Here is a 57671-nt window from a genome sequence, read left to right on the forward strand (position 1 = left end):
TGCGGATATCGACAAAGTGCCCGGCAATCGCCGCAGCTGCCGCCATCTCTGGCGACACCAGGTGCGTGCGGCCCCCACGTCCCTGACGCCCTTCGAAGTTCCTGTTCGACGTAGAAGCGCAACGCTCGCCTGGGGAGAGAATGTCGGGATTCATTCCTAGACACATGGAGCATCCAGGTTCGCGCCAATCGAAGCCGGCTTCCTTGAAGATCCTGTCCAGGCCTTCGTTCTCAGCCTGCGCCTTCACCTGCTGCGAACCCGGCACCACCATCGCATGTACATGCGAAGACACCTTGTGGCCTGCAGCGATCTTGGCCGCCGCGCGCAGATCCTCAATCCGCCCGTTTGTGCACGAGCCGATGAACACGCGATCGATGGCGACATCTTCAAACTTCGTTCCCGCCTTCAGCGCCATATACTCGAGCGCCCGCTCAAAAGACTTGCGGTCCGCCTCGTTCTCGACCTTCGCCGGATCGGGCACCGCGGCGGTCACCGGAGCAACCATGCCTGGGCTCGTTCCCCAGCTCACATACGGAACCAGGGTGGCAGCATCGATCGTCAGTTCGCGATCGAACGTTGCGCCTTCATCTGTAGGCAGTTTGCTCCATTCCGCAACCGCGCGATCCCATGCCTCACCCTTCGGCGAGAAGCGTCGGCCCTTCAGATATGCAAAGGTCGTTTCATCGGGAGCAATCATGCCCGCGCGCGCGCCGGCCTCGATGCTCATATTGCAGATCGTCATCCGGCCTTCCATGCTTAGGCCGCGAATCGCCGAACCCGCATACTCGATCACGCTGCCCGTTGCGCCGTCTGTGCCGATCTTCCCGATGATCGCCAGGATGATGTCTTTCGCCGTCACGCCCGTAGGCAACTCGCCTTCAACCGAGATCCGGAACGTCTTGGGCTTACCCTGCGGGAGCGTCTGCGTCGCCATTACATGCTCCACTTCGCTGGTGCCGATGCCGAACGCCAACGCGCCGAACGCGCCATGAGTCGAGGTATGCGAGTCTCCGCACACAATCGTCATACCCGGCTTGGTGATTCCCATCTCCGGCCCGATCACGTGCACGATGCCTTGCTCGCGCGAATCCACGTCGTACAGCTCCACGCCGAACTCCGCGCAGTTCTTGCGCAGCGTAGCAATCTGCGTGGCCGCAATCTGGTCGACGATATTAAGCCGGCCTTCAATCGTGGTCGGCACGTTGTGGTCCACGGTGGCCACCGTACGATCCGGCCGACGCACTTTGCGCCCCGCCAGCCGCAGTCCTTCGAATGCCTGTGGGGAAGTGACCTCGTGTACGAGCTGCAGGTCGATGTAGAGCAGCGTCGGCTCGCCTTTCGGCTCCGCTACGACGTGCTGCTCCCACACCTTCTCAAATAGTGTCTTTGGAGTACCCATGTTGACCTCGTAATCCTCTTAAACCAGCGTGTCGCGCTTGGCCAGAATCTGCTTCAACGTATCGCGCACCTGCGCACCCATCGCGGTGGTCGAAAGCAGGTTGTAACCCTGCGGATTCGTGCCGCGCATCAGATCGGCAGTCCGCCCGCCGTTCTCGAGCACAGTGCGTACCGCGGTCCGCACCGCCATCGCCTCGGCTTCCAGGCCGGCCGTTAGCCGCAAGATCATCGCACCCGTGAGGATCGCGCCCAGCGGATTCGCCAATCCCTTGCCCGCAATGTCTGGCGCCGAACCATGCACCGGCTCATACAGGTCGACTTTGCCGCCAATCGTCGCCGAAGGCAACATCCCGAGCGAACCCGTAATCACAGCCGACTCGTCCGACAAAATGTCGCCGAACAGATTCTCCGTAAGCACCACATCATAGTTGCGCGGCTGGTTCATCAGGTGCATCGCCATCGCATCCACATACTGGTGCTCCAGCGTCACATCGGGAAACTCCGCCGCTACTTCGTTCACCGTAGCGCGCCACAGTTGCGAGACCTCTAGAACGTTTGCCTTGTCTACGCTGGTCAGCTTCTTGCGGCGCCCCTGGGCCAGCTTGAATGCGATCCTCGCCACACGCGCCACTTCATCCCGTGTGTAACGCATTGTGTTCCAGCTCTCGCCCTTGTCGCGATCCCACGCGCGCGGCTGGCCGAAGTAGAGTCCACCGAGCAGTTCGCGGACGAACATGATGTCCGCGCCGTCCACGATCTCGGGCCGCAACGGGCTATTGACTGCGAGTTCCTTGAATGCAAATGCAGGCCGCAGGTTGGCAAATCCGCCTAGCGCAGCGCGAAGCTGCAGCAGGCCCGCTTCAGGGCGCTTGTCCGGGGGAAGGGAATTGAACTCATTGCCGCCCACCGCGCCCAGCAGAACCGCGTCGCTCGCGAGCGCTTCATTCAGCGTGTCCGCAGGCAGCGGAGTACCATCCTGCACAATCGCCACGCCGCCGATGCGGCGCTCAGTAAACGTGAATTCGTGTCCGCCCAGCGCGGCCACATCCTGCAGAACCGCAACCGCTTCGTTGGTTACTTCGGGGCCGATGCCATCGCCGGCCACTACCAGGATCTTCAGCTTCATTCTGCTCCCGTCTAAAGATGGTCAGGTGTAAACAGTCACAAATGTTTCAGTTGACTTCTTCGTGCACCGGCACATGTCGCCGCGCGCGGATCTCATCCGGCAGGATGCCGATCAGATCCTGGTCGTACACATTCTTCTTGCGGTCTGCAAGCGCCACAAAACGGTAGTACGTGTGCTGCAACTCGTCACGATCTAGCGAGAACCCCAACTCTTCCAAGCGATGCCGGAGCGCGGCGCGTCCCGAGTGCTTGCCCAAAACAAGGTTGGTTTTCGGCACTCCTACCAGGCTCGGCGTCATGATCTCGTAGCACAGCGGATTCGCCAGCATTCCATGTTGATGAATGCCCGACTCGTGCGCAAATGCATTCGCGCCGACGATCGCCTTGTTGGGGGAGGGCTTGAAAGTGATGATGTTGCCCAGCACCTGGCTGGTCGGATAAAGCTGGTCCAGCTTGATTCCCGTTTCCACGTTGTAATAATCAGCGCGGACATAGAGTGCGGCGGCAATCTCTTCCAGAGCCGCGTTGCCTGCGCGCTCGCCAATGCCGTTGATCGTGCACTCTACCTGACGCGCGCCGGCCTCGATCGCCGCCAACGAGTTTGCAGCCGCTAGCCCAAGATCATCGTGGCAATGCGACGACAGAATCACGCCTTGTGCATCGACCGCCGGAATCCTCTCGCGCACATCGCGAAACATCTTCCCGTACTCCGCCGGCGTCGTGTAGCCCACAGTGTCAGGCATATTAATGGTGGTTGCGCCGGCTTCTACCGCAACGCGCACCATCTCCACCAGGAAATCGCGATCCGAGCGCGTCGCATCCTCTGGTGAAAATTCCACGTCATCTACAAGCGACCGCGCCAGGCGAACCGACTCCGCCGTACGGTCCAGTGCCTCCTGCCGGCTGATCTTCAGCTTGTACTCCAGATGCAGATCGCTCGAAGCCAGGAATACGTGAATCCGGGGCCGGTCGGCAAACTGAACCGCCCGCGCGGCCATCTCGATGTCTTCCTGCTTTGCTCGCGCCAGAGAGGCGATCTTCGGCCGCCGAACCGCCTGGGTGATCGTGGCGATCGCCGCAAAATCGCCTTCAGATGCCATTGCAAACCCGGCTTCGATGATGTCCACGCCCAGATCCTCGAGCGCATGGGCCATCGTCAGCTTTTCCTGCGTCGTCATGCTGCAGCCGGGTGACTGCTCGCCGTCCCGCAGAGTCGTGTCGAAGAACGCTACGTGTTTTGTTGTCATAAATTTCACCTGGTGAGGGGAAACCGTTGTTCGAACATCTCTAGTTTCCCCTATTCGCCCGTTATAACGCAAAGTTATTATTTTTGGGGTTCCTATCAGAATCACTTATGCTGAATTGAGACTCCGAGCCTGGTGCTGACACTATGGAACTCAATCAGCTAGAGACATTTCTTGCAGTTGCGGAAGAACGCAGCTTTTCACGCGCCGCAAGTCGCCTGCATCGTACGCAGCCCGCGGTGAGCCAGGTCATCCGCAAGCTCGAGGAATCCCTCGGAGAAGTCCTCTTTGATCGAGCCGCCCGGGACGGATCGCTTACTGCGGCCGGCACGCTTCTGCACGATTACGCGCTTCGTCTGATGGCTCTCCGCCGCGAAGCTACGAGTGCTCTGGGCGAACTCAAGAGCCTCGAACGTGGCCGCCTGCACATGGCTGCCAATGAGTACACCTGCACTTACCTTCTCCCTGCCATCGACGAGTTCCGCCGCGAGTATCCGCAGGTCACGGTAACGGTACAGCGAATGCTGGCCTCCCATATCCCTGATGAACTCAACCTCAGGACATTCGAAATGGGGGTAATTTCCTTTCGCCCCGATCCCGAACAGTTCCGCACGATTGCCGTGTACGGCGACAGCCTGGCCCTCATCGTCAGCCCGCAACACCATCTCGCCGGTGCCGGGCGCGTTTCTATCGCCGACCTCGGCAACGAAAGCTTCATCGCGCACAATGTGGCCTCCCCACTCCGCCGCAAGGTCATCGAAGCGTTCCAGCGCTATCGCACTCCGCTCAATATGGATATTGAGCTGCCGACTATCGAGGCGATCAAACGATTCGTCTCCATGGGCAATGGTGTTGCCCTGATCCCGCATCTCACGGTGGCCCGCGAGCTCGAAACCGGAGAACTGGTCGCCGTCGCCGTTGCGGAGCTCGAGATGAAGCGCGTTCTTCGCCTCGTTCACCGCCGCCACGGAACTCTCTCGTACGCCGCGACTGCATTCCTGCGTACCGTGCGTGCGCTGGCCCGGCGCACGGGACCGCCCTTCTATTACCATGTGGAAAAGTCGGCCTGATCTCGTCGCGGAAAGATGCCTACTGCTCCGACCACGCCATCGCCCGCATCTTTTGTGCTATTCATGAATACACCGTTCAGATTTCTCTGCGTCTAAGGCTTAGTTCATTCCTGCGCTGTGGCGAAGGGGCCGTTCAGGGCATTTACAATTGCTCTGAGCGGGGACCGGCGCCAACCGGTGTACCCGGAATGACAGTTCGTTGCCAGCCGGGACGGTTGGGCAGTCGTGAGGATCAGGAACCGAATGAAGAAGATCGTACTCGTACTATTCCTGCTGGCGGTGTGTGTGGCCACAGGCAGAAGCCAGGAAAGCCGCCAGGATGTCAGCCTCAGCGGCTTCGCGTTGATCCCGCCGTTTGTGGCCTCCTCCACAAACGTCCAGGTTCACTCCAACGCCGCTTACGGGGCCTTGGTCAGCTACCGTTTCATGCTCACTCCTAATAGCGCACTAGAAGCCAACTACGGCATCACGTACCAAAACACCTATCGCTACGTAGTTGGCAACACGAACGTCACCAAGATCCTGACGCGCACGCAGGAAATGTCCGGCGCATACGTCCGTAGCTTCACCTTCCGCAAGTGGAACCCGTTCGTTGAAGCCGGGCCGGCAGGCATGATTTTCCTTCCCATCCGCAACTCGGGAACCACCTCGATCGATGCCAAGCAGCAGACCAACCTCGCCGGCATGTACGGCGCCGGTATCGCATACGAGATCAGCCCTAGCTTCGATATTCGTGCAGAATATCGCGGCATTGTTACAAAGGTGCCGAACTTCGGACTAGGCAGCGGAAACACGACCCAAAACCTCACCACCAATAAGTGGTTCAACCTGTACGAGCCGGTGGTTGGTGTCGCGTATCACTTCTAGAACGTCGATTCTCGATGCGGGCAAGGGATGGCCTCCGCGCCATCCCTTTTCCTTTGCACCGCTTCGTGAGGGATTCGGCGTACACTTGTCAGACGTCTTCGGATTCAGGGGCAATCGATGGCTCATCGCGTCTTTGACGAACAGATGGAAGCGCTCGAAGCGCTGAGCGGCCGCACTCTGGATCCTGACAACGTCCTCTTCATTAAGAAATCCCTTTCCGCCCGCAGCAACTTCCTTGTTGCCAAGGCCGCAAGGCTTGCCGAAGACAACTGCCTGGCCGTGCTTGTCCCCGAACTCATCGCGGCCTTCCAGCGTTTTTTTGTGAATCCGGAGAAGTCCGACCCGCAATGCTGGGCGAAGAATGCTCTCAGCCGAGCGCTTCCCAAACTCGAATGTCGGGATAAGAGTCTCTTCCTCCTCGGATTGCACCATCATCAGATGGAGCCGGTCTGGGGCGGCCGTTCCGATACGGCGGGAACCCTCCGCGCCAACTGCGCGCATGCTCTCGTCGCTTGCGAAGGCATTGCCAACGACGAGCTTCTGCTGCTCCTCATTGACCTGCTCGCCGATCCCGACAAGAGCGTCCGCTCCGAAGCGATCCGCGCCATCGCGCAGATCGGCGAGCTAGCCGTTCCTGTCCTGCGTCTTCGCGCTCTCATCCCCGGAGAGGACCCCGAAGTGCTCTCCGTGTGCTTTCGCGCATTGCTCGATCTCGAACGGACCGCTGGCATTCCCTTCGTGTCCCGTTTTCTCGAATCAGGCGACGATACCGCCGCTGAAGCGGCTTTCGCGCTCGCTGAGACGCACACTCAGGGGGCCCTTGATGCACTGCTCAACATCCACCGCAACCCCGTTAGGCCAATGGCTGACCCTTGGTTTGCCGGTGTGCTTCTCAACGCGATTGCCCTTACGCGGCTTCCCCAGGCGACCGACTACCTGGTTAACCTGATCGAGCGTGAAGATCGCGAGGCGCACATCGCCATCGAATCCCTTGCAAAGCTCTCATCAAATGCTGAACTTACTGCCCGCCTGATCAAGGTCGTGGGAGAAGTAGGAAGTCCACGCCTGTCCAAAACCTTGCGTGAGTACCTGCCCGAAACTGCCCTCTGATTCCCGACAGATTTTCTCGATTGCAGTATGTGTCGGCCGTACTTGACGCCGCGCCTCCACCGTGTTCTCATCCGGGACGATTCAATCTGCAATACTCTTGGGGGACCTATGCGAAGTGGAGGATTCATGCTGGCTTTATTGCTGCTGTCCGGAACTATGATGTGCGCCTGTGGAGGAAACTCCAGCGGTTCGGGGGGAAGCAACCCGCCGCCCACAACCAAACCGACAGCCGCCACGCCGACCATCACTACGGCGAATGCAAAGGGCGGTGCAGTCATCGTGACCCTGGCTGATACGACCAACGGCGCGACCATTCACTACACACTCGACGGTTCTGCTCCCAGTTCTTCGTCGGAGATCTACCAGGCGCCCTTCCTCGTCTCTTCCAGCATCACCGTCAAAGCAATTGCCACAGCCTCTTCCTACACCGACAGCGCCGTTGCCTCGCAGGCGTTCACGCCGAATATTGCATCCGGGACGCTGGTCTGGAGCGACGAGTTTTCCAATGCAGGGGGCACCAACGCTGGTCCGAATGCTTCCACGTGGACCTATGATGTAGGCACCAACTGCTGCGGCAATAATGAACTCGAAACTTACTGCGCTTGGGGCTCGACCGCCGCCTCCTGCGATTCAAATAATCCCAATGCCTACATCGGAACCGACAGCTTCCTGCATATCGTCGCCCGGAACCCATCTTCTACGGTCTACACTTCGGCGCGCCTGAAGTCGCAAGGCCTCTTCAGTTTCATGTACGGCCGCATTGAGGCGAGGATGAAACTGCCTGAATCGCAGGGCATGTGGCCCGCATTCTGGCTCCTCGGCAACAATATCGCCACGATCAGCTGGCCGGCTTGCGGCGAACTCGACGTGATGGAACACATCGACGGCAATAACCCGCCCCTCAATGGAAGTGCGCCAGGATATGACTGGATTGCCGGCTCCGTCCATGGCGGCACGTCAAGCAGTAAAGCGGATGGGACGCAGCAGTATCATGCCGCGGGTTTCACAGCTGCTGAGTGGCATACCTATGGCATGATTTGGTCCAAGGGCAAAATCGAGTATTACGTTGATGATCCCGCGAACATCTACGCCACATTCACGCCGGCAAATTTTTCCGGTACCTGGCCGTTCGATGTGGGCCCTCAGTTCATCATCCTGAACCTTGCCGTCGGCGGCGATTGGCCCGGCGGCCCCAATGCGACGACAGTGTTTCCGGGCGACATGACCGTGGACTATGTCCGCATCTATACCAACTGAAGCGTGCTTGTAAGCCAACTCAGCAGTCTGAAGCGCCCGCCATCGTACCCTCGGCGGGCACTTCACCTTCTGGTCGCTCTACCTAATCTGCTCTCCGTGTTAACATCCGGTTTCGGAGACCGAACCTATGTTGCGTGCCCGGCTAATATTCTCTTGCCTCTTCCTTTCTCTCTCACTTCATGGAGCACCTGCTCAGGATGACGCCGGTCTTCCCCGCGTCGAATCTCCCAACGGCGCAGTCTCCATGATGCTGTTGACGCGTCCCGGCGCGAAAAGCGGCCTGCACTACATTGTTGAATTCCACGGCAAGCGCGTCTTCGATGAGTCCCTGCTCGGATTGAAGTTCGACGGGCAACCGCCACTCGGACCCGGGATGAAGCAAGTCGCAGTCAAGCCGAGCCAAGCCGACGAGACCTATACAATTCCGGCCGGCAAAACTAGCCAGGTCCGCGACCATTACAACGCAATCCGCGCCGATTTTGAGGACGATGCCAACCGTAAGCTCACGGTCGAAATCCGAGCTTACGACGACGGGATCGCATTTCGCATGATCGTGCCCGACCAGCCCGGCCTCAAGCAAGTCCGTCTCGAGAAAGAACTCACAGACTTCCGCTTCAGCAAGGATGCCATGACCTATCCGCTACTCCTCGATGGTTACCAGTCCTCCTATGAAGACGAGTACCAGGCGCGCAATGTGAGTGGTATCCATAACGATTGGCTCATAGGGCTGCCCCTTCTCACGGAAATTCCGGGCGTCGCGTGGGTGGGAATCACCGAGGCTGACATCGAGAACTATGCCGGCATGTACCTGCGCAAGGGTGACGAGCGCCTCGCATTGCGCACGCAACTCTCGCCTCGGATCGACCATCCCTCGATAGCAGTTGAAGGCGACGCGCCGCTTACCACGCCATGGCGTGTGCTCATGATCGCTGACAATCCCGGCCGTCTGATCGAATCGAACATCGTTCTGAATCTCAATCCGCCCTCAAAGATTGCCGACACCTCATGGATTAAAGCCGGAAAGACATCATGGGACTGGTGGTCCGGCGACTACGCCGCCAACGTAACCTTCACGCCAGGCATGAACACTGCCACGCTCAAACACTACATCGACTTCTCCGCCGCATCTGGCTTCCCCTACATGCTCATTGACGCGGGCTGGGCGCTGGCCAATCGCAAATCGCCCGACGATTACGCAGCGGTTGCAGACATCACCAAATTCGATCCCGCTGTCGACATGCCCGAGCTGCTTCGCTATGCGAAGGAGAAGAACGTAAAGCTCTGGCTTTGGTCGCACTGGACGTCAGTCGACAAATACATGGACAAGGCCTTCCCGCTCTTCGAGCAGTGGGGCATCGCGGGCGTCAAGATCGACTTCATGCAACGGGACGATCAGCAGATGGTGGCCTGGTATCGTCACGTCGTGGATCTCGCCGCACAGTATCACCTCATGATTGACTTCCACGGCGCCTTCAAGCCTGACGGCCTACGCCGCACGTATCCGAACCTGATCACGCGCGAAGGTGTCATGGGCAAGGAGTATCTCAAGTGGAGCGCCCGCACCTCGCCCGTCCATAACACCACACTTCCGTTCACACGCATGCTCGCAGGGCCGCTCGACTACACGCCTGGCGCCTTCGGCAATGCGAACCGCGAGACCTTCGTCGGCCGCAACGTGCAGCCCATGAGCCTTGGCACGCGCGCGCATGAACTCGCGTTGTATGTGGTCCTTGAGAGCCCTCTCCAGATGGTCTCCGACTATCCTGAGCGCTACGCAGGTCAGCACGACTTCGAATTTATTAAGCAGGTACCCGCCACGTGGGATGAAGTGCGCGTCCTCGGTGGGCGCCCGATGGAGAACATCACCGTGGCGCGGCGCAGCGGTAAGGACTGGTACATCGGCTCCATTACCAACTGGGATGCCCGCACTGTGCGCGTGCCGCTCGATTTTCTTGGGGAAGGGAAATACACGGCCGAAATTTACGCCGACGCCCCCGACGCCGACCAGAACGCTACCCACACCACATTCAGCACGCAGCCGGTCGATAAGACTTCGATCCTTGACGTGAAGATGGTTTCCGGCGGGGGGAACGCGATCTGGGTTCATCCATCGTCGTAGCGAAGCGGGCCGCCGTCTCGCGCGATCAAATTAACTGTGTGTTGACGTTGAAGCGTGCTGCAACCAAACATTTGCAGGCGCTTCATCCTCCTCTTACAGTGATCGCCCGACAATAACCGCGTGAATCCGCCCATTGTCGACACGGCTACAGTTGAGCCGGCAGTTCCAACTGCCTGCGTTGTTGAAGTTCCTGTTCCCCAGCGCACGTCGCTTCGTGCGCCGATTGGTTCCTCGCCTCGCGTTCACGCGGAAGTCGGGCGCTACCGGTTGCGTCTTGCTGAAACAGCTGAAGATCGGGAAGCCGCATGCCGTTTGCGCTTCCGCGTCTTCAATCTGGAACTAGGCGAGGGCCTCGAAAGCTCCTATGAGACGGGGCTCGATACGGATCCATTTGACAGGTTTTGCGAGCACCTCCTTGTGGAAGACAAGCATCAGGAGAATTCCTCGCGTGCCATTGTCGGCACGTACCGCATGCAGTCGGGCATCACCGCCGCCTTGAACCTTGGCTACTACTCCGAGCAAGAGTTCGACCTATCGCTATACGAATCATTGCGTCCCGAAATTCTAGAGTTGGGTCGCGCATCCATCGACCGCGATCACCGCACGCCGGAGGTTCTGACCTTACTGTGGCGGGGCATCGCGCAGTACGCCACGGATGCGGGGCTCCGCTACCTGATTGGGTGTTCTTCGCTCAATTCGCGCAATCCCGGCGAAGGATGGGACCTCTATCGCCAGTTGGAGAATTACCGCGTCGGATCGGGATCTAGCACGCATCCAACACCTGCTTATGAATGCCCGATGGAGAAGATCACGCGTGCTGACGCAGACAGCATGACTGTGGAAGCGGTCAAGGTTCCCAGGTTGCTCAAGACTTATCTCGCTATCGGCGCCCGCATCGCGGCACCGCCGGCGTGGGATCGCGCATTCGGCACGATAGACTTCCTGACTATACTCGATCTAAAGTTGCTGTCGTCGGCGGCGCGTAACCGGTTCCTGGCGCCGCTCGCACAGTAGACTTGACGCGATGAACCTTCGCACAGTCCGCCGCGCACTCGCGCTCATATGGGCTCTCGCATTCTGCATGGTGCGCCTCGTGCTGATGCGGGTCGGCGGCCCGCTGACCGCGGTGCAGCGTGCGCTCTGGCTGCAGAGCGCCTGCCGCGGAGTCTTGCGCAGCGTCGGCGTGCGTTGCACAGTTAGCGGAACGCCGCCCACGCATGGCCTTGTCGTATCCAATCACCTGAGCTACCTCGATATCGCAGTCTTCAGCAGCGTGATGCCCTGCGTATTCGTCTCGAAAGCCGAAATAGCGAAGTGGCCGTACTTCGGCCTCGCCGCGCGTGCGGGCGGCACTATTTTCCTCGACCGCTCCAGCAGAGCATCCGCGGCTGCGGCCGCCAGCGAAATTGCGGAACGGCTTAGACTCCCCGTTCCCGTGTTGCTCTTTCCTGAAGGCACCAGCACGGACGGGTCAGAAGTGCTGCGCTTTCACTCGGCATTATTCCAGCCGGCCATCGATGAGCACGCGTCCGTCACAGCTGCCGCTTTGCGTTATGTGCCTGACGGCGATCTTCGTGAAAGCGAGTACTGCTGGTACGGAGATGCGGACTTCCTCGCCCACCTCTGGAAGCTGCTCCGGGCACCGGGCTTTTCGGCGGAAATTGTTTTTGGCGAGCCGGCTCTCCACTCCGATAGGCGCACCGCCGCTCTAGCCAATCATGAATCTATAGTGGAAATGCGCGCACATTCGGTCCGCGCGGTTCATGTTCACGCCTGAAGAAGAACTAAACCCATCCTGGCGGGGCGGTCGACTCCCGAATTACCAGGCTCGTCGAGACCAGAAACTCGCGTTGTATCTGTGCTGCGGGTGCAGCTTCTGCCTGCTGACGCAAAGCATCGAAGGAAGCCCTTGCCAAGTCGGTGCGGGACAGCCGGATAGTGGTCAGCGGCGGCAGCGTGAATTCGCAGAAGTCGATGTCGTCCAGTCCAACTACAGACAGGTCCTGCGGTACGCGCAGGCCTTTCATGTAGCCGGCGCGCAGCACGCCGATGGCGGTCATATCGTTCGAGCAGATGACCGCCGTGGGACGCGTACCCAGCGTCTGTAATTTCTCAAAACCAGCAACGCCGCCACGCAGAGTGTGATCGCAGACAATTACGGAAGCTGGATCTACCGGCAACCCCGCTTCCTGCATCGCATTGCGAAAGTCGTTCTCGCGCGTGATTGCCGAGTGTAGTGTGTGAGGTCCGGCAAGAAAAGCGATCTTTCGGTGCCCGAGGCCAACCAGGTGCCTGACCGCTGCCTTGAAGCCGGTTGAGTAGTCCAGCAGGATCGTACTGCTCTTCGGGTCATCCAACTTGAATTCGGCCAGCACCAGCGGGACGTTATGGTGCGCCAGCTGATCAAGCACGGGCTCTTCCTCGCCGAAGGTCAGCACTGCAACGCCTTCCACCTTGCGCTCGAGCATGCGTCGCACGCAGGTTGTCAGGATGGCTGGATCACTGTTTGATGAACTGACAAGGATTTCGTAGCCGTTGGCCACCGCCACTTCTTCGAAGCTCTGGATCAGCTCAGGGAAGAACGGGTTCGTGATGTTTTCCACGATGATGCCGAAGAGCCGGCTGCGCCCGGAGACAAGGCTCCGCGCATGGGTGTTGGGGAAGTAGTTCAACTGCTCAATGGCCTGCCAAACGCGCTTGCTCAGGCGGTCGCTTACAGCCGGCGAACCGTTGATTGTGCGCGACACCGTGGCGATTGACACTTTGGCCAATGCGGCGACGGTGCGGATATCCGCCGCTTTGGCGACGGTCTTGCGGGTTCCTTTCCGGGGCACGCAATCATCCTAAAGCACTTGCGCGCACAGACAAAGGAATCTTTCTCTAGAACCCGTTTTCAGGTCGGATTTCCCAGGCTCAGCCCGAGATCAGCAACCGCAGATCGCGCAGGTTGTGGCCCGTCGGTCCGGTCACAACCGAATCGCCCAGGGCCGTGAACAGCGGGCACGCGTTGAACTCCGCCAGTGATCGCGCCGGGTCAAACCCGAAAGCCTCGGCGCGCGCAATCGTCGTCGGGTCGGAAATGGCGCCCGCAGATTGCGTGTTGCCGTCGATACCGTCGGTGCCAGCGCTCAGCACTGTCATCGCCTCGCCCGGGTGCTTCGCCAACTCCAGTGCGCAGGCCAGCGCGAACTGTTGATTGCGGCCGCCTGCACCCGGCGTGCGATTCAGTGTCACCGTCACCTCTCCCGCGGATACGAGGCAGAGCCGCTGATGCGCAGAGCGGAGAGTGTGGAACTGCTCCAGGAGATAGCGGGCCGCATCGGCATAGTCCCAGTCGTCGCAGCTATTGTCGACCGCCACGAAGTAGCCGGCTCTCTGGGCAACGGCTCGAGCATTCTCAACCAGGTCGTGGCTCGAGAGCAGAATCTCGAAGACAGAGTCGCGAAATGCGTCGTCCTCGTCTTTCATGGTTGCGGCGGCCGTGATCCGCCGCGCCAGCACCGCTTCTGCGATCTTCGGAAGCAGCGGACGCTGCTTCTTGTTTCCCGGCGACTCCGGCATGTCTTCGCGCTCGAAGAATTGGCGTACCTGGGCCGGAAACTTTTCGTTCAACTCGTACTTCGCGATGATGGCGCGTACATCCTCGACCGTGCTGTGGTCCGGCGACGTCGGTCCCGAGGACAATGCGTCCAGCGAACGCAGCGGCACGTCGGGCAGCAGCAGTGACACCTTCAGTGCTTCTGGCGCTGCCATCGCCAGCCGACCACCTTTCACCTGCGAGAAGTGCTTACGCAGTGTGTTGATCTGGTCGATCGGTGCGCCCGACGCCAGCAGCGCCTGGTGGAAGGCGCGTGTGTCCTCCAGGGTGATCGCTGGATCAATCGGCAGGTCAAACAGCGCCGACCCGCCGCCAGAGATGAGGAAGAAGACCAGCGTATCCTTCTTCGCTTTCTTCAGCATTGCCAATGCGGCCCGTGCGGCGGCGAACGAGTCCTCGTTCGGCAGAGGGTGCCCGCCCTCGAAGTACCGAAATCGCCAGTTGCGTCTTTTCGGCAGGACGCTTGAGCAGCAGATGCCCCGCAGTCCCTTTCTCCGCTTCATGCGTTCCAGCAGCACCTCCACCATCGGCCCAGCCGCCTTGCCCAGCGCGATTACGAATACGCGCTTGTAATGCGAGAGGTCGATCGTATCCGGGCCGCTGCCGTCCGGCATCAGGCGATGCAGTACGTTACCTTCGAATCGCAACCGTCGGTCGAAAGCCGATTCGATGCTGCACGCCGCCAGCGCACCGGTGAAAATTTCTGTTGCCGTTGCGTGCAGGTTCTCGAGAGCCGCGTCGCTCACCGGGGTCATAGCGCTTGCTCCTTCAACCAACCGGCCAGGGAGCTCTGCATCAACGCCAGGTGGCCGGTAAAGAAATGATCGGCGCCGGGAACAAGCACCAGTTTTCGCGGTTCAGATGCGGCGGCAATCAGGGTCTCGAGCTCGTCACGCGGAGCGTATTGATCCTGGTCGCCGCTGAGGAACAGCTTGGGTAGATGAAGATGTTTCAGAAATGAATAGCGGTAGGTTCTTCCGGCGGCATGCGTGGGCAGGCCGAGAGCTGCCACAGCTCGCACGGGAGTTCCCGTCTCCGTGCAGGCCTTGAGGGCCATGGCGGCGCCGAAGCTGAACCCAGCGACGATAATCGGCAGCGCGTACTCGTTTTCAAGCCAGTTAAGCGCTGCTAGCACATCATTCCACTCGTCCTTGCCGTCGTGTTCGCCCTCACTCAGCCCGGTCCCGCGGAAGTTGAATCGAAGCACCGGCCAGCGCAGGCCCCACTCAGGCGCGTTCAGTACCTTCATGGCGTGGTAGACAACCTTATTGTGAAGGGTGCCGCCGCCTTTAGGATGCGGATGGCAGACGAGGGCGGCGAAGGGTGCATCGGGTTGGCCCTCGTTGACCACCGCTTCGAGGCGACCTTCCGGGCCCGTGAGGTCAATGCTGCGCAATCGCGCTGTCGCTGCCTTGCGGCCGGCCTTCACGGATGCGCCTAGGCTGGTCATTCACCTTCGATTGTACGCTCGAAAGCGTTTTCATCTGCGAGCGCGGGGCTGACTGCTTCGGCCGAGCTGGTGGGATATTCTGGCATCATCATGTCCCAGAATGCTCCGATCGACCCTATCCGGTTGACCCATCAACTTGTTGACATTGAATCCACTACGTACGGTGAGGGTCGGTGCGGCGATTTTCTGGCGGACTACCTTGCCGGTCGCGGTTGGGAAGTGGAGAAGATGGAGGTTCCGCCTCCGACGGATTGCGCTCCCTGCGGCCCGCGCTGGAATGTATACGCTGGTCCGGCCGGCCAGTCGCCGGACCTAGTTTTTTCGACGCACATCGATACCGTTCCGCCGTACATTCCTTTTAGTGAGGACGAGGAATTCCTCTATGGACGCGGTGTTTGCGATGCGAAGGGCATCATGGCGGCGCAGGTCGCTGCCGCCGAAGCGCTCAGGGCGGACAGCTATCGGATCGGGTTGCTCTTTGTGTCCGGCGAAGAGCGCGACTCCGCAGGAGCCAAAGTAGCCAACGAGCGCCCTAAAGGCAGCCGGTTCCTCATTAATGGGGAGCCGACGGATAATCGCCTGGCGATCGCTTCGAAGGGTGCTCTGCGTTCGATCCTTCGCGCTTCCGGAACTATGGCGCATTCGGCGTACCCGGAGTTGGGCGACTCTGCGATTCACAAACTGATTGAAGTGCTCGGGCGCCTGCTAAAGCTCGATCTGCCGGTCACAGAAGACGTCGGTCCGACGACAGTGAACGTGGGCCTCGTCAACGGCGGCCGCGCTCCGAACGTCATTGCAGATAAGGCGGAAGCCCAGGTTCTGACTAGGCTTGTGGGTGACGGTGCTCCTGTTCGTCAGGCCATCCTCGAAGCGTCTGAAGGACTCGCGGACGTTGATTTCACACTGGAGATTCCGTTTGTCCGGTTGCGCGCCGTGCCAGGTTTGCCGACCATGATCGCCAAGTTCACGACGGACATTCCATGGTTGAGCAACTGGGGCGAGCCGCTGCTGCTTGGTCCTGGATCCATCCACGTGGCGCATACTCCGTACGAGAAGATCGCCAAGCGCGAACTGGTTGAGGCGGTCGACCTTTACGCGAAGGTGGCGAAGCAGCTCCTGGCCGGCTAATCGCACTCAGTCTGCCTACCACGTCAGCTACTCGAAGAGGGGCGAAGCAATCGGGCGCAATGAAGGCGCCTATTCAGCCCGCAGCGCCCTCGCCGGCTCAATCGATGCCGCTCGCCTTGCGGGGATCAATCCTGCCAGCAAAGCCGCGGCTATCAACATCAGTACCGCTCCCGTCAGCACTCCCGGGTCGACACCCTTGATCTCGTACAGTTGCGACTCGATACCGCGTACGCACAGCATGGCCACTCCCAGCCCGATCCCGAGTCCGATCAGCGCCTGCACCAGAGCTCCACGCACAACCATCGCCGTGACCGTGGCGCGGCGCGCACCTAGCGCCATTCGTATGCCGATCTCCGAAGTCCTCCGCGCCACTGCGTAAGCTGTCACGCCGTAGAGGCCCAGCGTGGACAACAGCAGTGCCAGTCCGCCAAACAGCATGGTCAGCCGCGACAGCATCCGCGCCTGGCTGAACCGCTCTGCAATCTGCGCGTCGAAACTCTGGAACTTCACCACACTCAGGTTGGGGTTGATGCTCGCCAGCGTCCGCCGCGCCAGGGTTTCCATGTCATCTACAGGCCGGCTGGTCTTCAGCACGATTGCGCCTGCGTACATGTTCTCGTCCTTGTCGATCGGATAATCAGCGCTCTTCTCCCGCTGCATCAATGGAACGAAATACATCATGTGGTCCTTGAATGTAGCGCTCTCGTAGGCCGTGTCTTCCACCACTCCCACAATTTCCCAGTCTGCGGCCGTCTTCGGGCTTCCCCCAAAGTGCTGTCCTATCGGGTTCTCCCCCGGCTTGAAAAGCCGCCGCACAAACTCCTTGTTCACTACAGCAATCCCTGTCGAGTTCGCCGTATCCTGTGCCGTGATCCCGCGCCCCATCACCACCCTCGTTCCCACCGAATCGAAATACTCCGCATTCGCCTTGACGTACGAGGCAATGAGATTCGGATCAGGCTTTCCCTGCACCACGACGTTCCACCCGTTGTTGTTGTCCTCCATCGGCGTGTAGCTGCTTATCCCCACCTTTTCCACGCCCGGTAATGCGTGGAACCGCTCCTCGATCGTGCGGTAGAGGTCTCCCACCTCGTGCTGGACGTAGCCCGCAGACTGCGGATTGATGTGAACAATGTACCGGTTCACTGGATCGAGTTTCAGGTCGATGTGCTCCAGCTTGTTCAGGCTCTTCGCGAACAGCCCGGCCCCCACCAACAGCACCAGAGATAGTGCCGCCTGAAGCACGACCAATGTCCGCTGCAGCACCGTCGCGCCTCCGGCAATCGTGCGCGCGCCCCGCAGCGCATCCGCTGGCTCTGACTTCGATGCAATCCATGCCGGAGCCACTCCAAACAAAACCCCGGTCACCAACGACAGACCGCATGCAAACGCCAGCACCGCGGTGGAGGGATCAGCGCTGATCGGGTCATTCACCGATCCGGGAAACGCCATCGCCAGCAGCATGCTCGTTCCGGCATACGCCACCGCGAGGCCTGCCAATCCGCCTGCGCCTGCCAGCAGCACGCTCTCCGTCAGCAATTGCCGCACAATCCGCCCGCGCCGCGCGCCCAGGGCGGCCCGCACATTCATCTCCGCCTTGCGCGCCATACCGCGCACCAGCAGCAGGTTCGCCAAGTTCGCGCAAGCAATCAGCAGCAGCAACCCTGAGGCCGCCATGAGCAGGCGCAATTGCCGGTCATTTTGCTCCTGCATGGCCTGGATGCCTGCCCCTCCCGGCGTGAGCACAACATGCTGGTTCTTCAGTTTCAGCTTGCCTTCTTCCGATCTGTAGCGCGGCGTTGTCGCCAGCTGCTGCTGCAGCAGCGTGTTCACCTTCTGCTGTAGCTGAGCCCGGCTCACGCCCGGCCTAACACGCCCAACCATGTAAAGCCATTGAGCTTCCGTCCCGTGCACATAGGTCACATTGGCAATCGGAACCATCGTCTCAATCGGAAAATAAAACTCCGGTGGCGCGTTCCACAGCCTGTCTCCGTAAAACCCCCTCGGCGCAATCCCCACGACTGTCACAGGATGCGTATTCACGCGGATCGTGCCGCCCACAATCGACGCATCGCCGTGAAACCGCGTCTTCCACGTCTCATAGCTCATCACCGCGGCCAGCGGCGCGCCTGCCACGTCGTCGCTATCAACCAAGGTCCGCCCCGCCACCGCGGCAACGCCAAACGTATTGAAGTAATTCCCGGAAACAAACTCGCCCATCACGGAACGCGGCGGATCCTCCGATCCTTCGCGCCGCACCACCACTTGCCGATACGTCCACCCCGCCTGAATGCCTGCCAAGTCCTCGAACTCGGGGAGGTTCTTGCGAAGATACTCATAGGTGTTGGTCGAAAACAGCGAGTGCTCTCCGCTGTCGTGTGACCCCATGCCCACGCAGCAATCGTTGGAGTTGCCCAGACGCAGTAGTGTCTTGGGATCGGCCACCGGCAGGTTCTTCAGCAGCAGCGCATGGATCAGCGAGAAGATCGAAGCGTTCGCGCCGATTCCGAGCGCTAACGTGAGAATCGCGACGACGGTAAACGCCGGAGATTTGCGCAGCATGCGGATGGCATATGTGCAGTCCTGGAGAATCGTTTCGACGAGTGGAAGGCCCTTTTCAGAGGAATAGCCTTCGCGGACTGCCTCCACCGATCCAAACTGCAGCACCGCCTTGCGGCGTGCTTCTTCCGGCTTCATTCCGGCGCGGATGTTTGCCTCTGTCTCCAGCGCGAGGTGTTCCTGGATCTCCTCGCGCAGTCGTCCCGCGCCGTTGCGACGGGCTACGAAATTCGATATCCGTTTCCAGAATCGCCTTAAGAATTTCATTGGAGCTCCTCCGCCCGGGCCGAAAGAAACCGCGCCATGATTTCGGTCGTCTGCTGCCAATCCTGTACTTCGCTCTGCAACTGGCGCTTGCCGGCCGTTGTCAGCCGGTAGTAGCGCGCGCGGCGGTTGTTTTCTGACGCTCCCCAGTCCGAGTCGATCGAGCCTTCCTGCTCGAGCTTCAAAAGCACGGGGTAAAGCGTGCCCTGGTTTACCGCCAGCAGAGCTCCACTGATCTGTTCGATCCGGCGCGCAATCCCATATCCGTGCAACGGGCCCAGGACCTCCAGCGTCTTCAGCACCATCAGGGCCAGCGTTCCCTGTTTTACGTCAGTTTTCTTCATCACTCATCCGACCTTTTGGTTTCCAAAATGAAGATTCTCACATCTCCTTTTGGAAAGCAACAGGGCAGCAGCATGTATCTGGTAGCTAGAAATTTCAGGCGACAGGCGGATTTCGGGTCTGCTATGCTGCTTCGCGCAATAGATCGACTCACCTAAACAACTTCCCTTCGAGGTCAAATCACATGTCAACTACCGTTGCTCCGTCGCCCGCGGACGTTCAAGTCACGCCCGAACGCCTCATGCAGTTTGCCTGGGCCTATTCCGTACCGCTGGTGCTTGAGGCCGCCATTCGGCACCGTGTTTTCGACGTGCTCGACGGCGGCGCGATGAACCTCGACGCGCTTGTGCAAGCCACGGGTGCATCTCGGCGCGGGCTGGCCGCCATTTGCAACGTGCTCGTCGGGCTCAACTTCCTCAGCAAGGACACGAGCGAGGCGTTCTCGCTCACTCCCGAAAGCTCGGCGTTCCTGGTTTCCACGAAGCCTAGCTTCATGGGCGGAATCATCCGGCACACCAGTGAGCAGCTTCTGCCCAACTGGCTGAAGCTCAATGACGTGGTCGCAACGGGCAAGCCGATGCGCGCTGTGAACCAGGAACAGGATGGCGGCGAGTTCTTCCATGAGTTCGTTCTGGACATCTTCCCGATGAGCTACCCACCGGCGAAGGCGCTGGCGACGCACATGGATCACGCGTCGGCCGGTGCTGTTTCGGTGCTGGATTTGGCTGCTGGTTCCGGCGTGTGGGGAATCGCGCAGGCGCAGAGCGGTCCGGCGGTCCGGGTCACCGCAGTTGACTGGCCTGAAGTCATCGATGTGACGAAGAAGACGGTTGCGCGGTTCGGTCTGAGCGATCGCTATACCTTCGTTGAGGGTGACCTTGCCAGCGCTGATTTTGGCAGCGGGCACAATCTCGCGACCCTGGGGCATATTCTGCACAGCGAAGGCGAAGCACGGAGTCAGGCGCTAATCGAGAAGGTCTTCAACGCGCTTGCGCCGGGCGGCACGATCGCTATTCAGGAGTTTCTGGTGAATGCCGATCGCACTGGGCCGCTCAATGGCTTGATCTTTGCAGTGAACATGCTGGTGAACACCGATGAGGGAGACACGTTCTCGTTTGAGGAGATCAGCGGGTGGCTCATCGAGGCGGGATTTGTGGATCCGCGGATGCTGGCTGCGCCGGGGCCTTCGCCGCTGATTCTGGCGACCAAGCCGTAGGTTATTGACGAAGGGATCGAGCGCGCCCGCCGGTCTGACTGGCGGGACACGGCCAGTTTTGGGGTATTTACTGATAAGTACAAAGGCGCATTGTATGTTGCAACGACTTGTTTTGCGCCTATGGGATTTGGTAGGTCGATAAGTATAGTTGCTTGTTTTGCTTAACCCGGTTTTTGGCGAATATATGGAGAAGTAAAAACAGGGGGAGGGGTAGCTAATTTTCTAGTAACTGCAGTGCCTGATTGGTTACTCCCCTCATGCTGTCGTTTTCCGGGCTGGATGCTGGCCCAGTCTGCGCTTTTTGAGCCCGAAAGTCGGTAGACACACAAATCCCCACGCCTCCCAAGATAGAAAGGCGAGCTTTCGGTGTATGTGATGGCGGTCACGAGTGTTGCGGGAACGGTTGTCCGCCTATTCAGGATCGGGTAGAATGAGTCTCGGCTTCGCTTCTTCCGTGGTGTGACGGGCAATCCACCAGCGAAGGAGAAGGGCCATGACAAGCGAATTCCTTTACGAAACCAGCAGCAAGCGCCGCAAGGGCTATCCATCCGAGACGCGCGTAAAGCGCGGCTTTCCGCATCGTCCACGGCGATAAGGAACTGATCGAAAAGCTGGGGCGCAACGATCCGTGTCCCTGCGGTTCAGGACGCAGATTTCAGACGGTGCTGCATGCGATCCGGTCACTACGACGGTGCACAGCGGAATCACTACAACAGATAAAGGCCGGCGATTGCCGGCCTTTCTGTTTGCGCGGCTCTGAACTAGCGCAGGAACGCTTCCGGCAGACCGCCATCGACTGGAATGAGGTGGCCTGTTGTGCAGCGGGTCTTGGGGCTGGCGAGGAACACGATGGCCTCCGCGCAGTCGCCCGGCTCGATGGGCTGATGCGTGAGCGTCCGCTGTGCATAGAAATTCGCCAGCAACCCGCGCAGCTGCTCGTCGTCCATCGACTCGTCAAACGCGATCCCGTACTTGGTGAGGGAGGCACGAACGCGATCCCGAGGGAACATCGTCGATCCTTTGACGACCGTTGCGGGGCTCACTCCGTTGACGCGCACCTTGGGCGCCATGCCGACGGCAAGCTCGCGCACCAAGTGCGAGATCGCGGCCTTGCTCACATCGTAGGCTTCGCTGCCGCGCTTGGGCACAACCGCATTCGCGGAGCTTGTGAGCACCACGGCTCCGTCGAGATCCTGCTCCTTGAACACCTTTCCCGCCTCTTCCGCGAGCAGGTAGTTCGCGGTCACGTTGATCTCGAGCGTGGTCCCCCACATGGCCTGATTGATCACGCCATCCGGAGAGGACGGGAACAGGGCGGCCGTGTTGATCAGGATGTCGACTCCGCCGAATGCGGCCACAGTTGCCTCGAGCGCCGCGCCAATGGTTTCGCGATTGCGAATGTCCACGGAAGTGGCGCGTACGAATTCCTTCGATGCGATGGCGGCAAGTTCGTCGGCGACCTTCTGGGCGCCAGCTTCGTCGCGATCGGCGACGACAACGTGGGCTCCACGCTGCGCCATCTTCAGCGCTACTTCACGTCCGATGCCGCTGCCACCGCCAACAACGAGAGCGATGCGTCGGCTGAGTTCCTTCTCGGGGGGCTGGCGACGGATCTTCGCCTCTTCCATCGCCCAGTACTCGATCTTGAACGCTTCGAGTGGAGGCAGGGCAACGTAGTTTGCGAACGTCTTGAAGGTCGCAGGATCCATACCTTCGCCGCACTGCGGGAGCACATCCTTGACTTCGCCTTCGGCAAGGAGGCTTGCGCCTTCCATCACGTGAATGGCGTTGGTGTAGAACTCGCCCACGATGCGCGCTTCAGTCTTGTTCTTGCCGAAGCTGAACATGCCGAGACCCTGAATGAGAACGACAGTCGGGCTGGTGTCGCGGAGCGCCGGCGAATCCGGTGTGGCGAACTGGTGATAGTAGTCGCGATAGAGCTGACGGTACTCGGCAAGACCTTCTTCAATGTGTTTCTTCAGCGCGCCCAGATCTTCATTCGCTGCCCACGGCACAAACAGGGGCCGAATCTTGGTGCGGATGAAGTGATCGGGACAGCTGGTACCGAGGAAGGCCAGGTCCTTTGCGTATCGCGAATTGACGAACTGGAGGACATCGGCGGAGTCGCTGAAGCTGGCGATCCAGCGATTCTGCGCGCTGACGCGGCCGCGCAGATAGGGAGCAATCGCGATGGCGAGCTTGGCGCGGTCTGCACGCGACTGCACCAGTTCGCCGCCAAAGCGCTCCGGTCCATTCTGCTCGCCATGGCGCGCAATGAACTGCCCAATCTGGTCGATGAGGGTGATGGTGTTGAGATAGCACTCGCGCTGCGTCTGTCCCCAGGTGAAGAGGCCATGGCCGCCGAGCACGATGCCATCGCAATCGGGGTTCTGCTCCACGGCGCGGCGCATCATGAGGCCGAGCTCGAAGCCGGGCCGCTGCCAGGGAACCCACACCAGCTTGTGTCCGAACTCGCGGTTGAACTCGTCCATCTTCTTTTTGCCATTGCCGGAGGCCGCGAGCGCAATGCCCCAGTCCGGGTGGAGATGGTCGACGTGGGGGAAGGGAAGGAAGCCGTGGAGCGGCGTGTCGATGGAGGCAGCAGTGGGGTTGTTGCGGAACGTGCACAGCGGGTACATGGCCACCATGTCGTCTTCGAGGTCCACCCCCTTGTAGCTGCGTTCGAGTGCGAGGAGCTTGTCGAGATAGAGCGTTGCGAATCCCGCGCGCTTAATGCTGCCGAGGTCGCCGCCCGAGCCTTTGACCCAGAGAACCTCGACAGGCGCGCCGGTCAGCGGATCGGTTTCAGTCACCTTCGAACTGGTGTTGCCGCCTGCGAAATTGGTGATGCGCAGGTCGGACCCAAGCAGGTTGGAGCGATAGCGCAGGAGTTCCGGCTCATCGAGACCGGATGCCACACGGTCATCCCAGCGGTCTTCGAGAAAATGCAAAGCAGGGGAAGCGATTGTCGGACTACTCATAACTCTCCTAAGTGGCTTGGTGCTGATTCAGATCTTGGTTTACGCGTAGCTTGCGACGCCGACTTGCCGGCTGCCGCGTTCGCGGGTGATGCGCTCCACATAACCGCTCTCGCGAAGTGCGGCAAGTGGATCGGCAGGAATTCCGCGCTTCTCACGCCACGTGGCGACCATGGGGCGTACATCGCGCCAGAAGGCGCCGCGGAATGTCTCCTCTGCGTTGACCAGTTCGCATGAGGTCTGCAGCGCGGCAAGCTCTTCACGATCGACGAGGGCGGCCTTCACCCACATCTCCTGCGCCGTCGCAACGGTCTGCACCATCGCTTCCAGCTTGCCCTTCAGGTTGTGGCTCTGGTCGATCATGAAGGCGACGTCCATTTGAAGGTCATCGGACTGCGCTGAGTGGATCTCGTGGAAGATGCGGAAGACCTGGTAGGGGTCGATTGAACCGAGCGTCAGATCGTCATCAGCGTAGCGCCGGTCGTTGAAGTGGAATCCGCCGAGCATGCCGGTGTGGAGGAGCCAGGCGACGATCTGCTCGATGTTCTGCCCCGCATAGTGATGGCCGGTATCGACAAGCACGCGGGCCTGCGGGCCGGCCTCGCGCGCGAGGTGCATGGCCATGCCCCAGTCGGCAATGTCGGTGTGATAGAAAGCGGGCTCGAAGGGCTTGTATTCGACAAGCAGCCGCTGCTCAGGAGCGAGGTGCGCGTGCGCAGTGCGCAGTGCGTCTTCCAGCCACTCGATGCGGTTGCGAATGCTCTGCGTGCCGGGGTAGTTGGATCCATCCGCGAGCCACAGGGACACATCGCGCGACCCAAGCTGCTGGCCGAGCTCAATGGACTTGACCATGTGCCCCAGGGCGCGGGCGCGCACTTCTGCCGATGGATTGCACAGCGATCCGTACTTGTACTCCTGGTCCTGGAAGAGGTTCGGATTGATGGAGCCGGAGCGCACACCATAGCGTTTTTCCAGCGCGCGGACGTTGGCGACGTCATGGGGGCTGCCGCTGGGAAGGTCCCATAAGACATGCAGGGCGAGGGTGGGCGTTGCGCCGGTGAGTCGGTTCACTTCGCCGGCGTCGGCGAACTTCTCCTCAATGGTAGAAGCTGCGGCGGCCTGCACAAACTTGCCGAAGCGCGTGCCGGTGTTCGCGAATCCCCATGAGGGAATCTCGATGCGAAAACTGTCGAGCGCTTTGACAGCGCGATCGAATGCAACCGACTCTGACAAACTCATCCTGCCCCCTTCGGGCCGGGCATTCATGCGAGAGATGCCCGCTCTAAGCTGCTAATCGCGAACCACAATTACATTGAGAAACCTGGGCCCGTGCACGCCCTTGATGCGTGTCATTTCGATATCTGCTGTTGCGCTGGGTCCTGAGATGAAGGTTGCCAGCGCCGGCGGTGCGTCACAACGCGCAAAGTATTCAGGCAATGTCTCCACTACCTGCGATGTCTTGAGCACGCACAGGTGCCAGTCAGGCAGGAGCGAGAGGACGCGGCGGCCCTCGGCTGGCCCGTGGTGCAGCACGATTGTGCCGGACTCCGCAACGGCACAGGTGGCTGCCGTGACGACGCCCTGCGTCTGTTCGATCTGGTCGTGCGAGAGATCGTGATCCACTCGCCAGTCGCAGCCGGGAACGAGCCAATCTTCTGGAAGGCCGATTGGTGCGGCCAATATGCTGCGTCCGCTTTTTGCGATCTGTGTGGCGATGGTCGGGATCAGCGCGTCGGGTGTGCACTCCGTGATGTCGGCGTCGTACTCGCGCAGGCGCTCGATGAGGAGTGCCACGCATTGATCGCTGCTGAGCTCGCCCTGCATGCGATAGGCGCGCGGAAGCGATTCGTAAGTGCCTGCATGCGGAGTCGTCGTGGTCGCCGCGCGAATGCGGCCGAGCACTGCCGAACGTGAACGGGTCGCGCTCATGGCTTCGCCTTCCCGTTGGCTCGTGAGGTCCACCATTCGCGGAAGCTCTGCTGGGGAACGCCGCGCAGGTCGCGGGTCATCGTCCAGCGCGCTCCATAGGCTGGCAGGCTGCGAATCCATCCGTCCTTGCCGGTTAGCGGCTTCAGACCGATTCGCATCATGCGTTGCGCGGCCTGGAATCGGCCTGCGCTCGCGAAGACCTTGTTCGCCATGCGCATGCCGAGATACAGAGGATCGAAGAAGCGGCGTTCCTCGTTTCGTTCCTGATCTGTAACTTTGGCGCGTAGGTCGATGAGCACTTCGGGGATGTTGATTTTGACGGGGCAGACTTCATAGCACGCGCCGCAGAGAGAGCTCGCGTAGGGAAGGCTTTGCGCGTACTCCATCTTCATCAATTGCGGGGTGAGAATCGCGCCGATCGGGCCCGGATACACGCTGCCGTAGGCGTGGCCGCCGGTCTGCCGGTATACGGGGCAGGCATTCATGCAGGCCGCGCAGCGAATGCACTTCAGCGTTTGCCGTTCGCGCTCGCGCTGCAGGATGTCGGAGCGGCCGTTGTCGAGCAGCACTACGTGGAACCGCTGGGGGCCGTCGCCCTTGGTTACGCCGGTCCACAGGCTGGTGTAGGGATTCATGCGCTCGCCAGTGGCCGATCGGGCGAGGACTTGCAGCATGATTTCGAGATCGCGGTAGCGCGGGATCACCTTTTCAATGCCTGCCAGCGTAATCATGGTGCGCGGCAGCGTGAGGCACATGCGCCCGTTGCCTTCGCTCTCCACTACGGAGACGCCGCCCGTTTCGGCAATGAGGAAATTCGCGCCGCTGATGGCGGTCGGGACCGTGAGGAACTTCTTGCGCAGATACGTGCGTGCGGCGGCTGTCAGTTCCTGTGGATTGTCGCTCAGATCCGGCAGGTGCATCGTGCGCGCGAAGATATCGCGCACCTGGCTGCGGTTCACGTGCAGCGCGGGGACGACGATGTGCGAAGGCTCGTCTTTGCCGAGTTGCAGGATGATCTCGGCGAGGTCGGTTTCGTGAGGCTCGATCCCGTTCTGCGCGAGGAACGGATTGAGCTGAATCTCGGCCGAGGTCATGGTCTTGATCTTGATGACCTCGCTGGCATTCTCATCGCGCAGGATGTTGAGAATGATCTCGCGCGCCTCGGCTGCGTCGGCGGCCCAGTGGACCACTCCGCCTGCGGCGGTGCAGCGCTCCTCGAACTGCTCGAGATAGGTGCCGAGGTTTTCGAGCACATGCGCGCGCAGGGCGGAGGCTGCATCACGCAGCGCCTGCCAGTCGTCCTTTTCAGCTACCAGGCGGCCGCGCTTGCTGGTGATTACATCCGTCGCGTGGGCCACGTTCTTGCGTAGTTGCGGATTGCGCAGGACCGGGAGCGCCGCTTTTGGGAACGGCGGAGCGAGCTTCGGATCCAGGACGGGATGGATCACAGGACCTCCGCTGGATGCTCGCGGGTGCTGGCGAGAATTTGCGCCATGTGGATGGTGCGCATGGCTGCAAACTCGCGGTGCATTGCGCCGCCGAGGTGCATCAGGCAGCTGTTATCGAGCGCTGTGCAGAACTCAGCGCGGGTAGCCAGGACGTCTTGAAGCTTGGCCGTCATCATCGCGCTCGATACTTCGGCGTTCTTGACGCTGAATGTTCCGCCAAAGCCGCAGCAGCGGTCGAGGTGGTCCAGGGGAGCGAGGTCGAGGCCTTCGACATTTTTCAGCAGGCGGAAGGGGCGGTCGCCAAGTTCAAGAGCGCGCAGGCCGTGGCAACTGGCGTGGTAGGTCACGCGGTGGGGGAAGTACGCGCCGACATTCTCAACCTGGAGCACATCCACAACGAACTCGCTGAACTCATGGACGCGGGGCAGCAGGGCGTCGAAGTCCCGGCGCAGGTCTTGGTTCCCCAATTCGTCGATCAGGGCGGGGTATTGGTCGCGGATCATCGCCACGCAGGAAGACGATGGGATGACTACCGCCTTCGCATCGGCGTAGAGCCGCACGAACTGCTTGGCAAGGCTGAAGGCCTCGCCGCGAAAGCCTGTGTTTGCATGCATTTGGCCGCAGCAGGTTTGCGCGGGGCGGAACTCCACCTCGACGCCCAGGCGCTCGAGCAGTGTCACAACGGCACGCCCGGTCTCAGGGAAAAGCGTGTCGTTATAGCACGTGATAAACAGAGATGCACGCATGACTTCCCAACCATTGTCGCAAAGAAAGCAGGTCCGCGTAAATTCTCATTTGAAATTTTTTATCAACGGGCATTTTAGAGCCACGATTGGCTCAAACTTTTGCGGTAGACCTTGCTGCACAACCGATGCGATACTGCAGGCGCATTACTGGGACACCTTAGAAGTTGTTGATAACGGAAGCGGCAGGACTCCGGATTCCCTGGGTTCATCCTCCCGCGCAAAAGCCATTTCTCCGCCTGGCGGACTGCCTCATTGCACTGAGGTTCTTTCACCACCTCATTATGCGCACGACGGTTGCGCTCGATTGACAACTTAATTTACTTGGGGCCCTTAGGATCCGTTGCTGTCTCTCCAACCACCTCAGCGGCGCGATGCCTCCCTGACGGGGCGCGAAGAAAGGTTTTGGATACATCTATGCGTACACGCTTCCTGACTTGCCTGGCTGCAGGCGTCGTTGCTCTCGCCACCGCTCTCCATGCGCAGGTCTCCTCGGTTACGCCGCGCATTGTCTCGCCGATCGATGACCAGTCGCTGACCATGCTCAAGGGAAACATAGCCCCGGTGGCACGCGCTGAATTCGACAAGGGGAAAGCTTCGCCTTCCACGCAGTTGCGCAATGTCCGGCTTGTGCTGTCGCGCTCACCAGAGCAGCAGGCCGCGCTTGAAACGCTGATGGCCGCACAGCTCGACAAGAACTCGCCCGAATACCACCACTGGCTTACTCCGGCGGAATTCAATCGCCGCTTTGGGGCGGCCGACTCCGATGTCGCTGCGATCACGGCGTGGCTGCAGTCGCAAGGCCTGACCGTTGAGAAGGCGACCAGCACCGGCAGCAGTCTCGCGTTCTCCGGCACCATCAGCCAGATCGAGAACGCTTTTCACCTCTCGATGCACGCGTTCCAACGTGAGGGCATCGACTTTATCGCGAACGTGAGCGAGCCGAAGATTCCTTCCGCTCTGACGACCGTTGTCGCCGGCGTAGCCGGCCTCAGTACGTATGCGCCGAAGCCGCACCTGGTGAAAGGCCGGTCGGGCATGTTCAACCCCGGCAGCGGCTTTGCAGAAGCCAGCTCCCCGGTGCGGTCTCCGCGTCCGGAACTGACGCTGAGCGGGCCCTTTCTGTGGATCACGCCTGCGGATGCGGCGACGATGTACAACACGCCGAACTCATACAATGGCAATTTCTCTATTGCTAACGGCAGCTATACGGGCACAGGCGTCACCATCGGCATTGGCGGCGTGAACGATATCAGTCCCACAACGGTTGTCAACTACCGGAACCGTTTTCTGAATGGTGACTCGACCGCGCCCATCATCACCAACATCGACGGTTCCGCGGTGATCGACCCCCTTGGTGCTACCGACGAGGCTTACATTGACAACGAACTCGCCGGCGGACTTGCTCCGGGCGCTACCATCCACTTCTACACTGCCAATCCAAAAACCGATGGCGGGATCTCTACCGTCATAAACCAAGTCATCAACGACAACTCAGTCGACATCTTCAGTCTCAGCTTTGGTCTGTGCGAAATGGGCTTCAGCACCGCGGATAATCAGGCAAACAACGACGCTTGGAAGCAGATGGCGATGCAGGGAATCGCGGTTACGGTGTCGACGGGGGACAGCGGTGCTGCCGGTTGCGATAATCCGAGTACGCCGCAAGGGGCCGCCACGCCCTACGCCTCTTACGGCTTGCAGGTCAACGGGCTGGCGTCAACGCCATTCAATATTGCCGTAGGTGGAACCGACACTTACGGACTCCTCTCTGCCTTCTCTACTTACGTCAACAACAATCAGAGCGATACAAATTCCTACCGCTCGGTGTTGTCGTATATCCCCGAAGCCACGTGGAACGACTCCACCATGTTTAACGGTCACCTCTCGGGCAATGTGCCCAATGGGTACGATACGAGCCAGACCAACATCGTGGGTGGGAGCGGGGGCGCGAGTTCGTGCTCGACGCAATCCACGACCGGTGCGTGCGTGAGCGGCTACGCAAAGCCGAGCTGGCAGCGCGGCCCCGGAGTACCGAACGACCATGTACGCGATCTGCCGGACGTCTCGCTGATGGCCGGCAACGGCAACAATAACGCGGCGTGGCTGGTTTGCACGGATGACAGCGCCGGCGTCTCCGGGACCACGTACACGAACGACTGCTCAACCCAAGGAGGCAACTTCTACTTCTCGGGATTCGGCGGTACCTCGACCTCAGCCCCTGCGTTCGCTGGAATCCTTGCGCTCGTTCAGGAAAGCCAGGGCGGCGCCGGCCATCGCCTCGGCGGAGACGCTCTGAAGACTTTGTACGACATGTTCAATGGCACCCATGCCTCTGCGGTCTTCCATGACACGACGCAGGGCAACATATCTGTCTACTGCTCGAACGGCACACCCGATTGCAAAGCGAACACGGCTGGGTACAACTTCCTGACCGGCTATGACACGACCAGCGGCTACGATCTGGCCACCGGCATGGGCAGTGTTGACGCAACGAACCTGATCAAGTACTGGTCCTCAGCCATCGGGAGTACAGCCTCCACCATAACGGTGACGCCGTCGAGAAGCTCGATTACGACGGCGGACAGCCTCACGGTCCATGTGACGGTCTCGGGCGGCAGCGGCACTCCGACCGGCACGGTGAGCCTCAGCGGCGGTGGTTACACGTCGTCAGAGGTCGCGCTTGACGGGACGGGCAAAGCCAGCTTCACTGTTCCCGCAGGATCGTTCAGCACCGGCACTGTCACGCTGACGGTTGCCTACAGCGGCGATACGACCTACGCCAGCACCACCGGAACAGGTTCGGTTACGGTGACGCCGGTGCTTCTTACACCCATGGTCACAGTGACGCCGGCCAGCTCAAGCATCTTTGTTGATCAGTCCCTCAGCGTTACGGTGAAGGTTGCAGGAAGCGGCGCGACTCCAACCGGAACCGTTACTCTCACGAGCGGGAGCTACACCTCGGCGGCAACTTCGCTTGCTTCAGGCAGCGCCACCATCACGATTCCTGCGAGCACCCTGGCGGTGGGGAGCGCGACGCTCACTGCGACCTACAGCGGAGATTCGGCGTACAAGACGGCGACTGGTGCGGGTTCGGTTACGGTAGCGGCGCGGGTTACGCCTACTGTGACGGTTACACCGGCCAGCTCGAGCATCTTTGTGAATCAGCCGCTCAGTGTGACGGTAAACGTGGCCGGATCGAGTGGAACACCGACCGGTACTGTAACTCTTTCGGGTGGTGGCTACACTTCCGCGGCAACGACGCTTGCTTCGGGTAGCGCAACGATCAATATCCCCGCGAACAGCCTTACGGTGGGTGCAGTCACTCTCAGCGTTTCCTACAGCGGCGATACCGTTTATGCGACGGCCACGGGCACGAGCTCAGTTACGGTGAAGGCGCTCACACCCTTGACGCCTACTGTTACCGTCATACCGGCCAGCAGCAGCCTCGACCCGTCGCAGTCGCTCGATGTGACCGTCAAGGTGACGGGCGCGGGGGCGACTCCGACGGGGACCGTGAAGCTGTCAAGTGGAAGCTACACCTCGGCAGCAACGACGCTCTCAAGCGGAAGCGCAACCATCACCATTCCCGCGAACACCTTCAGCCCTGTTGGATCGGTGACGCTGACGGCGGCCTACTCGGGGGACAGCGTCTACACCGCAGGAACCGGCACGGGCACCGTCACTATTAATGCGCCGTACTCGATGAAGGCAACCACACCGGCGGCTATCAATGCTGGCGGCAGTGCTACTTCCACGGTCACGGTCACGTCAGATGGCGTGTACTCAGGTACAGTTGCGATGGCGTGCAGCCTGACGAGCTCGCCTGCCGGGGCGCAGCACGCGCCGTCGTGCTCAGTCAGCACTGGATCGTCGCTCACGTTCGACGCCAGTCATACTACGGGGACCACGACGCTGAACATCCTCACGACGGCTCCAACCTCGGCCAACCTTGACCGTCGTGGACTGCCAGGTTTGACCGGAGCGGGCGGCGCAGTTCTGGCGCTGCTGGCCTTCTTCGGAATACCGGCTCGCCGGCGTGCGTGGCGGGCGATGCTGGGGCTGCTGGTACTGATCGCGGCACTCAGCAGCTTGTCGGCCTGCGGTGGCAGCCACGGCAGCACAGGTGGTGGCGGTGGAACTCCGGGCACGACTGCCGGAACCTACACTTTTACTGTGACGGGAACCGGTACTCCGGCTGTTACGCCGGCTCCAACTGCTACGGTCACTCTCACTGTCAACTAACAACGACTCTGCAAAGCAAGCGGCCCATTCCGTGCGGAATGGGCCGCTTGCTTTTTCGAGGGGGGCGGTCGTTTATGCCGGCTCGCCGCTCCAGTCGCAGGCTATTTCGCGCCGTTCGGCTGAACTCTGCTGAGCCCATTCCGCGATTCGTGCGGCGCGCCATGCCTCTACTGCGGGGACGGGCGGCTCGCTGTGCCGCAGCAGCGCATCGCGCAGGCCTTCGTAGAAGCGCCGGTAGTTGCCGGGGATCGTCTCCACTATCTCGTTTACGAGAACGCCGTCTTTCTGGACGGAGAGAGTGCCCCACTGTTCGCGGGGCTCTTGTCCCCATTCGGGCGAATCGATGCGGGTGATCTTGCTCAGTGCCGCTTCTTGCGGGTCGAGACCGGATTTACGGAAGCCGCCCTGCGTGCCACGGAGCACGAATCGGGGAGGTTGCACGGCGGAGAGCATGTTCGACCCCAAGGTCACACGCAGTCGGTCATAGCGCAGGCGGATGGTGAACGCATCGTCCGCGCCGTCGCCGTCGCGTTCGCGATCTACTTCGGCACTCACGCCGAGCGGTTTTCCGAAGAGCACCAGCGCGAGGTAGATCAGGTGTGTTCCCAGGTCGAGCAGAATGCCGCCGCCCTGGGCAGGATCGTTCTTCCATTGCCGCCGCGTCGCTCCGGGGTTCCAACGATCCATCCGCGACTCCACGGAGACGAGACGCCCCACGGCGCCTTCATGGACGAGCTTCTGCACGGTGAGGGAATCTGCATCCCATCGGCGGTTGTGAAAGGGGACGAGCATCACGCCGCGCTCTTTTGCCAGTGCGATCAGTTGCGCAATTTCCGCGGAACTGGTGGCAACTGGCTTGTCTACGACGAGGTTCTTCCCGGCTGCGATCACTTGCCGCGCCACGTCGAAATGCGTTCCGCTCGGAGACGCCACGACGATCAGGTCGAGCGACGTATCGGCCAGCATCTCTTCGACCGTGCGATACACGGCGATTCCGGGATAGCGTTCCGCCGCGAAGTTCGTGCTGCGCTCCACCACGGCTGCGAGCTGCAGACCATCCACGGACGAAATCAACGGCGCATGAAAGACGCGTCCCGCCAGCCCAAAACCAATCACTCCGACTCTGATCATTGTTGTTGTCTCACCTACGCTTCTAATTTGTAACGCGTCTCCGCGAGCCGGTACAGCCGTCGCCATACGAGCCGATTCATTGTGACCACCATCAGTGCGATGAGAATTGTCGCCAGCAGGATGATGGGAAAGCGGCCGTTCTCAGTGGCCGAGCTGATCTCGGCGCCCAAGCCGATGGTCATCAACGTGTGATCTTTGATCTTCGCGTACTCGGCCATGACCGAGGCGTTCCACGCGCCGCCGGACGCCGTGACCATGCCGGTGATCAGATACGGGAAGATGCCCGGGAGGATCAGCCGGGTCCAGCGCTGCCAGCGCGTGAATCGATAGAGTTTTGAAACTTCGCGCAGGTCCGAGGGGATCGACATTGCGCCCGCGATCACGTTGAAGAGGATGTACCACTGCGTGCCGAGCAGCATCAGCGCGATCGATCCGATGCCGAGTCCGCCGCCGATCTTCAACAGGCCGATCAGCAGCACCGGGTAGAAAGCGGAGGCCGGCACGGACGCCAGCACCTGCGCGACCGGCTGGACCACTCGCGCCAGCTTTGGATTGAGCCCGATTGCCACGCCGACGGGAACTGTCCACGCCGCAGAGATGAGCAGAGCCGCATTGACGCGCAGGAAGGTCGCGGCGGCGCCGGCCAGCAGGTGCAGCATCTCATGCCAGGTGATGGTCCGCAGCATCACTACCGCCTGCATGATTGCCCAGACTCCGGCGATGGCCACGGTTGCCGCTACCATCCAGAACGCGATCGCTCCCTTGCGACCCTCTGCGTCATCATCGATCGGATGAACGATTCGGTTCTCCTGCGATCGCGCCAGCCTGCGATAGATCGGCAGTTGTACCTGGGTCCACAGGCGGCCGGGAAGGGAATTGAGCAGAGTCGAGCGGCGCAGCAGTTCGAGCACCGGCGAGGTGACGCGATCGGCTGACTCCACCTGCTCGAATTTGAACTTGTCGCTCCAGGCAATCAGTGGGCGCCAGACAAGCTGATCGGTGGCCACCACGATCAGGATGACGACACCGATTCCACTGAGCAGTTCCGGCACGTCGCCGGAGTTGGCTGCCGACTGAATGTAGCTGCCGAGGCCGGGCAACTGGAAGTTCCGGTCGCCCATGGTGAACATCTCGCACAGCATCAGTGCGAACCATCCGCCTGCGACGGAGACGATGGAGTTCCACACAAGGCCGATTGCCGAGTAGGGCATCTCAAGCTGCCAGAAGCGCTGCCACGCCGAATAGCGATACACGCGCGCGGCTTCCATCATTTCGCGCGGGATCGACTTCATGGAGGAGTAAAAGCTGAACGCGAGGTTCCAGACCTGGCCCGTGAAGATCAGCAGGATCACGCCCATCTCTATGCCGAGTTGATGTCCGGGAATCAGCGACACCATGGCCAGCACCACCGGAGGCAGAAAGCTCAGCACCGGGATGGATTGCAGAATGTCTAGCACCGCGATCATCCATGCTTCCAAACGCGGATTTCGCGCCGCTGTATAGCCGTAAGCGATTGCGAAGATCAGGCTGAGCAGATACGCGATGCCGATGCGGAACATGGAATAGAACGCATACAGAGGCAGCGCACGGGCGGAGTGCGAGATCGGCACCACCGGCGCCGGCGTTCCCAGCCAGTAGCGCGCGATGTGCAGCACCGCGAAGAAGAGCGCGAGTCCACAGAACGCTACGCCCACATCCAGAACGAACGGCCAGGTGCGGACCATGACCAGAGTGCGTGCGAGGGGATGCTGCTGGGTGCTCAATCTTCGACCTCGTCGGCGGCAGCCTCCTCTTCCTGTGCATCCGGCAGCACGAAGCGACGCCGTGACGCGTCGAAATCGAACAGCTCTGCGTAGCGGCCCCAGGTCACAGCGGTTTCAAGCTGGCGCACGCACTCGTCTTCGCTGAATTGCTCGTCGAGCATGTCGAGGAAGAAGTCCTCAGGCACGGTGTGGTCGCTCTTCGATTCGAGCGCACGGCGGATCTGGCGGAGCAACAGCACGTTGGCCTGCGCCGCGTCGCGGAACAGTTCCTTCTGGCGGAGAATTTCAGAGTTGGCGAACTCCGCGCCATTTTCCGTGATGGACGCGTCACCTTCTTCGACCTTGAGGAAGCCAAGCAATTGCGCCGCGTCGACGATGGGCAGCAGGTCGTCGATCTCGAAGGCGAGATCGTCGGCCAGCCGGTAGATGTCGTCGCGGCCGCCTTTGTCCAGCAGCAACTCGAGAAGGCCTGCCATGCCGCCGGGGCGAGCGTGCGGCAGCATCTGGTACTTCATCTGCCGCTGGTCGCGCACCTTCCTGCCGGTCTGGTCGGGAACCTGAGCTGCAGGAACATCGGGGCGAGTGAGCACCGTGTAGATGTAGTCGACAAGTTGTGTGAAAGGCTCTGATTTGCGGTCGCGGGGATGCTGAAGCTGCACGCGGAAGTCGGTGCGGATGTGCCCTGGGTTACGCCCGAGCACGATGATGCGGTCGGCGAGCAGGACTGCTTCCTCGATGTTGTGGGTGACGATGAAGACCGCCTTCGTGGGCATGGTCTTCTTCGACCACAGCTCAAGGAGTTCGCTGCGCAGGTTCTCCGCTGTGAGCACGTCGAGCGCGCTGAACGGCTCGTCCATGAACAGGACTTCGGGCTCGACAACGAGCGCGCGCGCAAATCCGACGCGCTGCCGCATGCCGCCGGAGAGTTCCTTCGGATAAGCCGCCTCGAAGCCATCGAGGCCCACCGTATCGAGCATGCGCATGCTGCGCTGCCGCCGCTCCTCAGGCAGAACTCCGCGCGCCTGCAGCGGCGCTTCCACGTTCTCCAGCACTGTCATCCACGGAAAAAGCGCGAAGCTTTGGAACACGATTGAGACGTTGATCTCGGTCTGGGCGATGGGCTTCTCGTGCCAATAGACCTGACCTGCCGAGGGGCGCGACAGTCCTGTCAGCATGCGAAGCATGGTGGATTTGCCCGATCCCGAGGGGCCGAGCAGCGCCAGAATCTCGCCGGGCACGATGTTCAGATCAGTGGCCGAGATGACCTGAATCCGGTTCTCGCTCGGCTGCGAATAGTATTTTTCTATCTTTTCTGCCCGGATGATGGCCTCACCGGAGGCAATTCGAGCATCATTCTGAAGAGCGGCTTCCTGCATGCGTCGTTCTCCGGTTGTCCTAATCCAGATGCTGCAGAGTTGTTGCGAGTCTAGGATTGTGGGGTTGCAATCAGGTAAAATAAGGACATCCGCGCCCGATCGACCGCGCGGATCCGCAGGTGTCCCCAAGTTGAGCGTATCATTCAGGAAGTGCTGCACAGGTCTGCAGCCTCTGCTGTAGCCTGTTCCAGGCTTCATCATTCCCCTTGACGCGTTCTATCGCACGCTGCATCAGTTGTCTGTCCAGGAGCCTATGCCCGACACTACGAAACCTAAAGTCCTTGTTGCCGACGACGAGAGAGTGATTGCCGACACCCTGGCCATGATCCTGAACCAGAGCGGATTCCAGGCACGCGCTGTTTACTCCGGCGAAAAGGCGCTTGAACTCGCGCCCGAATTCAAGCCCGAAATGCTGATCTCTGACGTCATTATGGGCGACATGAACGGCATTGATGCCGCCATTCGCATTCGTGCCCTGCTTCCCTCGATCAAGATTCTGCTGTTTTCCGGCCAGGCAGCCACGGCCGATCTGCTGGAAAAGGCCCACTCCCAGGGGTACGACTTTGAGATCCTGGCGAAACCGGTTCACCCGCAGGATCTGCTCAGCAAGCTGCGCAGCGTGAATTGAAGGTCAATCATTCGGGCTTCCGCGTACGGGAAGGGCGTGAGAAAGCCACGCCCGGTCTGTCCGCCGAGCCAACCTTAAGGCGAGAGGGCTGCATCTAACAGTCATATTGAGAAGCCCCATGGCTAAACCTAAAGTCCTCATCGCCGACGACGAGAAGCTGATCGCCGACACTCTCGCACTCATCCTTAATCAGGGCGGATTCGAAGCCCAGGCAGTTTATACGTGCAAGAGAGCTCTCGAAGTGGCGCCCGCCTTTCAGCCCGACGTGCTTATTTCTGACGTACTGATGGCCGAGATGAACGGGGTGGATGCCGCGATCCAGATGAGGTCGCTGCTGCCCGATATTCGCGTCTTTCTGCTCTCAGGACAAACAGCGACGGCCGATATGATTGCCCGGTCGAAGGCCGGCACTATGGGCTTCGAGGTCCTGGTCAAGCCTGTGCACCCGCAGGAGCTGCTGCGCAGATTGCACAACGCGGCAGTCCAAGTGCGTAGCGTGGCATAGTTCTTCCTTACATTCCAATCCAGCTGCACCACGAATAGACCGCCTGGTCCCTAAGCGATTTGTGCTACGCTTTGCGCGTGCTCAGCGCTCTGATTTTGGTCATCGTGGGGGCTGCTGCCTGCTCGATTTACCGAAAGAGCTGGAGCGGCCTGGCGACCGGTGCGCTCATAGGCTGGTACGTGTGGTTTGCGTACGCCGGCGCGCAGTGCACGACCTGCCTGCCGCGCTGGACCATTCCAGTCTCTGCGGGCGCGGCGTGGCTCCTTGGGCGGTCGTCCTCTCTTGCCAGCAGAAGATTGATTGACATTCCCGCTGATACGCGTATCTTGGTTGCAACCTCAATCAGCTTCCTCCTCCGCGGGTTACTGTCCTTAGGCTGGATCTTCGGAGCGTTCGTCGTGCTTGCTGTCCTTGTATTTGGCTTCGCTTTGACACCCAGGCTGTCCAAACCACCCCTTTGGGAGGATTCGTGTCGGACGACGGAACCATCAATGACTCCAATATCGAGATGATGCCGCGGCTCGCCTTGGGCCTCGCGATTTACCTCGTGCTTAGCACGGTGATCACGGCGTACTCGGTCTACAGTTTGTGGGCATTGCATTCTCCAAAGAAGGTGCCGGCAATCGCGCAGCAGAATGCGCAGACGCAGGGCAAGGGCCCGAAAACGGGAGCGGACGCGTCGAAGACAGACAACAAGGGCGGCGATGCGGGGAACGCCGGTCAGACGAATACCAAGACCGGCGCAGCAGCCCAGGGCGCGGCAAGCACGGATAAGGCAGGCGGAGCGCAGAACAGCGGCGCGGCCGGCGGGAGCGCGGCTAGCAGCGGCGCTGTTGACACCGACAAGCCGGCGGATAAGACAGGAACGCAGACTCAGGACCAAGGGAAGGTCGGGCCGCCGAGCGTCGGAGGAGATGAAAAATATGACCTCATCTTTTCGTGGAGCTGGCTCGGGCTGGGGGCCAAGGAGATCACCGGGGAATCACGACTGCTGCTGCTGGTGCTGTTCATGGGAGCGTTTGGGTCGGCTGTGTATTCCCTCAAATCCCTTGGAGACTATCGAGGTGATAACAAGCTGAAGCGCTCATGGGCGCTGTTCTACATCGTCCAGCCATTTGAAGGCAGCGGCATAGCAGTATTGATGTACCTGGTTGTGCGCGGAGGGTTCCTGAGCGGTACGACAACCGATGTGAATGTGTTTGGGACATGCGCGATTGCCGGTTTGGCGGGAGCATTTTCCGACACTGCTTTCATGAAGCTGAACGAGGTGTTCAATACTCTGTTCAAGCCGCAGGACAACCGCGGCGGCAAGATCGACGGCAATGCCGGCAAGGTTGATGCCAATGCTGGTAAGACCGATGCCAACGCCGGCAAGGTCGGCGGTTTTGCTGTCTCCACTCCTTCGCCGTTGCCGGATGCCCCCGTTGGCCAGCCCTACAGGGCCCAGCTCAAGGCAGAAAATGGCATCGGCAACCTCGTATGGTCAGTGATACCTGCGTTGCCTGACGGTCTGGCGCTAAGCGCTACAACGGGAGTCATCATCGGTACTCCCAAAACGGCGCAGGCCGCAAAGGACTACACCTTCACTGTGAAGGACAGTTCGACGCCTCCGGCGACTGCGATAAAGACGCTGAGCCTGACTATTCACTAGCCGAAGCGAAAAGGCCGCCCGCAGTAACTCTGCATCGCCTGAGGCGATCAGAGTTCGCGGCGGCCTTCGAGCGCTCGGGCCATTGTCACTTCATCGGCGTATTCGATATCGCTTCCGGCAGGCACGCCGGTAGCGATCCGCGTGACGCGCACATTGCTTGCGCGCAGAGCCGATGCCAGCCAGGTGGCGGTTGCCTCGCCTTCGAGCGTGGGGCTGGTGGCCAGAATCACTTCGTCAATTGCGCCGCTCTCTGCGCGCGAGATCAATCCCGAGGTGCGGAGCTGCTCCGGCCCCACTCCGTGCAGCGGCGACAGCGTTCCGTGCAGCACGTGGTAGACGCCCTGGTAGCGCGTGCGCTCAATGGAGCCAATACTGGTTGGCTCTTCGACCACGCAGACTTGCCGCTGATTGCGGACGGGGCTCGCGCAGAAGACGCATGGGTCCACGTCGGTGACGTTGTTGCAGGTGGAGCAGAGGCGCAGATTGGCTTTGAGGCCACGCACCGCGTCTGCGAGCGCGAGTGCATCGTCATCGCTGCCACGCAGGATGTGAAACGCGAACCGCTGCGCGCTTTTCGTACCCACGCCGGGCAGCTTCTTCAGTTCTTCGATGAGCCGCGCCATCGGTTCGGCAAAACGTGACATAGGAACCAGTGATGGTTAGTGGTTAGTGATTCGTGGGTAGTGATGAGGGAACAACTTAGGTCAGACCGGGGATATTCATGCCGCCCAGCATGCCTTTTAGGCTCGACTGGATGGCGTCCTCGGCGTTCTGACCGGCTGCATTGACTGCCGCAACCACCAGGTCTTCGAGCATCTCCACATCGGGATTGGGACCGCTGAGCGCCGCTACCGCCGAAGGGTCGATGCGGATTCTGAGCAACTGCTTCTTTCCGTTCATGGTCGCAGTCACCGCGCCGCCGCCGCTTGAGCCCTCCACTACGGTCTGCTCCAGCTTGTGCTGCATCTCCTCTTTCATCTGGCTGGCCTGCTGCAGCATTTCATTCATCTTGAGTGGATTGAACATGAGACTGCTCCTGATCCCGTTTGTGTCCGTTCGTCTTACTTTGTACGCAGGTCAACCACGCTGCGTACTTCGGCGTTGAAGATTTCTTTGGCGCGCTGCACGAGCGGATGATTGAGCGCCTCTTCCTGCACGCTGCCCGCGAGCGGCGCGGCCATGGCAGGGCCAGATCCCGCGCCGGCTGCCGGGCCTTCGCCTGGAACCACCATGAAGCGCGCCGGGCCGCTGAGCCTTTGCAACTCCTGCCGGATGATTTTCTCTGCCGCAGCGTTCACCGTGAGGCTGAGCATCTTCTTGCCCATGCCGGCAACTTCAATGCGCAGGTTGGCGCCGTCGATAGTCCACGCGCCCGCTCCCAGCAGCGTTGAGGCACTCTGATGGCCGCCTTGTGCGAGCGCCTGCACCACGGCCTGGCGAAGCGTATCGACGTCGGCCGTACCAGCCGAGGGGGCCGCGCTCGGAGCCTTGGCAAGCGATCCTTCCGTTAGCGTCTCCGCAAATCCGGTCTGAGGCGTTGCGGAAGCGGCAGGGAAGGGCGTCATTGGCGAGACGGCCGGAGCTGGGGCAGCCGCGATGGGCGTCGGAGCGATTGGTGCAGCTACGGCGGGTGCTGTCACTGCGGGTGCAACAGCGATCGGCGTTGGTGCCTGGATCGGAGGCGGTTCGGGGATCTCTGGGACCGGCTCCGCCACTGCACTCTGCTTGATGGTCGGCGTCGTTGATGTCCTGTCGCTGCTCGATGAAGACGCTGACGAAGATGGCGACCCGAAGGGTGACGATCCGAACGGCGAAAGCGGCGAGGCAGGTTTGCTGGCGGGTGCCGGTGTTGCCGTCGGAGCTGATGGCCGCGCTACCGGAGGAGTGGGCGCAGAGGCACGCGGTGTCGAGCTGGGCGCCGGGCTGCGCACCGGAGCACCGCTGGCTACGCCGCTCAGTAGCTCTTCAAGCGGCAGTAGACGTTGCGCATGCACCAGCTTCAACAGTCCGAGTTCGAGATGGAAGCGCTGCTCCTGCCGGTAATTCAGCTCGTCAAACGTGCGCAGCACGATCTGCAGATTGCGCGTGAGATCCTCTTCACTGAACAGCAGCGCGGTGCGATTGGCGCGGGCGCGTTCGTCGGCCGAGATTTGCAGCAGTTCGGTCTGCTCGCCGCCCAACTTGGCCATCAGGGCATTGCGCAGATAGCGCACCATCTGCCGCGCCAGCGACGACGGGCTGTGCCCCGCGTTCAGCAGCACGTTGAGCTGTTCCATGAGCTCTGCGCTCTGGCCGGCGGCCACCGCTTCCAGCAGCCGCTCAAAGACCGCGTTGGGCACGGTGCCCATCAGGTCGCGGATCTGCAATGCGGCGAGGATCGCTTTGCCTGCGTCATTGCACGGAGCCGACGCGATGGCCTGGTCCATTATCGACAGTGCATCGCGCATCGAGCCGTCGCCGGCTTCCGCCAGCAGCGCCAGGGCCGCGTCTTCAGCCTCCACGCCTTCCTTGTCGGCGATCATGCGTAGCTGCCCGAGGATGTCTTCGAACTTCACCGCGTGAAAGCTGAAGTGCTGGCACCGCGAGCGGATGGTCTGCGGAATATTTTCCGGTTCCGTGGTGGCCATCATGAAGATGGTCCACTCCGGCGGCTCTTCAAGAGTCTTCAGGATGGCGTTGAACGCGGCATCGGTAATCTGGTGAGCTTCGTCGAGCAGGAAGATCTTGTACTTGTCGCGCGCCGGCTGAACTGAGGCCTGTTGCCGGATCGAGCGGACATCGTCGATGCCGCGATTCGAGGCGGCGTCAATTTCGATGAAATCAAAGGAGTGGGTCGCCAGCTCGCCGGATTCGGCGCCGCCGCCGGAGCAGATCTCGCGACAGCTCATGCACCGCAGGCACGGCTCATGCGTCGGCCGCTCTGCGGAGCCGACCTCGGTGCGGCAGTTCAGGGCCATCGCCAGGATGCGCGCGATTGTCGTTTTGCCGATTCCGCGATGCCCCGAGAAGATGTAGCCGTGGGCGATGCGGTTCTGCGAGAGCGCGTTGAGCAGCGTGCGGGTGACGTGATCCTGGCCGGCCACATCGCTGAACCGTTGCGGACGATATTTTCTGGCCAGAACCTGATAACCCATCCCTGCTCACTCCCTGCGGCCGCTCAAAATTGCGCTGGTGCCTGAGAGGGATTGTATCGTTCTGGCCGCCCGCTAGTCTCAGAGCAGGATGGCTTTCGCGGCGCGCAGCCACCAGGCGCTGAAGGAGATCTGGGCAACGGTAAACTGGCCGGCCGCAAGCAGCGGCAGAGCCAGCATATAGACCCGATGGATCTTGCGATTCACGATGAGGTCGCGGGTCGCGCCGAGGATGACCAGGAAATCGACACCCGCGTAAAACCAGAACCCTGGCAGGATGGATTCCGGGATGCGGCCCCAGGCCGCCGCGGTCAGGATGCATGAGGCGATGTACATCAGGCGGCGGTGGTACTCGAGCTTCTTGCGGAACGCGATGGCCAGGGTGAACGCCGGCGCGAAGCACAACATATCGAACAGAGGAACCGAGGTGCTGATCAGAGCGAGGTTGCCCTGGTGAAGCGTGTTGAACTCAAAGCGGTGCATGGCAATGGTCGTAGAAACGCCGAGAAAGAAAACGGCGATACCGAGCGCGAGGCCGAACCAGCCCAGGGTGCGATGCAGTCGGGTCTTGCGGAGCCGCGCGAGGCCCGTCTGGAGGATGAAGAACAGCACCCAGCCGTAGAAGACCACTCCGTGGAACCAGACGATCAGAGGCGGTTCGATCTTCGGATGAAACAGCTTGTCAGGCACGGTTGTGCTGAACATCCCGGTGACCAGCACCAGAATGAAAAGCGACATGGCGAAGTAGAAGTACTTGTCGAGGAAGCGGACGAGAAGTGACGGCTGGCTGGCCCGGCTTATGGCGCCGGTGTAGGCGGTTGCCATGGAGACCTCCGCAGATGGGGAATGGAGCCGGGGGGAACAGAGCGATGGTAGCAGGACTGCGACTGCGCAGTGAAGGAAATTAAGGTCTCGCCGTCGGAGCGGGCGCGAAGGGATTTCGCGAATCAAAAACAGCTTCTGGGAAAAGGAGTTCCGGCCGCGATCAGGCGGTGGAGACTGTCTCATGAAGACTCACGTTTAGATCGGAATATATATTGGCTGGTCCGGAGGGCAGCGCGAGGCTGAACTCAGGGGCCGATCCTATGAACGTGGTCTTGCGTCTCCTGTTCAAAGGTGGTGATCCGGGCGGGATTGTGACGCGGCCCGGGAAAAATTTCGTGATGGCCGTTAGCTCGCGTCCAGGTGCAGGCTGATGTCGTTCAGCCACTCGGCAATCAGGTCTTCGTCGCCAGTGTCGAGAACGTAGGCATCGTTGAGGAGGATGATCGTCGCCCACTCCACCAGGTCGCGCTCTTCGATTCTGCCTTCGCGCTTGCGGTTCAGCGCATTCTCGAGGTGGCGACGGGTGATGGCGATACCGGGTTCGGGCATCCGGAACCATGTGCGGGCCGCGCGGTGTCCCCGCTGCAGCTCGAACTCGAACACTCCCGTCATCGACGTGCGGAGTTCTTCCACGCTGGCTTCCATCCAGGCAAACCGCCTCAGAACTTCCTGCTGGTGTGCGGTCAGGTACGGGAGTTGAGTTTCGTCAATCATGCCCTTCGTCTCTTCACATCTCTTTGAACCCGTTTCCGGCGCTTGGGTTGTGACCCTCCGGCTAAGCCCTTGCGTTTCTTCACCTCTTCTTGGGAGTACATTGTGCCGCGGCAGTTCTTCGCTCCGCAATTACACTTTTGTTCTTCGTCCCCGCCATCATAGAGGCAGTAGTCGTAGGTGATTTCCTCGCCGGGGACGATGTTGCGGACCGCCGTGATCCACACGCGGCCGTCCTCTTCGTCCGTCTCGCAATTCGGGTCGCAGCTGTGGTTGATGAACATGGCCATGCAGTGCCCGTCGATCACCCTGGAGCCGTCTCCGAGTCCAAACAGATAGGTCACCGGCGAGTTCTCATACAGCTCGTCGGCTTCATCCTTGGTCAGGCGCGGGCCGGTGTACTCGACCACGTGACGGCCCTTGGGAATGCGGGCGGTGGTGTAACAGCCGGCGGCGTGAATGGCAGACGAGCGAATGATCAGTCCCATGCGGATATGCGATGCTTTCCTGGTGGATTGGGTCGCGGACGGCGCGCCCATTTGGGCCTCCAAAGCGCGAGCCGTCTTGTGCATCGTACCATTGGAGAGACGGCAGCAGTCGAGATGAAAACAGGGCGCAGAATGAAGAAAACAGCGGGATTGAGTGCGGTTCTGGCGCTCTCAGTGGTCATTGCGCCGGCATTGTGCCTTGCTGCCCAGACGCCCGCGCCGGCGCAGCAGAATCCTCCGGCTGACAAGCAGCAGCCCGCGCAGAAGCCTGCCGATTCCAACCCCTTCCCTGAAGACAACACCAACGTCCCGGTTCTGCCCAGCGCCAACCAGCCGGCCCCTCGGCGAGCTCCGGAGCCGGCCACGGAGGGCCCCGTCCCGGTTCTGCCGGGCGGCGACCGCGACCCCGTGCGCAGTCCTGATCAGCCGATCGCCGAGACCGAACCGTCGACGTTTTCAGGATCCAGTGCGAGCTCGAGCAGCTCCGCGGACCTCGGTCGAATCCTTGAACCTCCACCTGATGAAGAGACACGCAAGTCTAAGAAGGGAAAGGGCGCTGAGATTCAGGAGCATAAGGAGACGGCGCAGGAAGATGAGAACGTCGGCCAGTACTACCTCGACCGGAAAAACTGGCGCGCGGCTCTGTCCCGCTACCAGTCTGCGCTGATCCTCGACCCCGACAACCCCGAGGTCTACTGGGGTCTGGCCGAGTCGCAGCGGCATCTTGGCGATGCCGTCAATGCCAAGGCCAACTACATGAAGGTCGTCGAGTACGACCCGGATTCGAAACACGGCAAGGAAGCCAAGAAGCTCCTCAAAGACCCGGAGATGGCGAATGCCCCGTCGCCGGCCCCTTCTCACCCCTGAAGCAGATCATCTCAATTCGAAATCACTTCGGCCCGTCCCCTGCAAGAATCGCCTTTACAGCCCGCTTGTCTCTGGCGTAGTTGTTGTGGGCCAACGTTGGATTCTCGATGATCCCAAGCCAGTGGGGCGCGTTCTTCACGGTCCAGTTCTCCACCTTCACTCCCTCCAGGTCGGGCACGGTCCAGGTGAGCAGATCGCTGGGATCGTTCAGGGCCGTGATGCGGGGCGGCGCACACTCCTGCGGCGCATTCGGCTGCGTCTTCAAATGATCGCAGCGCAGTTTGGCCCAAACTTCAAGATGCGTGACGAGGTTGCGGTCGGTGCGTCCATCCAGGCTGGCCAGTTCCAGAAGCCGCAGTTGATTGGCGAAGAAGTAGACTCTCGACGTGCGTTCCAGAACTTCGTGAAAGCGCTCTCCGTGCCCGATGGCCTGATCGCCGGTAGTGTCCTCGCTGGTATCGAGCGCCGCGAAGATCAGGTAGCTTCCCAGGCTGTGCGAGACGATGGTGAATTCGTCATTCTCCGCCACTGGCGCGGATTCGGAGCGATTCTCCGGGTGCGCATCCGACAGAGACTTCAGGATGAGCTGGCGGATTCCGTCGAGGATATACGGGCGAAGCGGGCCGAGCGCCATCACGGCATCGGAGAAGCCCCAGTCCATCAGGCCGGTCTTGAGATCGCGATTGGCGCGCGCGCCGTGTGAAGGCATCTTGAGGAGGGCCTTGGCATCGTCGGGGCTGATCCAGTCGTAGGATCTGAAGCGGTCAGGAACACCGGGCGCCGCTTCGCGCTTAGAACAGGTATTGATTCGCAGTTTATTCGGCGCGACGAAGGATGCATCCCCAGCCACGATCTGGCGGCATTTGAGCGCGAACGTCAGTGGCCACCAGTGCAGCGCATCCACATAAATCACAGGGCCATGCGTGCGTGCGATCTTGTAGTGAGCGGCGTAGGGAGCGGCGGCGCTCCATTCTTCGTTGTTTCGCCACACCGGCTGCCCTAGAAAATCGAGCGCCGGAGGGGCCGCCCCGGGAGCGAAGTAGCCTTCGTCGGCATAGTCCCACGGGCCGACAGGCTCGCCCGCCGGCGTGGTGCAGTCTTTCAGGTACGCGCAGATGCTCTTTCGCAACTCCAGAGAATCGAAGTCGGTTGGCCCGTCGTTTCCGATCCCGTGAATGTAGAAGATGTGGATTTCCTTCTCGGACGAATGGCAGATCCACCCCGCAAGTGAAGCGGCGGGCGCAGCGTGGCAGGCTGCGGTCTCCTGCGCAGCGGCGGAATGCGTATTAAAGACGCAAAGGATGGCCAGCATCAAGGTGACGAGCTGAAGGCGGGTGTCGGACGAGAGTCTCTTTGGATCCGCTGACGATGAACGCATGAAAGGACACCTGAGCCATGCCACACTGTGCGCGCGGCAGAAATGAGACGGACTGCTGGTCGGTTCCTATTATGGGTGGGAGATCTGCCTGGCGAGACTGTCACAAATACGGGACTGGCGAAGGGTTGGGCGCGATCGCTAGGGGCTAGCTATGGATAGAGCTGCAAATATTGCTTGAAGCGAAGAGGGAATCGCCTGGGCGGGACAGAGAGGCGGGAGCACCGGGCGTGAAGCCGCTGCCGGCTTCACACGCGAATGCGGGATTATCGGCGGTTGCGATTACGCGATTCGGCGTTGCGCTTTTCGGCGCGCCACTTGATGGCTAGAAATCCCAGATAGGCCAACTGGATGACCCAGGTCACGGTGTAGGCCGCTACGGTGAACTCGTGGTTGAGAATGGCTCGCTGATCCATATTGACCTCTGCTGTTTCCTCTTCCGCGGCTAAACGCGGCTTTCCAGGGCTTCCTGCTGCTCGCGGCTGGCGTTCTCCTGGTGAAGCCGCTCTGTCTTGTAGCGCAGAGCCAGAATCAGCACGCCCCACGCAAACCATGCACCCATATTCCAAAAGAACGGGCCAAGCATCGACTTATCCATCCCGGAGCCATCGCCTCCGCCAAAGACCGGCGCCGGATGCTGCGTGCGCCACCAGCGGTTCGACATGTACACGATGGGCACGTCGAGCGCGCCGAAGATGCCCAGCACCGCGGCGAGCGTCTGCACCTGCGGACCGGCGGCAAACCGCCGCAGCAGCAGGTAGCTGACGTAGATGAGCCACAGGACCAGCGTCGTGGTGAGGCGGGCGTCCCAGGTCCACCAGATGCCCCATGCGCGGCGACCCCAGATGGGGCCGGTGATCAGCACCACGGTGCAGAACACCACGCCGACTTCAGCGCCAGCCAGGGCCCACGCGTCGGCCTTCTGCGCCAGGTCAGGCTGGCTGCGCCGCCAGGTCAGGTAGCCGATCGAGCCCAGCAGGCTGATGGCGAAGAACACAAAAGCCACCGAGGCGGAAGGCACGTGGTAGAAGATGATGCGGAAGATTTCGCCCTGCATGGCGTCGTTCGGCGCCACGTAGATGGCCTGATAGTAGCCCCAGACCATGAGCGCAACCACAACAACCGCATAGAGGCTGATGCCGAGTTTTTTCATCAGGTTCGGTCCAGTCCCGGCGGCGTGGAGGGACATGCAGCTCAGTCGCGTCCGGGATGTTTCTAGTGTACGTCGAGGATTGCGGCCGGAACTCCACCCAGCGATGTATTGAGTGACTTGAATCACTCATTCGTACACGGCGCATCTTCGCCTTCTCGGATCAGGTTCCTTGATTGCAAGACCTTCAATCGTGCTAAATCTCGCATCGAATCAATAATGTCAAAACGCGACATTGTGGTGATTGGCGGGTCCGCTGGCAGTATCCCCTCCATGCAGGAGCTTTTGCTAACCCTGCCCGCCGAACTGCCCGCTTCTCTGTTTGTAGTTATGCACCTGTCGCCCAGCGTGCGAAGCTACCTGGCGCAGATACTCGGCCGCAACGCACAGATGCTCGTTACCGAAGCGCTCGACGGCGACCGCATCGAAGACGGCAAAGTCTATGTAGCGCAGCCGGATCGCCATCTTCTGGTAGCCGCGGATCATATCCATCTCACGCGCGGCCCCAAGGAGGGCCTCCACCGGCCGAGCATCAATGTTACCTTTCGTTCCGCCGCCATGACTTACGGTCCTCGCGTGATCGGCATCGTATTATCCGGCCTGCTCGACGACGGAGCGGCGGGACTGTGGGATATTGCGCAAGAAGGCGGGATCACGATCGTTCAGGACCCCGACGAGGCGCCGTTCCCCTCCATGCCGCTGAATGCTATTGCCGATGTAGCGGTGGACTACCGCCTCAAGGCGGCCGAAATCGGAAGGATGGTGACAGATCTCGTGAATGGAAGAGCGGAGCCGCGCAGAAGGGAAGCGGCTGGTGCACACGGAAAAGAGCAATTCCTCGGCTTCACTTGCCCGGAGTGCCGCGGGCCCCTTTATACCCGCGAAACCGGAGGGCCGGTCGAGTTCCGCTGCCGGGTTGGCCACGTCCTCTCGCTCAAAACCCTTATCGATGAAGAGAATTCGATGCAGGAGCGCAAACTCTACGAGGCCATCGTAGCCCTCGAGGAAGGCGCAGACCTGGCGGACTTCGCCTCAGGGAAGACCTCCGGCGATGAAGCCGAGCGCCTGCAGAGAGAAGCCGTGCAGCTGCGGAGGCACTCCGCCGCGATCCGGCAGATCGTCGAAAATCGGATGACAGAACAGATGCGGTGAGCGGTTAGCGCCGTGGCACTCCCGGAGCGGTACTAGATGGGCTCAGGACTGGAAGAAAACCGCCGGAGAAACGCTGAACCGCTTGCTGAGTCGCGCGATGTGATCGCCGGTCAGCTTGCGCTTTCCAGCCAGCACCAGCGAAACGGTGCTCTCGGCGCCCAATTCGGGTACCAGGTCTTTTTGCGAAAGCCCGTTCTGCTCCAGCAGAAATCTCAATACGTCTGCAGGCTCCGCATCCGGTACAGGGTACTTCTCGTTCTCATATTGCTCGATCAGCAGAGTCAACAGGTCAATGGCTTCTTGCTCCGCGGCATTACGCCTCTTCCGGGACGTGAGTTCGAACAGCAGCCAGCTCGTGTATTGAGTGACGTGCATCACTCGCGGGACTTGGAGGTCGCGGCGGCATGAGCAGAGAGGATCTCCGCAATCGAGGAATCCATCGAGGCGAGATCATCCAATCCGACCCAGTAATGGACGATCTTGCCATCAGCGCCAACGAGAATGGCGACAGGCACACCCTGGATATCGAGCGCTTTGAAGGCGGTGCCGTCGGGATCCAGCAGGACCGGAAGCGTGACATGGTTGTAGCCGGTCCAGGCGCGGGCGTCTGCCGCCGTGTCCTGGGTGAACGTGAGGACAATAAGGGCGGAGGATTTATAGCGCTGTTGGAGCTCCTGGGCGTGCAATGTCGTGCGATTGCAGGGTGCGCAGTAGCTGCCCCAAAAGTCGAGCAGCACGGGCTTGCCCTTGAGGGTAGCGAGTTTTATCTGAGGACCGGATAGCTGAGCCAACGCGAGATCGGGGAGCGACCGGCCAACCCATTCGGGACGGTCCTTTGGGAGCGTGGCAAATCTGGCGAGGGCCTTGAGGATCGTTTCTGATGGCGGCAGATTGAATGAGAACGACGTCACGGTGCCGGTCCATTCGGAGCCGGGATGATCGGGCATGCTTCGCGTTTCGCGCAGCACTATGAGTGTGGCGGGGTCGATCCAGAAACGCTTGTGCTCGATGGCCGAGTTTGGCTTGAAGGCAGGCGAGTAGTCGTACGTGGCGTCGATGATTTCGCATGAATAGCTGCGGCCGTCCACCGTAACACTTTCGGCGCCGATCTTCTGCGCATCCGTCAGCTTCATTGCGATAGCGTTGTACTGGCCCAGTGGGAGCAATTGAACGGTAAACTTTTGGGGCAGGGGATCCGTCGTCCCGGGGACGGCAAGCGCCTGCTTCATATTGCCCATCTGGCTCAGGACCTGGATGGATGGCTTGCGCAGGTCCAGCGGCAGAAAGGCAGGTTGCGCGCCTTCGGTGTCGAAGTCGTAAGTGACGCGCCAGGAGGATCCGGGCATCAGCGCCGAAGCCGTTCCTTTCACGCTGAAACTGTCGGAGTTGTTGTAGTGATCGGCAACCTGCTTCAGCAGGTCAACGCGCGATTGCGCAGCGAGCGATGAAGCTGCACAGACCAGAAACAGCACCAAGGATCGAACCATGCCGGGGCCCCTCAGAGAACGAACCACGATTATATTCTGATGAGACGTTTTGCTGTACGAGTCCGCTCGGGATTATGTGGGCAGGAAAACAGTCAGGTGATCAAACCCTCGAGGTGATCCGATGAGCTGGCTGGAGCGATTTGTCCGCACTACTTTCGTGTAGTGCGGTATTGCAGGGCCACGCCGGTCGACTAAACGTGTCTCCAAAATGCGAACGCCCCGGTTAGTCACTCCGGGGCGCTTCGTTTCTCCAGTTGGGTACACTGCCTGACATCCACAAACGTAAGACGAACGATTGGGGGTATGTCAATAAGATGCCGCAGTGTTCGCGGTCGCGGACAGCGGAGGGCAGGAGAGTTGAACTCCCAGAGCTGACTAGCCCCTGGCAACCGCTTATCAGGCATTGTCCACTACCCACTGGGGATACCCTCCAGATATTACTATTGCCTGACCGCGAAGAATCTCAAACTTAGCGAGCTAAACGGTGCGACACTCGACACGCAGCTTCGCGACGGTTGAACACTACGCCTCACTCCGCGTGGAAGATCGTATCGAACAGCAACCAGCTCGTCGTGGTAAAGATCACGTCGTAGCCGACGAGCATCTTGATCCACAGGCTCGGGTCGTTTTCGCCGGTGAGGATTGCTTCCGTCGCCATCACCATTGCCAGCAGAGCTGGAATGAAGATCGGAAACAGGATCAGCGACAGGAGAAGCTCGCGGTTGCGGCTGGTCATGGCCAGCGCCGCGAAGAAAATGCCGTTGCTCACCAGCGCCCATGTGCCTAGCGGCATTACAACCGCCAGCAGCCAGCCCTGTCCCGCGACGTGCAGGTTATAGAAGATGAAGAAGAACGGCGCCAGAACCACCTGCACGATGCTGACAAACAGGAAATTCACCAGCACCTTGGCCAGATAAAGCTCTGACCCGGGCGACGGCACCATGCGCTGCGCGTCCATCACGTTGTGCCGGATTTCGCGCGCCCATGCCTGGTTCAGCGCGCTTACGCTGGCGAACATGGTCGCCACGCACAGCACGCCGCCGGCGATATGCTGCGCGAACTCGCCCCGCGGATCGAAGGCGATGGAGAACAGCACCACCACAAGACCCGAGAAGAACAGCATGGAGATGAGCGCATCCATCGAACGCCACTCTATGCGCAGGTCCTTCACGAGATGTGTCCAGAGTGCCGGCATCAGGCGTGTCCCTCCGCATGCACGGCCTTCGTCAGGTCCGCCGTAGCCACCGGCTCGCCGATCGCTTCGGCAGCCTTCAGATAGTCGTCGGGCGAGAGAATCAACTGCGCACCACGGGTGCCCGCCGAGACGCTGATCGTGTCGAACAGAATGGCCGTCTCATCCACGAAGATCGGGTAAGCCTTCTTCGCGCCGAACACTGTGACGCCTCCGCGAATGTATCCGGTAAGCGGCTGCACGTCTTTCAGGGGAGTCATCTCGGCTTTGCGCATGCCGGCAGCGCGCGCCAGTTTTTTGAAGTCCAATTCGGCGTCTCCGGGAATCACCGCGAAGACAAACTCGCCCTTGCCGTCGGTGGTCAGCAGTGTCTTGAACACCTGCTCAGGCGGCATGCCGATTTTCTTCGCTACCGCGATTGCCGACACATCTTCGGGGTCCACTTCGTACTCACGCATCTCGAACGCGATGCCAAGGCCCTCAAGGAACCGCGCAGCGTTGGTCTTCATAGCGTCGGGCTCCCCGGTTCAAAGCTGGCCACGCGTCCGGCCTTGAGCGCCAAGACATAATCCGCGATCGGTGCGGCCAATTCACGCTGGTGCGTCGTGATCACAATGGTTCGGCTGCCGTGACGGAACTGCGCCAACAGCTCCACCATTTGCCGGGCACTCTCCACGTCCATGTTGGAAAACGGCTCGTCCAGCAGCAGCAGCTCAGGAAACGAGAGCAGCACGCGGGCGAGGGAAGTGCGCTGCCGCATGCCCTGCGAGTAGTGTCCCAGAGGGCGCGGCAGATTTGGATCCAGGCCAACCTGTCTCAGTGCTTCGGCAGGATCCAGGCACTCTCGCCCGGGATACAGCTTGGAGAAATAGCGGAGATTTTCCTGTCCGGTGAGTTCGTCGTAGAGCATGGGTGCGTGGCTCATGTAGCCGACGCGTTCGCGCACCGTCTGCGGTTCGCCATGGCCGAACAAGGTCACGGTGCCGAAGCTCGGCCGCAATAATCCGGCCAGAATCCGCAGCAGGGTCGACTTGCCCGCGCCGTTCTCGCCGATCAGCACGTAGCACTTGCCCAGCTCGAGCTCCACACTCACCTGGCGCAGCGCTGCAAAGCTGCCGAACAATTTGGATACATCTTCGACCCGGGCGCATTGGCCCGTGCTTGCTGGGCCGCTCATGCGGTTAGTTGGCGGTCGGCGCCGCTGCCGCAGGGGTCGAAGTAGAAGCTGTCTTGTTGGGCGTCATCGGCTGTGCCTGGTTCGGCTGTCCGGGCTGGCCCGGTGCATACTTGCTGGCGCACTTGGCCTGCAGCTCGTTGGCGTGGAACATGCCGTCGCGCCCGTAGGTGCCCACGGCCAACGCCTGCGAGTCGTCCTTGAACGTGTCCGGCGGCGGCTCCGAGCCCTTGTAGCTCACCTTGAGCACGCGACCGTTCGGGGCTTTGGGATTGTGGCTTTCGAACTCGTTCAGCATGAACGTGACATGCGTGCCGTTCTGCTCAATCGAGCCCGGCTGCACGAAACCCTCAACGCGGAGATTGCTCTTGTAGGCCTTGTCGCCCATTCCGGCCAGCTCGGCGATGGTGACGTAGTAGCTCTTGCTGGACTTGTAGCCTGACGAGGCCAGCCACCCGATGGTGCCGAGGATGATGGCGACCGCAATGCCGATCCGCAGGTTGTTCTTCGAGGATTTCATATTCTTTGTCTTCTACTTCTTACGATACGAGCGACCAGAGGCGGGGTCAACAGTCTGGGGGTGACGCATATCACACCAGTTTGGCGCCGGCGACCTACGAAACCACGCAAGATCTGCATAGTTTGGACGATGAAGAGAGGGAATCGCTGCAGGAAATAGAGACAGGGGCAGGACGCAGAAAGGGGAACTGGAGCGGTACGGATCTACTCGTCGCGTCCGCGGCGCTGGAACGATGCTACGAATGCCGGGGTCAGAAGCATGGCGACGAATGCAATTCCAATGACGAGGTCACGCATTTTGTTCGCTTTCCAAGGGTACAAAGTCACCCTTAGCCGCGCAGGCCCTTCACGCAAGAAGCCAGCTTCCAATTGCCTGCGAGCCCTGAACTACTCTGCGAACGTTAGGTCGTCGATGCTGTGGAAGAAAATAGCCCTTTGGTGCTAGCGGCTGAACCGTTGGTACCGGGAACTAGCTGTTATCGGGAGCTTTACAAGAAGCGAGGCAGAGGGGCCTCGCTTCAGAATCCGAGACTACGCCTCGTCTTCTTTGCTCTCTTTGGCCGAGAACGTGGCTACGACGGCGGGGCAAAGCACCATGCCAATGAAAGCGAGACCAACCAGGAAATCGTGCATTGAAAGGCTCCTTCTCTTCAAAGGCGGACAGCCACTACCGGTTTAGGGGAGATCCGCGTCCTGCTCCCCGGAAAGCTTCCCGTCGGGCCTTGAATGACTCAAGCGTAAGGCCGCAACTGTCCCGAAACAATGCACCTAAGGCGCGTGTCCATTGGCGAATTAAGGTATTCCAATGTAGCCCGAAAGTTGTAGATCGTTCCGCGGGCTGAGACTAGAAGTCGACACCTCGGCAGGCAGAACAAAGGCGGCGTGAGAGTTGAACTCCGATCAGGAGTGTCCCACGCCGCCTTGTTGTCCAGCCGAGATCCGTCTCTACCGCACCCCACTCAGCGTCTGCGCCGCTTTGTCCAGACACTTCGTCAGCACGCCCAGTTGCTGAGTCGCCCGGTTCGGGTCCTTGGCCTCGATCGCCTCGTTCACCCCCGGAATCACCACTGCCGCGTACCCAGTGTACTCGCCCGGCGCATAGATGGTGTGCTTGTACCAGGGCCGATTGGGCAGCCCGGCCTCGGTGACCAGGTCGGCCTCGGCCTGGCGTAGAGCGTCGTTCAGCTTGGCCACGTCGCCGCTCGGATGATCCTCTGCATCCCGCGCCTTTTGCGCCGACTTTGCGAATCGATCAGCAGCCGCAAGCGCTGGTGCGAAATCAAGCGACACCTTCGAGTCTGCCGCCTTCTTCTTTGCCGCATCCAGATAGGACGCGATCTCCCGCGCGTATGCGGCGTAGTCATAGGGCAGCACGTCCGTATTCGCCATGCGGATCGCCTCGAGGCCCAGCACGCGCGCCATCTCTTGCAGATAAACGAACTGCGGATCGGCGTTCATCGTGTACCACGCATAGTTGTCGAACACCGAGTGATACACGCCATACGCTCCGCCCGAGCCGATATCGGTCGACGGCACGCCCACGTGCTGCAGAAACGGCGTGAAGTCTGACCCTGAGCCCAAGTCACCCACGCGCACATCGCCATCATTCGGCGCGTTCGCCGGACGATGCTCGCTGGTGTCGTTGCGGTGCGCTCTCCACGAGTCGTAGACCGTCTCGCCCGAAGTGGGCGAGGGCACGGCCTGTGCCACCTGCCGAACGAATTGCTTGAGACTCGGCACTGCGGCCGCCGAGAAGTTCGGTCCGCTCACGGCCACATCCACGTTGAAGTAGGCTACGGCGTGCTCGAGCTGCTGCGCGTGCTGCTCCACCCACTCAGTTGAGCCAATCAGCCCTTCTTCCTCCGCGTCCCAGCTTGCGAAGACGATGGTTCGTTTCGGACGCCATCCTTCCTTGAGCAGGGCACCGACGCCGTGCACCGACTCCAGCATCGCCGCCGTGCCGCTGTTGGGATCGACAGCGCCATACACCCACGCGTCGCGGTGATTGCCCACGACCACCCATTCATCGGGCTGCTCCGTGCCTTTGATCTTGCCGATCACGTCCCAGATCGTCCGGCGCTGATAGTCCTGCTGCGAAACCAGATGCACCTTCACGCCGCTGGGCCCCACGTGATAGCGGAACGGCAGCGCTCCCTGCCAGCTCTGCGGCACGCTGGGTCCCTTGAGCGCCTTCAGAATCGGTGCAGCGTCGTGATAGCTGATCGGGATCGAGACGATGTGCGGCTGATTGCCTTCGGGATTCACACGCTGCGCATCGGGCAGGTCGGCAGTCGAAGCCACGCCCGGCGTTTCGGGGTCGCCCGGATACTTGAACAGGTACTGGACCGATCCGCGCTGCACGCCGCTGTCCGGACGCCACGGCCCCTCGGGATAGGCATCGCCCTTGAAGAAGCCGTCGTCTTGCGGGTCGCTGTAGATGAGCACGCCCGCGGCCCCGCGCTGCTCGGCAATGTAGACTTTCACCCCGCGAAAGTTCTGCCCGTAGCGCACCATCACGATCTTGCCGTGCAGATCGACGTGCTGCTCTGCCAGATGATCGAAATCTTCGAGACGGCCGTAGTTGGCGTAGACTACGTCGCCCTTCACATCGCCCGAACCCGACGAACCGTTGAAAGGCATCACCACACGCGCATTGTTCTCAAACGGATCGCCCGGAACCTCCTCGCGCTGCGGACCCACCATCAGCGGCTTGCCATCCGCGGTGAATGCTTCAACCTTCACCACCTTGGGCTGGTTCATCAGCACCTTATAGGGGACGATCTCGGTATCCAGCCCCGCGGCGCGAAACTTCTTCGCTACGAACTCCGCTGTCTTCTGGTCCTCGGGAGTGCCGGCCAGGTGCGGCTCCGCGGTCAGCGTCTTCAGGTCCTCGCCCGCGGCCTTAGCGTCTGGCACAGCCAGGAACTTCGACTCGATCTTGGCCTGCTTGCTGAAGTCCGAGTAGCCAAACACGCTCGCAGGCGTGGGAGCAGCGGCAGCCTGAGCGGGAAGCGGGAAGGGAAGCAGAGAGAGGCTCATCAGTGATGCAACGGCGTTCCGCAAACTGATCATTCGGGTCCTTTGCCTGATTTCGGGGGATTCATCCATCCGCAACAGTGTAATGGCAGGGATGCGGCGCAGTGCTTCCGCGGTTTCGTATCTTGCATCCCTGCGCGCGCTGCGCTAGATTCGCAACGGGTCCCTGCGCCGACGCGGCCACCGCCTCTGTCGAGCCCGAGGATAGCTAGCTCCACAGGCGGGTCGATGAGTTCTCAGGTCGCATCGGGGCGAACGCACGCCCCTTCAGGACGTGCTCGCATCACGGCACAACTTGTCACGTTCTTCACCGCGAGTTTCCTACTCGCCTGGGCCGCTTGGATCCCCGTGATCAAGAGACCATCGCTGCCCAGCCAGTTGGCCTTCATTGGATTATTCGCTCCTGCGCTGGCCGGGCTTCTTACGGCTGCGTTGTTCGGGGGTGCGCCTGCCGTGCGCCAGGTGATGCGCCGTTTACGCATCGTTGCATTCCCGCTGCGTTGGGCATTGCTTGCGGCTTTCATCATGCCGGCGATTTACTTCGCCGCCGTCTTGGCTCTCAGGGCGTCCAGGTCTGCCGGAACCGGCGCGCTCTTCATCGGCAACTCACCGCTGTTCATCTTGGCTGCATTTTTGTGGCTCTTGTTTGTGAATGCCGGCGAAGAAATCGGATGGCGAGGCTTCGCGCTGCCTCAATTGCTCGCACTCTATAACCGTCCCGTGCTCGTGAGCCTGGCTCTGGGGCTGATCTGGGGCATCTGGCATATGCCCTTGTACCTGCTGCCTGGCCAGTCCGCATTCCCTTTCCCACTGTTCCTGATATTCACCTGCGTGCAGTCGGTCCTCTACGCGCTGCTGTTTCTGCGCACAAAAGGGAGCCTTCTGCCCGCACTGCTGCTCCACGCCGGAACGGATATCGCGCCTCGCATCTTCCAGCTCACCCTGGTTCCACCGGCCTTCTGGATGGTCGTAGACGGATTGCTGGCCGTAGTGGTGACTGTGTTGGTGGTGGCGCTGCGTGATCAGCGCGTTCCCCTATCCCAATCGCACGAGGATGTTGAGGGCCGTTCCTGATCATCCAGCCCACGGGGTGTGCTCCAGACACTTTTCCGGCCGGAAACCCCCTCGTTGGACTCTCCTCATAAGGCTTCGCTCTTGGCTCGGTTAGGGGCGCTGCGACCCACATCGCTTACGTGCGTTCCCTGGACACATGGCCCCACTCGTGATCGCTATCACGTACGGAATTCAACCTTAGCGCGATAATTTGCGCGGCATAATATGCGGGCCCAGTCTGGGAGAACGATATGACCCCTCGATCTGTTTGTGATCTATCTGATGAAGCTGGCAGTAGCTCAGAACCAGCAGCCCCGGCCTACCAGTCTTCTTCGCGGTTCACCCTTTCAATCGCCGCGTGTCTGCTCAT

General features: G+C 60.7%; 48 protein-coding genes and 1 pseudogene (1 of these 49 cut by a window edge). 17 read left to right on the plus strand and 32 right to left on the minus strand.

Features of this window, described 5'->3' with window-relative positions; genetic code table 11:
- The 3 genes in view from leuC to MOP44_RS17275 are tightly spaced (at most 46 nt apart) and all read right to left on the minus strand, a layout consistent with a single transcriptional unit that may run on beyond the window.
- Positions 1–1399: the 5' portion of a 3-isopropylmalate dehydratase large subunit gene (gene leuC, locus MOP44_RS17265; protein WP_260791494.1), read on the minus strand. 32 nt of this gene lie to the left of the window's left edge; the window shows 1399 of its 1431 coding nt (coding positions 1–1399); it begins with the start codon at positions 1397–1399; its stop codon lies beyond the left edge, outside the window.
- An 18-nt stretch (positions 1400–1417) separates the two neighbouring features.
- Positions 1418–2524, minus strand: a complete 1107-nt coding sequence (leuB, locus tag MOP44_RS17270; RefSeq protein WP_260791495.1) for a 3-isopropylmalate dehydrogenase — start codon at positions 2522–2524, stop codon at positions 1418–1420.
- A 46-nt stretch (positions 2525–2570) separates the two neighbouring features.
- A complete protein-coding gene (locus MOP44_RS17275) occupies positions 2571–3770 on the minus strand; it encodes a 2-isopropylmalate synthase (protein WP_260791496.1) in 1200 nt (399 codons plus the stop codon).
- A gap of 143 nt (positions 3771–3913) precedes the next feature.
- On the opposite strand from MOP44_RS17275, the gene MOP44_RS17280 reads away from it, so the two are divergent.
- The 7 genes from MOP44_RS17280 to MOP44_RS17310 all read left to right on the plus strand — a co-directional run bounded on the left by MOP44_RS17280 (position 3914) and on the right by MOP44_RS17310 (position 11967).
- Positions 3914–4837, plus strand: a complete 924-nt coding sequence (locus MOP44_RS17280; RefSeq protein WP_260791497.1) for a LysR family transcriptional regulator — start codon at positions 3914–3916, stop codon at positions 4835–4837.
- 243 nt (positions 4838–5080) lie between these two features.
- Positions 5081–5704 (plus strand): outer membrane protein, encoded by a 624-nt coding sequence (locus MOP44_RS17285; protein ID WP_260791498.1) that lies wholly within the window; start codon positions 5081–5083, stop codon positions 5702–5704.
- Between the two features lie 117 nt (positions 5705–5821).
- Positions 5822–6814, plus strand: a complete 993-nt coding sequence (locus MOP44_RS17290; RefSeq protein WP_260791499.1) for a HEAT repeat domain-containing protein — start codon at positions 5822–5824, stop codon at positions 6812–6814.
- 126 nt (positions 6815–6940) lie between these two features.
- Positions 6941–8071 carry a family 16 glycosylhydrolase gene (locus MOP44_RS17295; RefSeq protein WP_260791500.1) on the plus strand — a complete coding sequence of 377 codons (1131 nt, stop codon included), beginning with the start codon at positions 6941–6943 and terminating at the stop codon, positions 8069–8071.
- A 127-nt stretch (positions 8072–8198) separates the two neighbouring features.
- Complete coding sequence (locus tag MOP44_RS17300; protein WP_260791501.1) at positions 8199–10190, plus strand: glycoside hydrolase family 97 protein; 1992 nt, start codon at positions 8199–8201, stop codon at positions 10188–10190.
- A gap of 120 nt (positions 10191–10310) precedes the next feature.
- Positions 10311–11204, plus strand: coding sequence for a GNAT family N-acetyltransferase (locus tag MOP44_RS17305; protein WP_260791502.1), 894 nt, complete (start codon positions 10311–10313; stop codon positions 11202–11204).
- Positions 11205–11214: 10 nt separating this feature from the next.
- Complete coding sequence (locus MOP44_RS17310; RefSeq protein WP_260791503.1) at positions 11215–11967, plus strand: lysophospholipid acyltransferase family protein; 753 nt, start codon at positions 11215–11217, stop codon at positions 11965–11967.
- 7 nt (positions 11968–11974) lie between these two features.
- Here MOP44_RS17310 and MOP44_RS17315 read toward each other — a convergent pair whose 3' ends face one another.
- From MOP44_RS17315 to MOP44_RS17325, 3 genes are all read right to left on the minus strand, one after another.
- Complete coding sequence (locus MOP44_RS17315) at positions 11975–13024, minus strand: LacI family DNA-binding transcriptional regulator (protein ID WP_260791504.1); 1050 nt, start codon at positions 13022–13024, stop codon at positions 11975–11977.
- 79 nt (positions 13025–13103) lie between these two features.
- On the minus strand, positions 13104–14543 hold the full coding sequence (locus tag MOP44_RS17320) for a glycerate kinase type-2 family protein (protein WP_260791505.1): 1440 nt from the start codon (positions 14541–14543) through the stop codon (positions 13104–13106).
- A complete protein-coding gene (locus MOP44_RS17325; RefSeq protein WP_260791506.1) occupies positions 14540–15238 on the minus strand; it encodes an alpha/beta hydrolase in 699 nt (232 codons plus the stop codon). Before MOP44_RS17325 ends, MOP44_RS17320 begins: the two co-directional genes overlap by 4 nt.
- 90 nt (positions 15239–15328) lie before the next feature.
- On the opposite strand from MOP44_RS17325, the gene MOP44_RS17330 reads away from it, so the two are divergent.
- The gene (locus tag MOP44_RS17330; RefSeq protein WP_260791507.1) at positions 15329–16366 is read left to right on the plus strand and encodes a M20/M25/M40 family metallo-hydrolase; all 1038 of its coding nucleotides are present in this window, start codon (positions 15329–15331) and stop codon (positions 16364–16366) included.
- 69 nt (positions 16367–16435) lie between these two features.
- On the opposite strand, the gene MOP44_RS17335 is transcribed toward MOP44_RS17330, so the two are convergent.
- Both MOP44_RS17335 and MOP44_RS17340 read right to left on the minus strand, forming a co-directional pair.
- Entirely contained in the window at positions 16436–19192 is a 2757-nt protein-coding gene (locus MOP44_RS17335; RefSeq protein WP_260791508.1) for an ABC transporter permease, read from the minus strand.
- A complete protein-coding gene (locus tag MOP44_RS17340) occupies positions 19189–19536 on the minus strand; it encodes a PadR family transcriptional regulator (protein ID WP_260791509.1) in 348 nt (115 codons plus the stop codon). Before MOP44_RS17340 ends, MOP44_RS17335 begins: the two co-directional genes overlap by 4 nt.
- A gap of 179 nt (positions 19537–19715) precedes the next feature.
- Between MOP44_RS17340 and MOP44_RS17345 the strand changes: the two genes are divergently transcribed.
- Both MOP44_RS17345 and MOP44_RS28120 read left to right on the plus strand, forming a co-directional pair.
- Positions 19716–20747, plus strand: coding sequence for an acetylserotonin O-methyltransferase (locus MOP44_RS17345; RefSeq protein WP_260791510.1), 1032 nt, complete (start codon positions 19716–19718; stop codon positions 20745–20747).
- 611 nt (positions 20748–21358) lie between these two features.
- A pseudogene (locus MOP44_RS28120) lies at positions 21359–21406 on the plus strand (SEC-C metal-binding domain-containing protein); the annotation flags it as partial.
- A gap of 102 nt (positions 21407–21508) precedes the next feature.
- On the opposite strand, the gene MOP44_RS17350 reads toward MOP44_RS28120, so the two are convergent.
- Genes MOP44_RS17350 through MOP44_RS17370 form a run of 5 tightly spaced genes read right to left on the minus strand, consistent with a single transcriptional unit; the run spans position 21509 to position 27848 of the window.
- On the minus strand, positions 21509–23728 hold the full coding sequence (locus MOP44_RS17350) for a bifunctional rhamnulose-1-phosphate aldolase/short-chain dehydrogenase (protein ID WP_260791511.1): 2220 nt from the start codon (positions 23726–23728) through the stop codon (positions 21509–21511).
- A gap of 39 nt (positions 23729–23767) precedes the next feature.
- Positions 23768–24964 carry a TIM barrel protein gene (locus MOP44_RS17355; protein WP_260791512.1) on the minus strand — a complete coding sequence of 399 codons (1197 nt, stop codon included), beginning with the start codon at positions 24962–24964 and terminating at the stop codon, positions 23768–23770.
- Between the two features lie 51 nt (positions 24965–25015).
- The gene (locus MOP44_RS17360) at positions 25016–25654 is read right to left on the minus strand and encodes a LutC/YkgG family protein (RefSeq protein WP_260791513.1); all 639 of its coding nucleotides are present in this window, start codon (positions 25652–25654) and stop codon (positions 25016–25018) included.
- The gene (locus MOP44_RS17365) at positions 25651–27102 is read right to left on the minus strand and encodes a lactate utilization protein B (RefSeq protein ID WP_260791514.1); all 1452 of its coding nucleotides are present in this window, start codon (positions 27100–27102) and stop codon (positions 25651–25653) included. The genes MOP44_RS17360 and MOP44_RS17365 overlap by 4 nt, the downstream gene beginning before the upstream one ends.
- On the minus strand, positions 27099–27848 hold the full coding sequence (locus MOP44_RS17370) for a (Fe-S)-binding protein (RefSeq protein ID WP_260791515.1): 750 nt from the start codon (positions 27846–27848) through the stop codon (positions 27099–27101). Before MOP44_RS17370 ends, MOP44_RS17365 begins: the two co-directional genes overlap by 4 nt.
- Positions 27849–28262: 414 nt before the next feature.
- Between MOP44_RS17370 and MOP44_RS17375 the strand changes: the two genes are divergently transcribed.
- The gene (locus tag MOP44_RS17375; protein WP_260791516.1) at positions 28263–32087 is read left to right on the plus strand and encodes an Ig-like domain repeat protein; all 3825 of its coding nucleotides are present in this window, start codon (positions 28263–28265) and stop codon (positions 32085–32087) included.
- 72 nt (positions 32088–32159) lie between these two features.
- On the opposite strand, the gene MOP44_RS17380 is transcribed toward MOP44_RS17375, so the two are convergent.
- Genes MOP44_RS17380 through MOP44_RS17390 form a run of 3 tightly spaced genes read right to left on the minus strand, consistent with a single transcriptional unit; the run spans position 32160 to position 36357 of the window.
- Entirely contained in the window at positions 32160–33218 is a 1059-nt protein-coding gene (locus MOP44_RS17380; protein ID WP_260791517.1) for a Gfo/Idh/MocA family oxidoreductase, read from the minus strand.
- A 14-nt stretch (positions 33219–33232) separates the two neighbouring features.
- Entirely contained in the window at positions 33233–34981 is a 1749-nt protein-coding gene (locus tag MOP44_RS17385) for an ABC transporter permease (protein ID WP_313901016.1), read from the minus strand.
- Positions 34978–36357, minus strand: a complete 1380-nt coding sequence (locus MOP44_RS17390) for an ABC transporter ATP-binding protein (protein WP_260791518.1) — start codon at positions 36355–36357, stop codon at positions 34978–34980. The genes MOP44_RS17385 and MOP44_RS17390 overlap by 4 nt, the downstream gene beginning before the upstream one ends.
- Before the next feature lie 253 nt (positions 36358–36610).
- Between MOP44_RS17390 and MOP44_RS17395 the strand changes: the two genes are divergently transcribed.
- The 3 genes from MOP44_RS17395 (at position 36611) to MOP44_RS17405 (ending at position 39141) form a co-directional block, all read left to right on the plus strand.
- Positions 36611–36985 (plus strand): response regulator, encoded by a 375-nt coding sequence (locus MOP44_RS17395; protein ID WP_260791519.1) that lies wholly within the window; start codon positions 36611–36613, stop codon positions 36983–36985.
- 118 nt (positions 36986–37103) lie between these two features.
- Positions 37104–37490, plus strand: a complete 387-nt coding sequence (locus MOP44_RS17400; RefSeq protein WP_260791520.1) for a response regulator transcription factor — start codon at positions 37104–37106, stop codon at positions 37488–37490.
- Between the two features lie 469 nt (positions 37491–37959).
- Positions 37960–39141: an Ig domain-containing protein gene (locus tag MOP44_RS17405; RefSeq protein WP_260791521.1), complete on the plus strand. Its 1182-nt coding sequence runs from the start codon at positions 37960–37962 to the stop codon at positions 39139–39141.
- Between the two features lie 47 nt (positions 39142–39188).
- On the opposite strand, the gene recR is transcribed toward MOP44_RS17405, so the two are convergent.
- The 6 genes from recR to MOP44_RS17440 all read right to left on the minus strand — a co-directional run bounded on the left by recR (position 39189) and on the right by MOP44_RS17440 (position 44380).
- Complete coding sequence (gene recR, locus MOP44_RS17410; RefSeq protein WP_260791522.1) at positions 39189–39785, minus strand: recombination mediator RecR; 597 nt, start codon at positions 39783–39785, stop codon at positions 39189–39191.
- Positions 39786–39840: 55 nt separating this feature from the next.
- Positions 39841–40167: a YbaB/EbfC family nucleoid-associated protein gene (locus MOP44_RS17415; protein ID WP_260791523.1), complete on the minus strand. Its 327-nt coding sequence runs from the start codon at positions 40165–40167 to the stop codon at positions 39841–39843.
- A gap of 35 nt (positions 40168–40202) precedes the next feature.
- On the minus strand, positions 40203–42275 hold the full coding sequence (gene dnaX / locus MOP44_RS27890) for a DNA polymerase III subunit gamma/tau (protein WP_313901017.1): 2073 nt from the start codon (positions 42273–42275) through the stop codon (positions 40203–40205).
- A 78-nt stretch (positions 42276–42353) separates the two neighbouring features.
- A complete protein-coding gene (locus tag MOP44_RS17430) occupies positions 42354–43097 on the minus strand; it encodes a hypothetical protein (RefSeq protein WP_260791524.1) in 744 nt (247 codons plus the stop codon).
- 345 nt (positions 43098–43442) lie between these two features.
- Positions 43443–43811, minus strand: coding sequence for a hypothetical protein (locus tag MOP44_RS17435; RefSeq protein WP_260791525.1), 369 nt, complete (start codon positions 43809–43811; stop codon positions 43443–43445).
- Complete coding sequence (locus MOP44_RS17440; protein ID WP_313901018.1) at positions 43808–44380, minus strand: SET domain-containing protein; 573 nt, start codon at positions 44378–44380, stop codon at positions 43808–43810. The genes MOP44_RS17435 and MOP44_RS17440 overlap by 4 nt, the downstream gene beginning before the upstream one ends.
- A gap of 48 nt (positions 44381–44428) precedes the next feature.
- On the opposite strand from MOP44_RS17440, the gene MOP44_RS17445 reads away from it, so the two are divergent.
- Positions 44429–45163, plus strand: coding sequence for a tetratricopeptide repeat protein (locus tag MOP44_RS17445; protein WP_260791526.1), 735 nt, complete (start codon positions 44429–44431; stop codon positions 45161–45163).
- A gap of 22 nt (positions 45164–45185) precedes the next feature.
- On the opposite strand, the gene MOP44_RS17450 is transcribed toward MOP44_RS17445, so the two are convergent.
- The 3 genes from MOP44_RS17450 to MOP44_RS17460 form a co-directional block, all read right to left on the minus strand.
- A complete protein-coding gene (locus tag MOP44_RS17450; protein ID WP_260791527.1) occupies positions 45186–46541 on the minus strand; it encodes a hypothetical protein in 1356 nt (451 codons plus the stop codon).
- Positions 46542–46804: 263 nt separating this feature from the next.
- Positions 46805–46954: a hypothetical protein gene (locus tag MOP44_RS17455; RefSeq protein WP_260791528.1), complete on the minus strand. Its 150-nt coding sequence runs from the start codon at positions 46952–46954 to the stop codon at positions 46805–46807.
- 29 nt (positions 46955–46983) lie between these two features.
- On the minus strand, positions 46984–47727 hold the full coding sequence (locus MOP44_RS17460) for a cytochrome c biogenesis protein (RefSeq protein ID WP_260791529.1): 744 nt from the start codon (positions 47725–47727) through the stop codon (positions 46984–46986).
- A gap of 180 nt (positions 47728–47907) precedes the next feature.
- Between MOP44_RS17460 and MOP44_RS17465 the strand changes: the two genes are divergently transcribed.
- Positions 47908–48840, plus strand: coding sequence for a chemotaxis protein CheB (locus MOP44_RS17465; RefSeq protein WP_260791530.1), 933 nt, complete (start codon positions 47908–47910; stop codon positions 48838–48840).
- Between the two features lie 42 nt (positions 48841–48882).
- On the opposite strand, the gene MOP44_RS17470 is transcribed toward MOP44_RS17465, so the two are convergent.
- The 7 genes from MOP44_RS17470 to MOP44_RS17500 all read right to left on the minus strand — a co-directional run bounded on the left by MOP44_RS17470 (position 48883) and on the right by MOP44_RS17500 (position 56251).
- Positions 48883–49215: a helix-turn-helix domain-containing protein gene (locus tag MOP44_RS17470; protein ID WP_260791531.1), complete on the minus strand. Its 333-nt coding sequence runs from the start codon at positions 49213–49215 to the stop codon at positions 48883–48885.
- Positions 49215–50327, minus strand: coding sequence for a TlpA family protein disulfide reductase (locus tag MOP44_RS17475; RefSeq protein WP_260791532.1), 1113 nt, complete (start codon positions 50325–50327; stop codon positions 49215–49217). The genes MOP44_RS17470 and MOP44_RS17475 overlap by 1 nt, the downstream gene beginning before the upstream one ends.
- Before the next feature lie 529 nt (positions 50328–50856).
- Positions 50857–51522 (minus strand): heme exporter protein CcmB, encoded by a 666-nt coding sequence (locus MOP44_RS17480; RefSeq protein WP_260791533.1) that lies wholly within the window; start codon positions 51520–51522, stop codon positions 50857–50859.
- Entirely contained in the window at positions 51522–52028 is a 507-nt protein-coding gene (gene ybaK, locus MOP44_RS17485; RefSeq protein ID WP_260791534.1) for a Cys-tRNA(Pro) deacylase, read from the minus strand. Before ybaK ends, MOP44_RS17480 begins: the two co-directional genes overlap by 1 nt.
- On the minus strand, positions 52025–52696 hold the full coding sequence (locus MOP44_RS17490) for an ABC transporter ATP-binding protein (protein ID WP_260791535.1): 672 nt from the start codon (positions 52694–52696) through the stop codon (positions 52025–52027). The genes ybaK and MOP44_RS17490 overlap by 4 nt, the downstream gene beginning before the upstream one ends.
- A gap of 4 nt (positions 52697–52700) precedes the next feature.
- Positions 52701–53213, minus strand: coding sequence for a cytochrome c maturation protein CcmE (locus MOP44_RS17495; protein ID WP_260791536.1), 513 nt, complete (start codon positions 53211–53213; stop codon positions 52701–52703).
- A 944-nt stretch (positions 53214–54157) separates the two neighbouring features.
- On the minus strand, positions 54158–56251 hold the full coding sequence (locus tag MOP44_RS17500) for a M28 family metallopeptidase (protein WP_260791537.1): 2094 nt from the start codon (positions 56249–56251) through the stop codon (positions 54158–54160).
- 225 nt (positions 56252–56476) lie between these two features.
- Here MOP44_RS17500 and MOP44_RS17505 point away from each other — a divergent pair, with 225 nt between their 5' ends.
- Complete coding sequence (locus MOP44_RS17505) at positions 56477–57322, plus strand: CPBP family intramembrane glutamic endopeptidase (protein WP_260791538.1); 846 nt, start codon at positions 56477–56479, stop codon at positions 57320–57322.
- Positions 57323–57671: the final 349 nt, after the last annotated feature.

Source organism: Occallatibacter riparius (assembly GCF_025264625.1).
Taxonomy (GTDB): Bacteria; Acidobacteriota; Terriglobia; order Terriglobales; family Acidobacteriaceae; genus Telmatobacter; species Telmatobacter riparius.

Bases quoted from the DNA above. Each gene is read 5' to 3' on its own strand.
- MOP44_RS17445 (WP_260791526.1), top strand. From the start codon at position 44,429: ATGAAGAAAACAGCGGGATTGAGTGCGGTTCTGGCGCTCTCAGTGGTC.
- MOP44_RS17320 (WP_260791505.1), bottom strand. From the start codon at position 14,543: ATGACCCCGGTGAGCGACGCGGCTCTCGAGAACCTGCACGCAACGGCA.
- MOP44_RS17460 (WP_260791529.1), bottom strand. From the start codon at position 47,727: ATGTCCCTCCACGCCGCCGGGACTGGACCGAACCTGATGAAAAAACTC.
- MOP44_RS17415 (WP_260791523.1), bottom strand. From the start codon at position 40,167: ATGTTCAATCCACTCAAGATGAATGAAATGCTGCAGCAGGCCAGCCAG.
- MOP44_RS17370 (WP_260791515.1), bottom strand. From the start codon at position 27,848: ATGCGTGCATCTCTGTTTATCACGTGCTATAACGACACGCTTTTCCCT.
- MOP44_RS17280 (WP_260791497.1), top strand. From the start codon at position 3,914: ATGGAACTCAATCAGCTAGAGACATTTCTTGCAGTTGCGGAAGAACGC.
- MOP44_RS17285 (WP_260791498.1), top strand. From the start codon at position 5,081: ATGAAGAAGATCGTACTCGTACTATTCCTGCTGGCGGTGTGTGTGGCC.
- MOP44_RS17430 (WP_260791524.1), bottom strand. From the start codon at position 43,097: ATGGCAACCGCCTACACCGGCGCCATAAGCCGGGCCAGCCAGCCGTCA.
- MOP44_RS17300 (WP_260791501.1), top strand. From the start codon at position 8,199: ATGTTGCGTGCCCGGCTAATATTCTCTTGCCTCTTCCTTTCTCTCTCA.
- MOP44_RS17500 (WP_260791537.1), bottom strand. From the start codon at position 56,251: ATGAGCCTCTCTCTGCTTCCCTTCCCGCTTCCCGCTCAGGCTGCCGCT.
- MOP44_RS17450 (WP_260791527.1), bottom strand. From the start codon at position 46,541: ATGCGTTCATCGTCAGCGGATCCAAAGAGACTCTCGTCCGACACCCGC.
- ybaK (WP_260791534.1), bottom strand. From the start codon at position 52,028: ATGAAGACCAACGCTGCGCGGTTCCTTGAGGGCCTTGGCATCGCGTTC.
- MOP44_RS17470 (WP_260791531.1), bottom strand. From the start codon at position 49,215: ATGCACGTCACTCAATACACGAGCTGGCTGCTGTTCGAACTCACGTCC.
- MOP44_RS17475 (WP_260791532.1), bottom strand. From the start codon at position 50,327: ATGGTTCGATCCTTGGTGCTGTTTCTGGTCTGTGCAGCTTCATCGCTC.
- MOP44_RS17495 (WP_260791536.1), bottom strand. From the start codon at position 53,213: ATGAAATCCTCGAAGAACAACCTGCGGATCGGCATTGCGGTCGCCATC.
- MOP44_RS17330 (WP_260791507.1), top strand. From the start codon at position 15,329: ATGTCCCAGAATGCTCCGATCGACCCTATCCGGTTGACCCATCAACTT.
- MOP44_RS17290 (WP_260791499.1), top strand. From the start codon at position 5,822: ATGGCTCATCGCGTCTTTGACGAACAGATGGAAGCGCTCGAAGCGCTG.
- MOP44_RS17360 (WP_260791513.1), bottom strand. From the start codon at position 25,654: ATGAGCGCGACCCGTTCACGTTCGGCAGTGCTCGGCCGCATTCGCGCG.
- dnaX (WP_313901017.1), bottom strand. From the start codon at position 42,275: ATGGGTTATCAGGTTCTGGCCAGAAAATATCGTCCGCAACGGTTCAGC.
- MOP44_RS17465 (WP_260791530.1), top strand. From the start codon at position 47,908: ATGTCAAAACGCGACATTGTGGTGATTGGCGGGTCCGCTGGCAGTATC.
- MOP44_RS17335 (WP_260791508.1), bottom strand. From the start codon at position 19,192: ATGAAATTCTTAAGGCGATTCTGGAAACGGATATCGAATTTCGTAGCC.
- MOP44_RS17505 (WP_260791538.1), top strand. From the start codon at position 56,477: ATGAGTTCTCAGGTCGCATCGGGGCGAACGCACGCCCCTTCAGGACGT.
- MOP44_RS17345 (WP_260791510.1), top strand. From the start codon at position 19,716: ATGTCAACTACCGTTGCTCCGTCGCCCGCGGACGTTCAAGTCACGCCC.
- MOP44_RS17325 (WP_260791506.1), bottom strand. From the start codon at position 15,238: ATGACCAGCCTAGGCGCATCCGTGAAGGCCGGCCGCAAGGCAGCGACA.
- MOP44_RS17480 (WP_260791533.1), bottom strand. From the start codon at position 51,522: ATGCCGGCACTCTGGACACATCTCGTGAAGGACCTGCGCATAGAGTGG.
- MOP44_RS17490 (WP_260791535.1), bottom strand. From the start codon at position 52,696: ATGAGCGGCCCAGCAAGCACGGGCCAATGCGCCCGGGTCGAAGATGTA.
- recR (WP_260791522.1), bottom strand. From the start codon at position 39,785: ATGTCACGTTTTGCCGAACCGATGGCGCGGCTCATCGAAGAACTGAAG.
- MOP44_RS17380 (WP_260791517.1), bottom strand. From the start codon at position 33,218: ATGATCAGAGTCGGAGTGATTGGTTTTGGGCTGGCGGGACGCGTCTTT.
- MOP44_RS17355 (WP_260791512.1), bottom strand. From the start codon at position 24,964: ATGAGTTTGTCAGAGTCGGTTGCATTCGATCGCGCTGTCAAAGCGCTC.
- MOP44_RS17295 (WP_260791500.1), top strand. From the start codon at position 6,941: ATGCTGGCTTTATTGCTGCTGTCCGGAACTATGATGTGCGCCTGTGGA.
- MOP44_RS17435 (WP_260791525.1), bottom strand. From the start codon at position 43,811: ATGATTGACGAAACTCAACTCCCGTACCTGACCGCACACCAGCAGGAA.
- MOP44_RS17350 (WP_260791511.1), bottom strand. From the start codon at position 23,728: ATGAGTAGTCCGACAATCGCTTCCCCTGCTTTGCATTTTCTCGAAGAC.
- MOP44_RS17275 (WP_260791496.1), bottom strand. From the start codon at position 3,770: ATGACAACAAAACACGTAGCGTTCTTCGACACGACTCTGCGGGACGGC.
- MOP44_RS17375 (WP_260791516.1), top strand. From the start codon at position 28,263: ATGCGTACACGCTTCCTGACTTGCCTGGCTGCAGGCGTCGTTGCTCTC.
- MOP44_RS17310 (WP_260791503.1), top strand. From the start codon at position 11,215: ATGAACCTTCGCACAGTCCGCCGCGCACTCGCGCTCATATGGGCTCTC.
- MOP44_RS17440 (WP_313901018.1), bottom strand. From the start codon at position 44,380: ATGCACAAGACGGCTCGCGCTTTGGAGGCCCAAATGGGCGCGCCGTCC.
- MOP44_RS17400 (WP_260791520.1), top strand. From the start codon at position 37,104: ATGGCTAAACCTAAAGTCCTCATCGCCGACGACGAGAAGCTGATCGCC.
- leuB (WP_260791495.1), bottom strand. From the start codon at position 2,524: ATGAAGCTGAAGATCCTGGTAGTGGCCGGCGATGGCATCGGCCCCGAA.
- MOP44_RS17390 (WP_260791518.1), bottom strand. From the start codon at position 36,357: ATGCAGGAAGCCGCTCTTCAGAATGATGCTCGAATTGCCTCCGGTGAG.
- MOP44_RS17395 (WP_260791519.1), top strand. From the start codon at position 36,611: ATGCCCGACACTACGAAACCTAAAGTCCTTGTTGCCGACGACGAGAGA.
- MOP44_RS17455 (WP_260791528.1), bottom strand. From the start codon at position 46,954: ATGGATCAGCGAGCCATTCTCAACCACGAGTTCACCGTAGCGGCCTAC.